The sequence below is a fragment of the Pseudomonas sp. TMW22090 genome, from assembly GCF_022496665.1.
Taxonomy (GTDB): Bacteria; Pseudomonadota; Gammaproteobacteria; order Pseudomonadales; family Pseudomonadaceae; genus Aquipseudomonas; species Aquipseudomonas gregormendelii.
In genome coordinates this window covers 55890-113043 of sequence record NZ_SCFH01000001.1, presented here as the reverse complement: position 1 = coordinate 113043, position 57154 = coordinate 55890, and the positions used below count along the sequence as shown (strand labels likewise).

Below are 57154 nucleotides of genomic sequence, written 5' to 3'. Positions count from 1 at the left end.
GAACCATCTGATCACCCATCAAGCGGCGTTCATCGCGGTCATGGGCCAATTCAAGATTCTGCTAGTGGCGATGCTGGTGGTCAGTCCACTGGTGCTGTTCCTGCGCAAGCCCGTTGCGGCCAATTAATATTCGTGGAGTCTGGAACATGAAATCTTCTACGCGCTTCATCTCGTGGCAATTGTTGCCGACGAAAATCACCCTGTTGGCGGCGCTGGTCATGTTGTCGGCCTGTACTGTCGGGCCGGATTTTCAACGACCCGATGCCAGTCAATCGCAACACTACGACCAGCAGGCCGAGCAGACACCGGGCGCGCCGGGGGCTCAGCACTTCGATATGGGCCAACGCCTCAAGGGTGACTGGTGGTCGGCGTTTCACTCGCCGAAGCTCGATCAAGTGGTGCGTCGCGCCATCGCTGGCAACCTCGAACTGGTTGCTGCCGACGCCACCATTCGCCAAGCCGCGTCTTCGGTGGCAGCCGCTGAAGGCGCGCTGTATCCGCAAGTGGATTTCGCCGGCCAGGCCGGACGCCAGCGCACGCACAACGGGCCGGAACCCGTGGTGGAAAATTTCTATGCTATCGGCCCACTAGTCGCGTTTGATCTGGATGCGTTTGGTGGCAACAAACGGCTAGTCGAGCAGCAGCAAGCACTGACCACTCTGCAAACCCATCGCTACGAAGCCGCGTACCTGACGCTGACCGGAGACGTCGCCAGTCAGGCATTGCTGCTCGCCTCGGCCAACGCGCAGCTCCAGGCCGTGGAAACCCTGCTGGCCAACGACACGAAGAATCTCGACCTGATCCGCCGCGCCCATCAGAGCGGCAGCACCAACCAGATCGACGTATCGCTGGCCGAAACCCGCCTCGCCCAGGATCGCACCCTGCTGCCGCCCCTCGCACAGCAGCGCGATGCCGCACGCCATGCGTTGTCGATTCTGGCCGGCGCAGGTCCGGCGGACTGGGTTGCCCCCGACTTCAGCCTCGATGACTTCAACTTGCCGCAGAGCATCCCTGTCAGTCTGCCGTCGGAGATGGCCCACAGCCGGCCGGATGTGCTGCAAGCCGAGTCGGAACTGCACATCGCCAGCGCCGCCGTGGGTGTCGCCACCGCCAACCTGTACCCGCATGTCGAGCTGTCCGCCTCGCTGGCGCAAGCGGCATCCGGCAACGGCGGCGCCGCGTTGTGGGGATTCGCCGCGGGGCTGACCGCGCCGATCTTCAATGGTGGCACGCTCAAAGCTGAACGTCAGGCGGCCGTCGAAGGCTACAACGCGGCACTCGCCCGCTATCAACAGACGCTGATTCAGTCGTTCGGTCAGGTCGCAGACACCTTGCAGGCGATCAACCACGGCGCGGAGCGGAGCCAGGTCCAGGACGACGCCTTGCGCGCCGCCGATAGCAGTCTGCGGCTCAACCAACAAGCTTACGTGCAGGGCGAAAACAGCGTGCTGCAGGTGCTCGAAGCCGAGCGCGCCTACCAGCAGGCGCTGCTCGGCCAGATCCAGGCACGAACCGCGCGCTACCTCGACAGCGTGCACCTGTTCGTCGCGCTCGGCGGCAACTCGGTTGGCGTGTTCAAGCAACAAGTCGCAGCCCACGCCGCTGCGAAATCCCTCGCTCAACAAGCGCTGTAACGACGGAGAAACGTCATGACCTACGAAGCCTTTCACGATGCACTACGCGACACCCGTTTACCGCTGAACAATGGCGCTGGCGCGATGCCGGCGGTGGGATTCGGCACGCTGTTCCGCGACCTGAGCACCACCACCGAAGCGGTCAAATGCGCCCTGGAAGCGGGCTTTCGCCACTTCGACTGCGCCGAGCGCTATCGCAATGAAGAACAGGTCGGCGTGGCCTTTCAGCAGGTGTTCGCCGCCGGTCTGATCCGACGCGAAGACGTGTTCGTCACCACTAAACTGTGGAACACCAACCACCGTCCGGAGCGAGTCAAAGCAGCACTCGAAGCGAGCTGCCGGCGCTTGCAAGTCGACTACATCGATTGCTACCTGATTCACACGCCGTTCGCTTTCCAGGCGGGTGATGACCAGGACCCTCGCGACGTGTACGGGCATGTAATTTACGACGGCGAGGTCAAGTTGATCGATACTTGGCGCGCTCTGGAGAACCTGGTGGATGAGGGTCGCTGCAAATCCATCGGCCTCTCGGACATCACCCTCGACGCTCTCAAGGAAATCGTCGCCGCCGCACGGATCAAGCCGGCCGTGGTGCAGATCGAATCGCACCCGTACTTGCCTGAATGGGGGCTGCTGGAGTTCTGCAAACAGCACGGCATACTCGTCCTCGCCTTCGCCCCGTTGGGCCATGGCATGCAGCCGAATGTGCTGGAAGACCCGGTGATCACCGGCATCGCCAAGCGCGTGCAGAAGACCCCGGCTCAGGTGCTGCTTGCCTGGGCCGTGCAGCGCGGTACCGCGTTTCTCACCACTTCGGCGACGCCAGGGCACATTCAGGAGAACTTCGACATCAGCACCCTGCCGCAGCGCGCCATGCGGGAGATCAAGGACGAGATCACCACGCGGATTCGTTTCAACTCCGTGGTGGAGACAGGGGTGCCGGGGTTTATTCCACGCAAAAATTGACACACGATAGATAGACGGCCTCCGACCGAGGCCGTCTATCTATTTTTTCCAGTGAATTTCCGGGAGCACCCCGATGGACGTCTTCCAGAGCATGCGCTTCTTCGTCTGCGTCGCCCAAAGCGGCAGCTTCACCGCCGCTGCGCAATTGCTGGACACCACCACGACCAACGTCTCGAAAACCATCACCGCCCTCGAAACCCGACTGCACACGCGCCTGATCAACAGAACCACTCGACGTCTGGCCCTCACGGAGGCCGGCATGCGCTACCTGAAGCGTTGCGAAAAGATCATTGACGACGTGCGCGACGCCGACGAGGAAGCTGGCACCGCGCAAACCCTGCCCGTCGGCCGCCTGAAAATCCACACCATGTCGGCTATCGGCAACCATTACTTGATCGACGCCATCGCCAGATACCGCGAGATCCACCCCACCGTGATGTTCGACCTGACCCTGACAAATCGCATCCCCGACCTGCTCGAGGAAGGCTACGACATGTCCATCGTCCTGGCCCGCGACCTGCCCGATTGCGGCTTCGTTGCACAACGGCTGGGTACCACCTACAGCGTGCTGTGCGCCTCGCCGGCCTACCTGGAAAAACACGGAACCCCCGACTCCCCCGCCACACTCGGCGAACACGATTGCCTGCGCATCGTCAACACAGTGATGCCTGAGGAAAACTGGACATTCGAAGGGCCCGAAGGCATGGAAACCATCAACATTCCCGTCTCGCCCTTGCACATCAACACCGCTGACGGCATGACCATCGCGATCAACAAAGGCATGGGAATTGGCATACAACCGATTGCATCGGCCGTGGACGGCTTGAGGGCGGGAACGCTGGTGCGGGTCTTGCCGAAATATCGGATGGAAGAGTTGAACCTGTTCGCGATCTACCCGTCGCGCAAGTTCGTCGATGCGAAAATCAAAACCTGGGTGGAATTTCTCAAGCAGTCGATACCAGAGCGACTGGCGTCGGATGAAAACATCATCGGACCAGGAAACTCAGCGCAGCGGCATGGAGTGTCGACCCTCCACCGCCTGCACCGGAGTCAACTGGAGCAGCCGGTCCCCATCACTTGATACTGCAAAACATGGCGCTCGCCGTAGGAGTCCTCATAAGTCATCCGAACCGGCACCGGGGCACACTCATTGGCCGGTTCGCTGATGGAGATGACGTGCTCGATGTTCAGTTTGGTTGCGTAGTTGTAGATCTCGAATGGGATGGTTTTGGACTCGGTATTGTCCGCCGCATGGGCGTGTGCACCGAAGGTGACGAAAAGTACGAGCAGGGCTGTTTTCTTGAAGGTCATGATGTTCACCGCCTCGTTGAGGAAGCCGCGGAGCGCAATTGCTGGCGGCTTGGGGGCGATGGTAGATTGCGTGGGGTGGGGGAAAAACTGGGGGGTTGGACAAAGAGTATTGCCGGATCTTGTATGAATCGAGGATTGCATGGCCAGAGGCGGTTACGTATTTCTTACGTTCCGCTTACGAATCCCTTCATGAGGCTTACGTGAGAGTATTCATGAAGGTAGTAAAAAGCTGAGAATAGCTTCTGATGACCGCAGGCGTAGGCCGTTCAAACGCTGCCCTCACGTTCGATCACCAGAATCCGCGCTTCTCCACGAGGATGCGCAACGTGCTCACATCCAACCCCTGCGAAGAACACGTCGCCCACCACCAATGTCACGACGCGCTCGATGCCTGCTTCGCGATAATGCATATCGACCGTGCCGTCGAGGACGGCGAATACCTCCTCGCCATCATTCACATGCCATATGTACGGCTGGTCGGTCCAGTGCAGGCGAACGGTGGTTCCACCCATATTAGCGATGTCGTCAGCGCCCCAGGCGCGAGTGGCGGTGAAGTCCTTGCTACGGATAACTCTCATGGATTGTGTTTCTCGAACAGATAGCAAATTTGTACCCATCTAGCAGAACCTTTGACTCTACGGGACGGACAGCGCTGAACAGATGGCTGTGGATGTGATTCATGCGTTGTTGCACCTATCGGGATAGCTATCGGGAAACTTCATCCCTGCCCTGCCCCCTCACCCCTTTGACCGCGATGTAAAGGAGTGGCCCTATGGAGGCGAATACGAGCGTGAGCAAAAGGTACGGCAGTACACGTGGCAATGAATCGCCTCTGGACCTGGCGTCGTTCACCATCCACACGCAAGCGAGCGCCGCCATCAGGTAGAGATCGATGACCACTTGCGCGGTGTCAGGCCGGGACAACAACTCGATACCAAAGGCGAAAAACGACTGCTCGGCCGTGAGTAGCGTCCAGCCGGTATAACACGAAAAAATCAACAAGACAGGCAGTGCGATGTAGTCGGCTCTCATGTTCTTCTCCCTGGTAGGTGGCGTCTACACAGTAGTGATAATGTTGCGCGTCTCACAATGACCTGACAGGTCATGGACACTCTTCACATGGACAGTCAGAGTTGAATCATGGGCCACCACAACTTCCATCCCGCGCACTCCGCACCCTGCACCACCGCTGGCGAGCATCTGCGACGATTTCGTCAGCAAGCAGGGCTCAGCCAGCTGGACCTTTCCCTTCTGGTCGGTGTATCCCAGCGTCACCTGAGTTGCGTCGAGACAGGTCGCGCCAAGGCTAGCCCCGCCACATTGCACGCTCTATTAACTGCCCTGGACGTGCCCCTTGAGCACTGCAACGCGGTCTTCATTAAGGCTGGCTATGCGCCCCGCTACGCGGCTTCTGCGCTCGACGCTCCGGCGCTGGAAGCGGTGCATGCTGCTATCGATCACATCCTGCAAGCCAATAACCCTGCGCCCGCCATTGTCATCAGCAGTAACTGGGACATTACCGCAGCCAATGCCAGCGCGGGGTTGCTGTTCGAGATGGCCGGTGTATGCGCCGATGGCGAGTCACGTCTGAACCTGCTCGACACCCTGTTGCGTCCCGGTGGCTTGGGAGACTGTCTGGTGAACGCACAGGAAATCCGGGCAATTGCGTGGCAACGCGCCACCAGGGAAGCCATCAGCAATCCCGACCTGGCGCGCCTTATCGAAAACCTGGCAGGGCCTACAGACATCCCGCTGGATGCACCATCGTCACCCTTGATACTGACCCGAGTGCGCACCAACAACGGGGAGCTGCGGTTCTTATCCACCTTTACAACGTTCGGCATGCCGCTCGATATCACCGTGGCGTCATTGCGCATCGAGCACCTCATCCCCGCCGACGCTGATACCTGGCAGAGGATGAAAGACGCTTACGAACTGTGGTCAGCGGCCAATGTGGAGCCGGCGCATGCATAGACGCGCCGGACGCTTCACGCTCACTCCTGCTCCATAAACTCGGCCACTCCTCGATCCTCCCCCAGAAAACCGCCGCTCTGGTGATGCCACAACCGCGCATAGATGCCGTTCTTCGCGAGCAGTTCGCTGTGAGTGCCCTGCTCGATGATACGGCCGTCATCCATGACAATAAGTCGATCCATGGCCGCGATCGTGGACAGCCGATGGGCGATTGCGATCACGGTCTTGCCTTGCATCATGTCATCGAGGCTTTCCTGAATTGCCACTTCGACTTCCGAGTCCAGTGCACTGGTGGCCTCGTCAAGCAGCAGGATCGGGGCGTTCTTGAGCATCACCCGTGCGATCGCGACGCGCTGGCGCTGGCCGCCCGAAAGCTTGATGCCGCGCTCGCCTACCAAGGTGTCGTAGCCGGTGTGGCCTTGTCGGTCGCTCAGTTGGCTGATGAACTCATGGGCCTGCGCACTGGCCGCAGCACTGCGGATTTGCGCGTCGCTCGCGTCAGGTCGGCCGTAAGCGATATTGTCGCGGATGGAGCGGTGCAACAGGGAAGTATCCTGGGTGACCATGCCGATGGCGCTACGCAAGCTGTCTTGGGTGACGTGTGCGATGTTTTGCCCGTCGATGCGAATCTCTCCTTTGTCGACGTCGTAAAAGCGCAGCAACAGGTTGATAAGCGTCGACTTCCCTGCCCCCGAGCGGCCAACCAGACCGATTTTTTCGCCCGCGCGGATGTTCAGGCTCAGGCCATCGAGCACCTGGCGTTCGCCGTTGTAGTTGAAGCTGACGTTGTCGAAAGTGACCGCCCCGCCGGAAGTCACCAGCACACCCGCGTCCGGCGCATCCTGCACCTTGGGGCCGCGGGTCAGTGTGGACATGCCGTCCTGCACGGTGCCGATGCTCTCGAACAGCGAGGTCATTTGCCACATGATCCAGTGCGACATGCCATTGATGCGCAACGCCATGGCGGTGATGGCCGCCACGGCACCTGCGCCAACCTCGCCTTGGTGCCATAGCCACAGGGCATAGCCGCAGGCCGCCATGATCAAGGCCACCACCAATGCCTGGTTGACGATCTCGAACTGGCTGACGAGGCGCATCTGGCGAAAGCCGGTCAGCTTGAAATCCTCCATGGCTGCGCGCGCGAAGTGCGCTTCACGATTGGAGTGGGAGAACAGCTTGACCGTCGTGATGTTGGTATAGGCGTCAGAGATACGCCCGGTCATTGAGGAGCGCGCGTGCGCCTGTTCCTGCCCGACTTTCCCCAGACGGGGTACGAAGTAAAGCATGGCCAGCCCGAACAACAGGATCCAGGCAATGAAAGGCAGCATCAGTTTCAGTGCGAAGCCGCCGGCCAGCGCAATGAGCGCGATGAAGTACACGCCGATGCCAGGGATGATCTCAATAAGCGTGAATAGCACGTCGCGCACAGCCAGCGCAGTCTGCATCACCTTGGTGGTGACCCGGCCGGAAAACTCATCGGAAAAGAACGACAGGCTTTGCCGCAGCATCAGGCGGTGGAAGTCCCAGCGCAGCCGCAATGGCAGGTTAATCGCCAATATCTGGTGCTGCACCATGGTGCGCAACGCCACCAGTGCGACACTGGTCACCATTACGAAGCCCATGCCCCACAGCACGCGACTTTCCTGGGCTGCGGCATCACCGCCGGCTTTCCAGGTCGAGAGCAGGTCCACGACCTGACCCAGAAAAGAAAATAGCCAGGCTTCGTAGATCGACACGCCGGCACTCAGCAGCACAAACGCAAGAATATAACCGCGCGCGCCCCGTGTGCAGGCCCACAGGAACCGCGCCAGGCCATCGGGTGGCGGGGGTACCTCGTCGGGAGGAAAAGGGTCAAGCCTTCGTTCAAATGCACGAAGCATGGTGGTCTCCAAAAAGATCAGGTTCGGGAGATTCTGCCATTGAACGGTTGCCTTGAGGGTTTCAAGCGGCGGACATTAGCCTGCCTTGATCAAATCCGCCTCCCATCAAAGCTGATTTCGCGACGTGAAAAAGGCCGCCACTGCCGCCAGCACCAGCAAGATGGCGCTGGCGAGAAATGTCAGGCGATAGCCGCTTGCGTCGAACAGCAGTCCGCCGAGGGTGGAGCCCAGCGCGATGGATAGCTGAATGACGGCCACCATCAGGCCGCCACCGGCTTCCGCGTCCCTGGGCAACGCCTTCGCCAGCCATGACCACCACCCCACCGGTGCCGCCGTTGCGATCAGGCCCCACAGACCCAGCAATACAAACGCTGCCACGACTCCGTCGCCGAGGACAATCAAGGACAGTGCAATGGCGGCCATCAACAGTGGAATGCAGACCAGTACGCGATACATTCCGGCTTTCAGGAATGTGCCGATCACAAGGGTCCCGACAAAACCCGCCACTCCGATAACCAGCAGGATCATCGACAACAGGGAGATATCTACACCCGTGACAGTTTCCAGGAACGGGCGCAGATAGGTGAACAACACAAATTGCCCCATGAAGAACAGGCCCACACTCAACATGCCGAAACTGACCAATGGCCTTTTGAACAATCGAAAGACATTGCCAGCACCCGCTTTGCGCGGCGCCGCCGGCATGGCTGGCAGGCTGATCCATTGCCAGATCAACGCGATGATCGCGACCGGAATCAGGCACAGAAAAGCGCCCCGCCAACCGATGACACTGCCCAGATAGCTTCCCAGCGGTGCGGCGACTACGGTTGCCAACGCATTGCCACCGTTGAAGATCGCCAGCGCCTTGGGCACGCTATGAGAAGGTACCAGGCGCATGGCCATTGCCGCCGACATCGACCAGAACCCGCCGATCACCACGCCGATCAGCGCACGCCCCATCATGTACACCGTATAGTTCGGCGCCAGGCCTACCACCAGCCCCGACACACACATCATCCCGGTCAGTAGCAGCAATAGCGTCTTGCGGTCCAGCGAGCCTGCCAGCCTGGAAATCGAAAGGCTGGTCAGCACCGCGAAAGCGCCGGATATGGCGATCCCGTAACCGGCCAGCCCTTCACTGATTTGCAGGTCCGATGCAATCGGCGTCAGCAAGCTGACAGGCATGAATTCCGAGGCAATCAGCGCGAATACGCACAGTGTCATCGCGAAAATGCCACTCCAGCAGGCCGGCTGTTCGCCAGTCCCAGGCCGGCCTGAAACATCACCTGCCGGGGTGTCGAATACTTGAGCCGTCATGCAAAAACCTCTTATCCAAAGTTTGTGGGGTGCAGCCCTGCCCGGTTAGCCAACCACTGTCAGCCGCCGGGTAAAAAAGGCGTTGAGCCGGGTCCAGGGAATCAAGTCCACGCGGTCATACCGATGCACCTGACCCGCACCGGCAACCCAAGCCAGCGCCCGTAGGTGACATAGCTTGACTGATAGGGGATATCTTGATTAGTAGGCATAATCATCATGCGGTTTTGAGAAAAATTCAGTAATGGCCAATACCAAAGTCAACGATCTGCAGGCTTTCCTGGCGGTAGCGCGAGATCAGAGTTTTACCAAAGCCGCCGCCAAACTGGGCGTCACGCCTTCTGCGCTAAGCCATACGATCCGCGCACTCGAACAAAGACTGGGGATCCGACTGCTGGCCCGCACGACACGCAATGTGTCGCCCACGGAGGCGGGAGAACGGTTGATGCGCTCGATTGCCCCGCTCTTTGACCAGATCACTGCGGAGCTTGAAGCGCTGGGCGAGCTTCGGGACAAGCCCAGTGGCACGATTCGTATTTCCTGTACTGACGATCAGATTGAATTGTGCGTGCGGCCGATGCTTGCAGAATTCCTGGCCAGCTACCCGGATATCACGCTGGAGTTCTACGTCGACTATGGCTTCACCAACGTCGTCGAGGAGCGATTTGATGCCGGCATCCGCATGGGCGAATCGATCAGCAAAGATATGATCGCCGTTCGCATAGGCCCGGATTGGCGGTTGGCCGTGGTGGGTTCTCCAGAATACTTCGCCCGCAACCCGGCTCCCACAACCCCCCATGAGTTGACCGGGCATGAATGCGTGAACATCCGCCACCGACCATCCGGGGCGATCTACGCCTGGGAATTCGAAAACGATGGCAAGGCTTTTACGGTCAAAGTCGACGGCCAACTGGTGTTCAACAGCATCATGCATGTACTCAATGCCGCCGCCGATGGCATAGGCTTGGCCTACGTACCCGAAGAACTGGCTGCACCGTACCTGGCCGACGGCCGACTCCAGGAAGTCCTGGCCAACTGGTGCCCTGAGTTCCAGGGCTACCATTTGTACTATCCCAACAGACGCCAGACGTCTGCGGCGTTTTCTGCATTGGTGGAGGCGCTGAGGTATAGAAGCTGACTTAGCGAGGTCATACGACCTCTACAGCTTCGCCGAAGCACTAGAAGAATGCCACCAAGCCCAATCCCAAAGCCTTCATCGCTCAAAAACGCTCTTGCCCGGCCTGGCTGAATACGGTACAAATCGAAGCGGTTGTACGACAACATAATAAAAACCCACGAGCCATCCCGAGTTGGCCTGTCACCCTTCGAGATTTGCCATGCCCCGCCCTGCCCTTGCCCAAACCCTACCGGCGCCTTTCCCCCGCCACCTCGCCGTGATCATTCTGTTGTGCATGGGCTGTGCGTTCGCCGGCAACCATGTGGCGGCACGGGTCGCTTTCGATGACGGCGCGGGTGTATTGCTGGCGATTTTGCTGCGTTCTGGCGGGACCTTGCTGGTACTCGCCATCCTGGTGCTGTGGCAAAAACAGAGTCTGCGTCTGCCGGCAGGTGCCTGGCGCTGGCAATTGTTGTTGGGCCTCCTGATTACCGCGCAGAGCCTGTGTCTGTACTCGGCTGTCGCGCGGGTGCCGGTGGCGCTGGCACTGCTGGTGGCCAACGTGTTCCCCATCCTGCTGGCGTTGCTTACCTGGGCAATGGGCGGCCCGAGACCGACCGCGCGCACCGCTATGTTGATGGGTTTGATTCTGGTGGGGCTGGTGTTTGTGCTCGACGTCCCCGGGCGCCTTTCGACTACCACTGACGTCAGCCCGGAATGGCTCCTGGGCGTCGCACTCGCGTTCTGCGCCGCCAGCGTATTCGCCTGCGCGCTGTGGATCACCGACCACAAATTGGCGCAGGTACGTGGTTCGGTGCGCAGTCTGTTGACCATTTTTATCGTCTTCAGCAGCGTCAATCTGGCGGGCCTGACTGGCGCCCTGCCAGGCGGACTGAACCTGCCCGCCACCTCGACCGGATGGCTGGCCCTCGCCACCCTGGTGGTGCTGTATGGCACCGGCTTTATCGTGCTGTTCATTTCAGTGCCGCGACTGAACATGCCACGCAATGCGCCGGTCATGAACATCGAACCGTTGGCGACGTTGCTGATGGGCTGGATTGTGCTGGATCAAATGCTCAGCGCAGGGCAGGTGCTGGGAGGGGTGATTGTGGTCACCGGCATCGTTTTGCTGACTTATCGACAATCAGCCTCTCGGAGATGACATCAAATGCCGGTAGCGCTTCTATCCGGTAAAACCCAATTCTGGCCAATATGAAGACAGGCGAGATACATTTTCGAGGGTTGTGCGAGCCAATCAACATATCGTATTGATAATCCTTATCACTCAGCTCTAAACTGCGCGTCCTGCCAGGAATGCTTCACCCAATTCGAGCCACCCACCATGTCCGATTCATCCGCGCACCTGCACATGTTCCTGTCCATTCGCCGGGAGCTGGTCGGTTATGCGGCAAAGATCACTGGCGATCGGATTCAGGCCGAGGACATTGTCCAGGAAGCCTGGATTCGTTTCAGTCCGGCGAAAGCCCAGACGCGTCCGGCCGTCGAACAACCCGTGGCCTACCTCTACCGAATCGTGCGCAACCTGGCCCTGGACCTCAAACGCTCGCGCAGTCGCGAGCACGATCACGCGGCGTCGCCACCGCTCTGGCTGTTGCCTACCACGGCCAACGACCCCGCCGAAATCTGTCAGCACAGCATGACACTGGAGCGTTTGTCGGACGCCTTGCAAGCGCTGCCCGACAATAGCCGAAAGGCACTGGAACTGCATCGCTTCGGCGGTTTCACCCTCGCCGAGATTGCCGGCCAGCTGGGGGTTTCCCTGACCACTGCCCACCGACTGCTGCGCGAAGCCCTGCTGGCCCTGGCTCGGGTGATGGACCATCAGGACGACGGCAAGGGTGCGAACCTTGAGTAAGGATCAAGACGTATTGGAGCAGGCTGCCGACTGGCAGATTCGCCTGCAGGAAGAGCCGCAGTCGCGCGCGGCCTTCGAACAATGGCTGGCGGAAAGCGCTGCGCATCGCGCGGCCTGGCAAACGATGGAAAAACTCTGGGGCGCACTCGGCGAGTTGCCGGCCGTACCTTCGGCCCAGGACTCGCGGCGGTCAGTACACAAGCCGCAGTCTGTGCCGCAACCCTCCCGTCGCTCACGTCGTCTCTGGCCACAGCTGGCAGCCGCTGCGTGCGTGGCGACGATCGCCGTCATGATGGCCCCTGAGGCAACGCTGGCCCTGCGCGCCGACTACCAGACGGGAGTCGCGCAAGTTCGCACCGTACAGCTGGCCGACGGCTCAACGGTCGTGCTCAGCCCACAAAGTGCGTTGAAGGTGCTCGATGACGATGGGCGCCAGGTGGAGTTGCTCAAGGGTCAGGCGTACTTTCAGGTGGCGCCCGACCCGCAGCACCCCTTCATCGCCCGCGCTGGACAACTGTCGGTACGGGTGCTGGGCACCGCGTTCGATCTGGACCTGCGTCAGGACACTGCCGAGGTAGCGCTGGAGCACGGGCAGGTCCAGGCCGAAAATATCCAGGCCGCCCTCAGCGAACGCCTGCTGCCGGGCCAACGCCTGAAGTTCAGCTGGCCGTCAGGCAAGGTGGAACGCTCCAGCCTTGCGCCGACACAAGTGGCAGCATGGCGCGGCGGCTCGCTGTTCATCGAGAACCAGCGCGTGGCGGACATCGTCGATCACCTTCAGCGCTATACCTCGGGGTGGATTGTCATTACCGACCCAACCCTCAAGGCTCGCCGCATCACCGGCGTCTACGACCTGAACGATCCGCCCCGCGCCTTGAAAGCCCTGGCGCAATCTCTGGGGGTGGACAGCCGGCAAATGACCCCTTGGGTGCACACGCTCGGAAATTTTTAACTTTTTTTCACCAACCGTGGAAAAAATCCGCAAGCACCACGTCTTTCATGGTCAGTTTGAGAATTTTTCTCAAATGTAAATCAGACGTATGAAGGATCGTATCGATGTCGCGTCTCCCTGCTCTCCCGCCCCTGGCCCTGCTGAGCATGCTTGCGATGAGCTGCTGGGCGTCCGATCCTGCGCAAAATGAGCGCATCGCCCACTACGCCATCGTCGCGCAACCGCTGGCCTCGGCGCTGGCGCAGTTCGCCCGGCAGAATCATCTGCAGCTGAGCTTCGACGCCGCGCTTGCCCAGGGCAAGATGGCGCCGGCGGTGAACGGCGAGCTGAATGAGCGCCAGGCCCTGGCGCAGTTGTTGAGCCAGTCAGGGGTGGGCTGGACGGTGACCGACGACCGCACCTTGTTGCTGTTCCCGCAACCGGACAGCGGCGCCCTGAATCTTGCGCCCTCGACCATCACCGCCAACGCCTTTGTCGAGCGCGCGGACGGACCGGTAGACGGCTATCGCGCCACCCGCAGCGCCACCGGCACCAAGACCGACACGGCACTGCGTGACATCCCACAGTCGATTCAGGTGGTGTCGCGCCAGGTGCTTGACGATCAGCAGATCAACAACCTGGGTGATGCCCTGACCAACGTCAGTAGCGTGCAACGCGGTAACACCCACGGCGGCTCCTCTGAAAGCTTCGTGATCCGTGGTTTCAAGGCGACCACCTATGCCGTCGATGGCATGCTGATCAACCCGCTGGTCTCGCGCCCCGAAGCGCTGCGAGACCTGGCCAACGTCGAGCGCATCGAAGTGCTCAAAGGTCCTGCGTCGGTGCTGTACGGCCGTGGCAACCCTGGCGGCCTGATCAATCTGGTGACGCGCCAGCCCAGCTTTACCCCCGAGGCCGAGGTCAAGGCGCAGGCCGGCACCTATGATTTCTACCGTCTGGAGGCCAACGCCAGCGGCCCGCTGGATGAAGCCGGGACCCTCGCGGGCCGCATGACCGTGGCGACCCAGACCGACCGTGGCTTTCGCGATACGTTCCGCGACAGCAAACGCACCTATGTCGCGCCCACGTTGCGCTGGGAACCCACCGACTCGACACGGGTCGACGCCGGTGCCGAGTACATCGACCAGACCAGCCCCTTCGACCGTGGGCTGATTCCGCAAAACGGCAAGATCAGCATGAACGCCGACCGTTACCTGCACGAGCCCTGGTCGCGGGACAAGGCGCAAAAGGCGTCGGTGTGGTTCCGCGCCGAGCACGACGTCAACGATTGGCTGACCCTGCGCCAGATGACCCGCTGGGACCAGTCGCACAAGGATCGATACGTGGTCGACCTGCGCACCCTTGGCGCCGACGGCAGAACGTTGTCGCGCCGCGCCACCGACGGTGATGAGCGAATCAAAACCCTGGACATGCAATTTGAAGCCATCGCGCGATTCGCCACCGGGGGCCTTAAGCACACCGTACTGGCCGGTTTCGAATACATCGACGGCAAGCGTAACGTTGCCAGCGATCGTGCATCGCTGGCCTCCATCGATATTTTCAATCCGGTCTATGGTGCGCTGCCGGGCGCCTTCGCCTTCAATGAAGAGACTGACTACAAGGTCGAGTCGTACAGCTTGTACCTGCAAGACCAGATCGACCTGAGCGAACAGTGGAAGCTGATCGTCGGCGCCCGTTACGACGACACTCGTCAGCGTAACAGCGCCATCGACGCGTCCTACGACGTCACCCGGACCAATATCGACCCGTCCAAGGTTTCGCCGCGCCTGGGCCTGGTCTATCAGCCCACGGACTGGCTGGCGCTGTACGCCAGCTACAGCACCTCGTTCACGCCCCAGAGCAATATCCAGCGCAATGGCAGCGTGCTGGACCCGGAAGAAGGCACACAATACGAGGTGGGTGCCAAAGTCGATGTGATCCCGGATCGCCTCAGCGCCACCCTCTCGGTATTCGAAATCACCCGTGAGAACGTTGCTGCTCCCGACCCGTCCGACGACAACTACTCGTTACAGACGGGTGAGCAGAAGGTCCGCGGCATCGAACTGGACGTCACCGGCACGCCACTGGAAGGCTGGGAAATCATCGGCAACATCAGCGCACTCGACGCCAAGGTGACCAAGGACACTGCCATCGATGTCGGCAATCGGCTCGATGGCGTACCGATCATGAGCGGTTCGATCTGGTCCAGTTATCAGTTGCAGGAAGGCCCAATGCGAGGCCTGGGCTTCGGTGCCGGGGTGATCGCGGTCGGCGAGCGTCAGGGCGACATCGATAACAGTTACGACGTGAGCGGCTATGCGCGGATCGACGCCAGCGTGTTCTACGACATCAACGAAAACGTGCGCATCTCGCTTAACGGGCGCAACCTCACCGACCGCAAATACATTGAAGTCGTGGCGGGCACCGACGGTAACTACGCCGGTGCGCCCGCGTCGGCCATCGCGGCTGTGAGCGTGAAATTTTGAGCCATTCAGGGGCCACGATGACCGCGCATTCCCTGGCCATGGCTTACCGCAAGACGCTGCGCAAACGCCTGTGGATCTGCGCCGCGCTGGCGCTGGCCCTGTTGGCCAGCTTGCTAACCGACATCACCCTGGGCAGTACGCGATTCGCCGCGGCGGATGTGTTGTTGGCGATTTTCGACCCTGTGCAGGTCAGCGCCGACACCCAGGTGATCGTCCGCGAACTGCGCCTGCCGTTTGCCTTGATGGCGGTGTTGGTGGGCGTGGCGTTGTCACTGGCCGGGGCGGAAATGCAGACCATCCTCAATAACCCGTTGGCCAGCCCTTTTACCTTGGGCGTGTCGTCGGCGGCCTCACTCGGGGCAGCGCTGGCCATTGTGCTGGATCTGGGTGTTCCCGGCGTGCCGCCGAGCTGGTTGATCACCGCCAATGCTTTCGTCTTCGCGTTCGCTTCTGTGCTGCTGTTGCAGGCGGTGGCCAGCATGACCGGGGGCGTGCAGTCACTGGTACTGTTCGGCATCGCCCTGGTGTTCAGCTTCAACGCGATGGTTGCACTGCTGCAGTACCTGGCCTCCGCCGATGCGCTCCAGCAACTGGTGTTCTGGAGCATGGGCAGCCTGAGCCGTGCCAGCTGGCCAGCGGTGCAAACCCTCGGCCTGGTGGTACTGCTGGTCATCCCGTTCAGCCTGCGCGCGGCATGGCAGATGACCACCCTGCGCCTGGGAGATGAGCGCGCCGAAACCCTGGGCATCAACGTCCCGCGTCTGCGCCTGGGCGCGCTGCTGCGAATCAGCCTGCTGGCGGCCACCGCAGTGGCATTCGTCGGTACCATCGGCTTCATCGGCCTGGTCGGCCCGCACATTGCGCGCCTGCTGATCGGTGAAGACCACCGCTTTTTCCTGCCCGCCAGTGCCCTGACCGGTGCACTGATCATGTCGCTGTCAGCCATTGTCAGCAAACAGCTTATACCGGGCGTGGTGTTGCCCATCGGCATTGTTACCGCCATCGTCGGCGTGCCGCTGTTCATGAGCCTGATACTCAAACGAGGTCGCTCATGAGTGCCTTGCAAGTCAGCCGGTTGAACGTAGGCTACAAAGGACGAGCGGTATTGCACGCAATCGACCTGCCGGACATCGAGCCCGGGCAGATCGTCGCGCTCGTGGGACCCAATGGCGCCGGCAAGTCGACGCTGCTGCGCAGTCTCGCGGGGTTGTTGAAGGCCAGCGGCGAGGTACGCCTGGGGACTCTCGACCTGCTCAATTGTCATCGACGCGAGCGCGCTGCCGTGCTGGGTTTCATGCCCCAGACGCTGCCTGCCGGTATCGAGTTGAGCGTGCTGGAAACCCTGCTGGGTGCACTTCGAGGTGCCGATGCCCTGGGCTTGCGCGGCAATGCCCAAGCCCTGCAAGCGAAGGCGTTTGCGGTGCTTGAGCAACTGGGCATCCTGCCACTGGCACTCCAGCCGCTGGACAGCCTTTCCGGCGGGCAAAAACAGATGGTCAGCCTCGCCCAAGCGGTGATCCGCGAGCCGAGTCTGTTGCTATTGGACGAGCCGACCAGTGCACTGGACCTGCGTTATCAGAACGATGTCATGGGCACCGTTCGCCAGTTGGCCGATCAGGGGCGAATCGTCGTGGTGGTGCTGCATGACCTCGGTCTGGCCGCGCGCTGGGCCGATCGCATCATGGTCTTGCAACAGGGTCGGCTGCACTCGGCGGGCACCCCCGCGCAGACGCTGACCCCGACAATGCTGGAGCAGGTCTACCGGGTGCAGGCACGCGTCGAGCACTGCAGCCATGGCCGGGTTCAGATTCATGTGGACGGGTCATGCTGATGCGCCATGTGCTCTGGTTGCTGTTGCTGCTGGGCGCCTGGGCTCAGGCGGCTGACTATCCGCGGGTGGTCACTGACCTGGCCGGGCGCAGCGTCACCCTGCCCCATGCGCCGCAACGCATAGTGCTGCAAGACAGCAACGACCTGCTCGCCGTGGCCCTGCTGGAACGCGAACACCCGCTCAAGCGTCTGGTCGCATGGGACAATAACCTGGCCAGCTCCGACCCCGGCCTGTGGAACGTGATCAGGCAACGCTGGCCCGAGGCGCGTAACGTGCAGGCGCTGGACTTCCCGCAAAGCGGGCAGTTGGACATCGAAACACTGCTGCGCACGCACCCGGACTTGATCATCGCCCGCCTGGGGGCCCGGGCCACCATAGAAAACACCGTGCTGGAGAGCGTGCTGCAACGCCTGGGCATCGCGCTGATCTACGTCGACAGCGAGCTTGATCCCTTGACGAATGTCCCGCGCAGTATCGAACTTCTGGGCCAGGTGCTGGGGCGAGAAGAGCGTGCACAGGCCTATCTCGATCACTACCGGCTTCAGCTTTCCCGCCTGCAACAGCGAACTCAAGGGCTGTCCGCTCCCAGGGTGTTCGTCGAGGCGCGGGCCGGGCAAGCAGGTGGCGGCGGTTGTTGCCATACCCAGGGACAAAGTGGCTGGGGCCTGTTGAGCGAGCGTCTCGGCGCACTCAATCTGGGCTCGCACTATATGCACAGCGAATCAGGGGACGTCGCGCTTGAAACCTTGATTTTGAGCAAACCCGATGTGTACCTGATGACCGGTACCCAGCGCACGCGCAACGGCATCGGCGCAATACCATTCGGCTACGGGGCGGATTCCGCGCAGATCAACCGCCAGATGCAGCAGCTGATGGCGCGCCCGGGGTTCAGCGCCATCGTGCAGTCCCCGGATCAGTGCGTGCAGGGGCTCAGTCACCAGTTCTACAACAGCGTGTTCAACATCGTCGGGGCGCAGTGGCTGGCGAAAATGTTCTGGCCGGCAGCCTTTGCCGATCTGGACCCGGACGCTGAATACCGCCGCCTGATCCACAACTTCACCACGCTGCCCGACCTGCCTTTCATCTTCCATCAACAAGTCTGTTTCAAAAACCTGCCCAGCAAAGCCGGATGACAAAAATCCAATGATCGCCAACACCGTGAAACGCCTGAAATCCTGGGCCAGGATGCTCAAGACGCAACTGATCCTGCTCTGGCTATGTTGCCGTCAGCCTGACACGCCCTGGGGTGCCACGACCGTTGCGCTGATGACCGTGGCTTACGCCCTGAGCCCCATCGACCTGATACCGGACTTCATTCCGGTATTGGGATTTCTGGATGATGTGATTCTGCTGCCCTTGGGCATTGCCCTGGCGTTGCGGATGATTCCCGCAGCTGTTCTGCAACGCTGTCGCCCCCAGGCGCAGGCCATGGCGGGGCAGCGTATCGCCTTCAAAGGCCGCTGGGCTATGACCGGGGCCATCGCGATGGTCTGGCTGTTATTGGCCGCATAAGCCTGGTCACTCATCGAGTAGTTTCACCCTTACCTCTTTGATGAACATTCTTCATCGACCTTTCACTTTAGCTGCCAGGCATTTAAAGGCATTCAACGCAGGCGGACATGACTGCTGCTGCGCAATCGGACTTCGTCAGCTACCCGAGGCAGGAACCCGGCGAACAGCCTGATAAACCGACTACGCTAAACAGGTCACCATCACCGTCGCTACAGGGGACACGGGAATGACCGCCAAAACAGCGCATCCCTGCTCAACCTGGGTCATACCCTCCCTGCTCGCCATTAACCTGGCGCTGACTGCTGGTTGTTCCGGCAGAACCACAACAGCTCGCTACACGGCTTCGAACGTCGGTTCCAGTTGCTATGCCAAGGCCTTGCCCACCGCCGGCGAAGGCGGCCTGGCGTGGGGGGCTACCCTGAGCATCGCCCGGCAGAAGTCGCTGAACAACTGCATTCGTTATGCCGGACGATCAGGCGGCACGCCCAGGACCTGCAAGGTAGTGTTGTCGGAATGCCGCAATTGATCCAGAAGGGGCAAACAGACTGGCGGTGATGGCAGGTTTGCCAGGCCGGTCAGCTCAACGCCAGCAGCTCCCGTGCCTTGGCGATCACCAGGTCAATGTTGAACGGCTTTTCCAGCACCGCATCGAACAGGTCCGAGCGCTGCATGCCGATGTGGGCCTGGGCACCGCTGATCAGGATGATCGGCAATTGACTGGCCACCGGCAGTGCCCGAATCGCCTTGGCGAATTCGAGACCGTCCATCACCGGCATCATGAAGTCGGTGATGACCAGCGAAGGACGCTCGCGCTCCAGCACCTCAAGTCCTTTTTGGCCATTGCTGGCCTTTACCACCATGAACCCCTCATCCTCCAGCGCGTAGCCGAGGATATCAGCGATCAAGTACTCGTCGTCGACGACCAGGATGGTGGTCATGTCAATTCAACCCGACTCACAGACTTAGGAAATTGAACGGGGCAACGCAGAATCATTGGGAACTGCCGTTGCATGTCGTGAGGCCTTTTTCAGTTCGACGCCGTTTTCATGGATAACCACTTCAAGGAGCGAGGGGTCATAGCAGCTGTCTCGTACCTTGAGAATCGAAAGCAGTCGTCGAAGTTCAGACTGAGTCTCGAAGAAACGCATCAGCATCAGGTTATCGACGATGCTCGACAGGTCCGGCGTCGGGGCACTGACTTCGGAACCGAACACGTCACGCATCTCCCACGAGGCGAATACCGTCACGCCCCGGGCGCGCAGTTCGCTCATCAGGGCGCTGTAGAAATCAGTGATCCGCGCCGGCGTGGTCGACACCCGTGCCAGGCCACTGAGGCTGTCGATGAACACGCGCTTGATGTCCTTCTGCTCGACGATGCTCAGCAGGCGTGCACCCAGACCGTCGATCAAGCCCTCGGTGGTGGGCTGCCAGGCAATGCTCAGCGCCCCACTTTCTTCCATGCCCTTGATGTCGATCCCCAACGACTGGCCCTTGAGCCGCAACCGTTGCGGACTTTCATAAAAACCGAAATGCAGGCCGGGGGCGTCCACTGTCGATTCAGCAAGAAACTTGAGGCCCAGGGTGGTTTTGCCGACCCCTGAGGGGCCCATCACCAAGGTTACGGAGGAGCTGTGCAGTCCGCCTCCGATCAGGCCGTCCAGCGCGCCAATGCCGCTGGTGATGCGCGTCAGGTCTGCGCTGTCAGGCCTGGATGGATGGCTGTAGAGGCTTTCCAGGCGTGGATAGACCACCAGGCCGTCGTCGGTGATTTCGCACTCGTGCAGGCCGGTGAGCGCGCCACTGCCCCGGGTCTTGCGCATCTGGATGCGCCGCACGGAGCGGGTGCCGAACAGCTCTTCACCAATCTCAATGACGCCATCGACCATGGTGTGCTCGGGGCTGCCGTCATCCAGCCGGGAGCTGGTGAGGAACAGCACGGTGCAACCAGCGAAGGCCGCGTGGCCTTGCAGCTCGGAGATGAATTTTTTCGTGTCGATGGGTGAGTCGGCCTTGGAGCGCGCATTGAGCAAACCGTCGACCACCAGCACCGTGGCTTTCTGCCGGCTGATTTCACGCCGCAGCAGTTTGACCACTTCGTCCAGGCCTTCGTTTTCCAGGGTATCAAAAGCGCTGACAAACTGAATCTCGGCGCCGACCCGGGCAGGCTCGAAGAAGCTCAGGGTCGAGAGAAACTGAAACAGGCGATCGTGGGATTCAGCCAGCAACGTGGCGACCAGGACCCGGCCGCCATTGCGCGCATGATGAAACCCGAGCTGGTTGGCAAGGATGGTTTTACCAGAACCGGGGCGTCCTTGAATGATATAGGACGAACCCGCGACCAGCCCACCCTTGAGTAGAGCATCAAGCCCCTCGATTCCGCTTTGAAGGCGTTTTAGCTTTTCCAAAATGCAACCCTGATCTGAACTACAGGCCATCAGGCCGAAGGTCTACGATGCTAACGCCATTTTACGATTCGGGCTATCCACTCGCCCGCTCAGGCACACGGTAAATACAAGGTGAACGCACTGCCCTGACCCAGGCAACTCTCCACGCGTATCTCGCCACCAGACTGCTTGGCAAATCCGAACACCTGGCTCAAGCCCAGCCCGGTGCCCTGGCCAACGGTCTTGGTGGTGAAAAAAGGTTCGAAAATCCTTTCGAGACAAAACGGGGCTATACCCGAGCCGTTGTCGCTGATAGCGATGGCAATGAAGTTGCCGTCAATGGCAGGGTCACCCCGGGTAGCCGGAATACGGTCAGCCCGGGTCACGCTGATGACCAGTTCACCCTGGCCGTTCATGGCTTCAATGGCGTTGTTGGCCAGGTTGAGCAGCGCCACTTCGAACTGGCCTGGATCAGCGAGAATCGCACAGCATTCTCCGGGCAAATCGATGACGACGTTGATCCCCGGCCCCGCCTCCAACTTCATGACGTCGGCGATGGCTGTGACACTCGCGTTCACATCCAGCGCCGACGGATTGAGCGCCTGACGGCGCGCAAATGACAGCAACTGACCGGTAAGGCTGCTGCCTCTTTCCACGGCCTCGGAAATCGCTTCGACCAGGCGCAGACGGCGTTCCTCGGAACTGCCAGGGCGTTTGAGCAAGTCACAGGACGACCGGATGACGGTCAGCAGGTTGTTGAAGTCATGGGCAAAGCGTCCGGTCAAGCGCCCCACGGCCTCCATCTTCTGCGACTGGCGTAATTGTTCCGTGCGCACCTGTACCTGATGCTCAAGGGACGCGGCCAAATCGCGCAGATCATCCCGGGCACGGCAGCGTTCGGTTGCCATGCGGGTGCGTTCGGCGACTTCGCGAATTAGCGCCAGTTCATCATCCGACCAGTCGCGAACTTCGCAATGGTTGAGGTAGAGCAGTGCCACCGGCCGGCCTTTTTCGGTGATGGGCATATTTATAAACGACTGGGCGCTGATCGCCTTGAGCTGCTGGGCACTGTCGCGAGTTCGCGGGTCTTCGGCAACATCGCGCACCACCACCGTCTCGCTTTTTTTCAGGTCTTCGATGTAGCTGCCATACTCGCGAAAACTCAAGACGCCGGCCAGGGTTTCGATCCCCGGCGCGTTCCAGTCGCGTTCGATCGTGATGGTCTCGGCCACCGGGTCAATGGTGCCGTAGCCAACCCGGCTGACCTGCAATGTGCGGCCGAGTATTTCCGCTGCCGCATAGGCCAGCGCGGGCGTGTCATCCAGGTCGCGAATCCGCTCGCCCATCTCTATAAGGGCGAGCCGATGAGTGTCGTAAGCCAGGAAGCCAGCCCCGGCTCCCGGTAAATGATTAGTTGGCATGTTGAGTCCGGCTCATTGTGAGACTGCCCTTCGTGCACTGGGCAACGTCGTCTTGTGTAAAGCCAACCTTTGCTTTTTGCCCACCTGACGGCAAGCGCAAAATTGCCCCCCTATGGGCGATGGATTGCGATCCACGGCAAAAGGTTTCAAAATTTTATGGCGAGTATCATTTTATTCAGTGGAACGCCTGTTGCGCGAGCAGGAATTTCTCCAGTTCCGAGACCGGCAAGGGCCGGCTGAACAGGTAACCCTGCACCTGATCACAACCGTTTTCCGTGAGGAATGCCAACTGCTCGGGGGTCTCGACACCCTCGGCGATAACCTGCAGATCAAGGCTGTGCGCCAGCTCGATAATGGTCCGGGCAATCGCGGCGTCCTGAGGGTTACTGGTCACCTCGCGGATGAAGGCAATGTCGATCTTGAGTTTGTCGATCGGGAATCGCCGCAGGTAGGCCAGGCTGGAATAACCGGTGCCAAAGTCGTCGATGGAAACCTTGACCCCCAGTTGCTTGAGCGTTTGCAGGCTGGCGATGGTGTGGGCGGTATTTTCCATCAGCGAGCTTTCGGTCAATTCGATTTCCAGCCAGTGTGGATCAATCTGATTGTCGATCAGGGCCTGGCGGATGCTGGCGATCAGGTCGCCCTCGATGATCTGCTGGCCGGACACGTTGACCGCCACCTGCAACGGTCCCTGTCCGGCACGTTGCCACTCGGCCATTTTCTGACAGACCTGGGTGATCACCCAGTTACCCACCTCGGTAATCAGCCCCATGCTTTCCAGGATAGGTACGAACACCGCCGGAGACACATTGGCCTGCCCCGGCCGCGGCCAGCGCAACAGGGCTTCGAGCCCGCACACCGCGCCGTCTTCCAGACCGATCTTGGGCTGGTAGAACAGTTCGAACGCCTGCTGTTGCACGGCTTCGCGAAGGGCGTTTTCCATCTCCTGGCGAGCCGATGCCTCCACGTTCATTTGCGCGGTATAAAACCGGTAGGTATCGCGGCCGATCTTCTTCGCCCGGTGCCTGGCCGTGTTGGCCTGTTTGATCAGACTCTGGGCATCGGCGGCGTCGTTGGGGTACAGGGAAATGCCGATACTGGCGGTCATCGACGTGTCCTGGCCGTCGAGCTGAAACGGCAGGCGCAGCACTTCACGGATGCGCTCGACGGTTTGCAGCGGGTCCGCCTGTCCCTGGCGGAGCATCAGGATCAGGGCGAATTCGTCACCGTGCAAGCGCCCCAGGGTATCGCTGACGTTGAGGCAGCCGGTCAGGCGCTGAGCCAGTTCAGCCAGCATTTGGTCACCCAGCAGGTGGCCCCAGGTTTCATTGACGTTGTTGAAGTCGTCCAGATCTACCGTCACCACGGCCAACTGCCAATCGCTGAGCGCCGCCTGGGTGAGCCCCATCTCCAGGGTGGTAAAAAAAAGATTGCGGTTGGGCAGGCCGGTCAAGGTGTCGTAGTGGGCCATTTGCAGCATGCGCTGGTCGTTTTCCTTGCGCTGGGTGATGTCGCGCGCGATGCCGACAATGATCCAGTCGTCGCCGGTCTTGTAGGCCTGGCGATGGACTTCCACCTCCAGGAAACTGCCGTCCTTGCAACGGATGCGCGACTCCGCAGGCTCGATCGGCCCTGTGCCGGCGATGATCTGGTCATATAAGCCCTTGAGCTCTTCAATGGTCTGGTCGCTGAGGTCCGCAGGGGTCATGCGCAGGAGCTCTTCAGGGGTGTAACCCAGCACCTGGCAGGCCCGCCGGTTGAATTCGATCAGCTGCATGCTGCTGCGGTTGACCAGGAAAATCGCATCCCCCGACGCATCCATTGCCGAGCGAAAGCGCTCCAGGTCGATGGTGCGCTGCTGCAGCTGCTCTTCGAGCATCAGGCTGTGGCTTTTGAGGTAGTCGCCGAACGCCTTGAGCCGCAGCAGGTTGCGCACCCGCAGCCACAATTCGGCACTTTCCACCGGCTTGCTGAGAAAATCTTCAGCGCCCGCCTCCAGGCCCGATATGCGCGCACTGTGCTCGCCCAGGGCCGAGAGCATGATGATCGGGATGTTCGAGGTGGCCTTGTCGGTTTTCAGGTGCCGGGCGACTTCGTAGCCGTCCATTCCCGGCATCATGATGTCGAGCAGGATCAGGTCGGGCGGCTGTTGCGCAATCATCGCGAGAGCCTCTTCCCCCGAACTGGCGGTTTGTGTCTGATAACCCTGGTTCTGCAGCAGGATCTGCAGCAATTTGCGCACATGGGTTTCATCGTCGACGATCAACAGGGTAGCGGCAGTGTCGGACATGGAGAGAGCTCAGGTAGAGGGCTGTTGAGGCAGAGTGTTTTGCAGCAACGTGTCGATGACCCGGTAGAGCTCCTTGTAGCGTAGTGGTTTGATGATGTAGGCGTTGCAACCCGCCTGGCGGGTCTTTTCCTCGTCTTCCTTCATGGCCATGGCGGTGAGCGCAACCACCGGAATGGCCGCTGTCGCCGCGTCCTCCTTGAGCAGCGAGGTGGCCTTGAGGCCATCCATGCCCGGCAGCTGGATATCCATCAGGATAAGTGCAGGCTGCCGCTCGCGTGCCAGCTTCAGGCCGGTTTCCGCATCAGCCGCGCAAATGACGCTGTGACCGGCACTGGTGAGCAGCAACCGGGCCAGGCGCATATTGGCGGCGTTGTCTTCGACGATCAGGATTTCAGCCACGGCGCCTCCACAATTGTTGTTCCACGGATGGGCAACCAGGCCACGAACCGGGCCCCTGCCCCTTCGCGGCTGGCAACCGCGACACTGCCACCCTGCAGCTCGGTCAATTGCTTGACCATTGCCAGGCCCAGGCCAGTGCCCTCGAATTTGCGGGCCAGGCTGCTGTCGATCTGGCTGAAGGCCTTGAACAGCTTGTCCATGTCCGCCTGGGCGATACCGATACCGGTATCGCTGACACTCAGTTGCAGAAACTGCTCATGCTCGCTGGACGGCACCTCAAAGCCGTGCACCGGCCAGTCGCCTTCGATGATCCCGACCTGCTCGCGCGCAACCTGCTTGACTGCCAGCGTGACCACGCCTCCAGCGGCGCTGAACTTCACCGCGTTGGCCAGCAGGTTGTAGACGATTTGCTTGGTCTTGCGCAGGTCCAGCTCGAAGGTGCCCAGGTCGGCGTCGGTTTCCAGTTTCAATTGAATACGTTGCAGGGCCGCTTTTTCGCGCACGATCAATAAACTGTTGCTCAGCAGGCCTTGCAGCTCGACGGATTCGAGCTCCAGGGCCATCATCCCGGCTTCGACCTTGGACAGGTCAAGGATGTCATTGATCAGCGACAGCAGATGCTGGCCGCTGGAAAAGATGTCGCTGATGTACTCGCGCTGGGTGTCGGTCATGTCACCCACCATGCCGTCCTTGAGCGCTTCGGAAAAACCGATCACGGCGTTCAACGGAGTGCGCAGTTCGTGGGACATGGTCGCCAGGAACTCCGACTTCATCAGGCTGGCATGTTCGAGTTCGACGTTTTTCTCTTCGAGCGTGCGCTCGAAGCGCTTGCGCTCGGTGACGTCGCGGGCGGCGGCAAAGACCCCCTGCAACTTGCGATCTCGGTCGTGGAAGGTCGCCGCGTTATAGGACACCACGGTTTCGGTGCCGTCGTAGGCACGCACCGTCAGTTCGTAGTCGCTGACCTTGTTCTCGCTGAGCACGCGCTTGATGGCCGCATCGGCTCGTGCAGGGTCGGTGAAGAAGTTGCGGCACGGCGCGCCGATCAACTCGTCGCGGGTGCGGCCGGTCAGCGCCATCATCTGCTTGTTGACGTCGGAGATGATCCCCTGGGGATTGGTCATCATCAGCGCATCGATGTTCGACTCGATCAGCGAGCGGGTATAGAACTGCTGGTCGCGCAGGCGTTGATCGAGCAGGGCCTGGGTGGCTTCTTCCTGCTTGCGTGCGGTGTTGTCGGTGCCGATCAGCAGGTAGCCGATGATGACTTCGGCGCTGTCGCGCAATGAAGTCACCGAGACCATTGCCGAGAGGCGGCTGCCGTCCTTGCGGATGTAGGTCAGCTCATAAATATCTTCGATGCCCCGGGAAGCCTTGAATACCAGCGCGTCGAAGCCCGGTGTGATTACGGTCTTGAGTTCCAGGCTCAGGGCTGCGGCACGGGTGATCAGCTCGGCAGGGTCGGAAATGTCCGCCGGGGTGATCTTGTCGACCACGTCTTCGGACAGATACCCAAGCATGCGCTCGGCGCCCACGTTGAAGATCTGGATCACGCCTTTTTCGTCGGTGGCGATGCTGGAAAAGTAGGCGCTGTTGAAAATTGCGTCTTGCAGGGCACCGGTCTTGAGCAGGCTTTTCTGCCTTCGAAACTCGACAATCTTCTCGGCGCGAGACTGGGGTTCGGAGGGTGGACGATCTACTGGCGGGGTTTCCATGGAATGGTTTTCCGTTAACTCGCAAACCTGACCGTGATGACGGTGCCGTAAAGCGTGCTTACGGAAAATCGCCCGGATGGACGATTAGAGGTTTTCTTACGATAGCAGAGCGTGGCTTGGAGGGTGCGCCTGGAAACTTTCGTAAGGCTTTCAGCGATGAACAAATCCATCAACCGCATGCCCGCCGCCAAGGGGCCAAGGAGCCCCTCGACGGTTGCAGCTGCTACAGGCTGAACAGGTCAACGCCCAGCTGGAACGCGACCCACAAGGCCAGGCCGGTGGCAAACAACAGTGCGATGTTCTCGAACAGGTTGTTGCGGTACTGCTTGTCCAGCAACGACTTCTGGTTGGACATGATCAGCAGCCCGAGGGAGATGACCGGCAAACCGATGATGTTCAGCGCGCTGACACCAATGGTCAGGGTCACAAAGTCCGGCATGCCAGGCAGCGACCAGACCAGCGGAGTCACGAGGATGAACAGCATGAACCACTTGTGCATCGGATCATGGTGAAACTCTTTGCCGTACTTGTCGCGACGCTTGGGCCGCACGTGCTGGAAGGCGTCAGTGATGAGCATCGGAAAGGCGGTGGTTTTGCCGGAGATGCTGGCGAACAGGGTCGCAAATACGCCAATGAAGAACACATACCAGCCGATCGGGCCGAAGAAGATTTCCAGCGCCTTGCCCAGGTCAGCCAGGGTTTTTACTTCGATGCCGTTGGGTCGCAGTATTTCCGCGCCGACGATCCAGATGGCCAGGTTGATCACGATTCCGACGAACACGGCAAACAGCAGATCGTTGCGCTGGATGCGCTTGTGCTCCGGTCCGGTCCAACCCTTCTGGCGCATGACATAAGGGTGCACGAAGTTGGCAATGGAGCCGGCCACCGCGCCGATCACCGATACCGCCACCAGCAAGGCGCCATGCACGCCTTCATCTGGCGGAATGCTGAAACCGATGGTGCCTTTGATGATACCGGTCACGTCGGGACCTGACATGACGGCAAGGGCAATGAACGCCAGGGTCATGATCGCCAGCAGCACCTTCATGACGCCTTCGATCATCGAGTAGATGTTGCGACCCACCAGCAGCCACACCGCCAGCACCACCGCCAGGGAACATAATAATGGCTGGTCGATTTTCAACAGCATCGCTAGGGACTCACCGGCCCCCTTGATCATATAGGCGTTCATCAAATGCCCCATCAACAGGGCGTACACGAGCATGAACCAGGCAAAAAACGGATTGAGCTGGGCGTAGCCCTGAAGGATGGTCATGCCCTGGTTATTGCACAGCTGGAAGCGGGCAATGATGTTGACGATCAGGTATCTCAACAGCAGGGAGACGGCCAGCACCCACATCATCGCGTAGCCGTAGTTGGCCCCTGCCACGGACGAAGTGATCAGATCACCGGCGCCAAGCCAGGACAAAACGGCGATGATTCCGGGCCCCAGTAGCTTGAGTATTCGGGCAAAACGATTTTGCGCGGGCGCCGCGACTTTGCCTTCGACGGAAGGAATGCTCGTCATGGAAGGTATCTCCGTTATTTTTTTTGTGAGAACGGGCGCATTCCAACACAGTACGTACGACGTCGTACAACTACTAAAATAAGGAGAGTGTGAGGAAATGTTTCCATGTTGAGAGTCGAGCGCCGCGACTGGAGTCACCTGCGCCCGGTTACAGCTGTCATTCGATTCGCCAAGCTGAAGGATCGCCAGTCCCGCTACTGGATCACCTGTGCATATACCCCACGATCGACGTTGCCCCCCGACAGGATCACCCCGACTGTCCTGCCCGCCATGGTGTCACGCTCCTGTACCAGGGCCGCCAGGGCCGAAGCGCCCGCGCCTTCTGCAAGGTTATGGGTATCGGTGTAATACATGCGCATCGCTTCGGCGATCTGACCGTCGTTGACCGCGACAATTCGCGCCGCGCCCGCACTGTAGATGGCAAACGCCTCGGGAATCGGCTTGCGCACCGCCAGGCCATCGGCAAAGGTGTTCGCCGAAGGGGTTTCACAGATCTCTCCCGCCTCAAACGATAACCTGGCAGCGTCAGCCTCCGTCGACACCACACCCACCACCTGGGTCTTGAGGCCCAGCGCATCGCGCGCGGCGATCACCCCGCAGATCCCCGAACCACAACCGATCGGCACATAGACGGTGTCGAGGTCGGGTACCGCGGTGAACAGTTCCAGGGCATAGGTGGCCACCCCCTTGACCAGTTCGGTGTGAAACGGCGGTACCAGCAACAGGTCATGCGCCTGCGCCAGGCGGGCAGCCTCGACCCGGGCGTCATCGAAATCGCGGCCGCACTCGACCACCTCTCCCCCGAAGCCACGCATGGCGTTGTTCTTCTCCACCGAGTTGCCTTCGGGCACCACGATCAACGCGCGCAAGCCCACGGCACTGGCAGCCAGCGCCAGGCTCTGGCCATGGTTGCCGCGAGTCGCGGTGACGATGCCCTTCACGCCGGGGTGGGTGCGCTTGAGCCAGTGCATGAAGGTAATGCCGCCGCGTACCTTGAAGGCGCCCGTGGGCGTATGGTTTTCATGCTTGACCCACACCGTGCAGCCCAGCCGTTCTGCCAGCAACGGCCAGGCGTACTGAGCCGTGGCGGGCATGACCTGGTACACCAGGCGGGCCGCCTGTTCGATGTCGTCGCGAGTCAATGTGTGCATGGGCAGTCTCCGTGATGTTTTGCCCAGTCTATGCACGCAGGCGATACGTCGGCTTTCAGAAAACCGACCTGACTTTTTTGCCCCATCTTCACTACTATGCGGGCATGAACCCGCGAAATCGCCTGCCCTCAACGCTCATGACCGAACCGGTGCGCCGGGTCGACGCCGGGGCGTGGGCGATTGAGTTGTTGCCCGCCTCCGCCTACGCGACCCGTTACGTGGCAAGCCAGGCCGCCATTGGTTTCGCCTTTGACAGCCAGCGTGGCGTGCACGCTATCGGCAGCGACCGGGTCCGGCCCTTCCTCGCCACTCCCAACGGCCTGGCGTTTGTCCCGACCGGTTGCGATGTGTTGTCCGAGTCCTCGCAGGGCGGTGAATACCTGCGGGTGGTGCGCACCGATGGCCTGGAATTGCCGGGCGATCACGCTTTTAACAATCGCATCGATCCGCAAGCGATCCGCCTCGCGCTGCGCATGCGCAACGCAATGCTGCACGCCACCGTGGATGACGATTGGCAGGCCTGGGCACTGGCCCTGGCTGAGCGGGCAACGGCGCACTTCGCCTCGCCTGCGCAACCGACAGGCTCCCTGACGGCCAATCGCCTGCGCCTGCTGGATGAGTTCATCGATGCAGGTCTTGAGGGGCCGCTGAGTGTGCAGGCGATGGCCGGCCTGCTTGAACTGTCGGAAGGGTTTTTCATGCGGGCGTTCAAGCAGGCCACCGGTAAAAGCCCGCACAGCTACCTGATCGACCGGCGCCTGGCCAAGGCCCGCGCCCTGCTGCGCGACTCAGGCGCCAGCCTGGCCGATATCGCCCTGACCTGCGGCTTCAATTCCCAGGCGCATATGGCGACGCTGTTCCGACAACGGCTGGGGGCGAGTCCGGGGCAGCTGCGCAGCGGCAAATAACAACACCCCTCACCCCGCCTCAATCAGAATCGGGCAGGGAGCATTCTGCAAAACCTCATACGCCACCGAGTTGCCCACCAGCCGCTCAAACGTCGACATGTGGTGATGCCCCATCACTATCAGATCGCAGCCCTGCTCCCGGGCATGCTTGCAGATAGCACTCTCCGGGTCGCCGGCAATGACGGTGGCGGTGCATTTGATGTGTCGAGCCTGAAGAAACAGCCGGGCCGTTTCGACAATTTCCTCGCAGTGCAACTGCTCTGTCCACGAAGCAGGCGATGCTTGCCGGGATTCAAGATCCGGTGCGCTGAATTCGTAAGCGATCACGCTCACGACATGCACCCGCGTGGCGTCATGGGCCACTTTCATGGCCAACTCCAGGACCTTGTCGCTCTGGGCATTGCCGTTGATAGCCACCAGGATTTCACTGAACATCATGGGTCCCGTTTGATTGCTGAACAAGAAAGCTCAAGAGCCGCGAAGTCTAGCAACCGTCAAATTCTCCGATAACTGACTTGTGAGCACTGTATGAGTGCACCCAACGCAGCAATCGCCTTACTCCAGGTTTCGGGCACCACCAACCCCGTGGCCAGCGAGCTTGCTCGCGCCAGGTGGCAAAACGGCCGCAAAACCGGTCGCCGCGAACCGACAAGTTGCCTGTCGCCACGTCAGAGTCAAACCCGCTAATCAGCAGATTCGACAGCGACAAACCTACTAATCTACCAGTGCAGTTTTTCCACTCTGGAGATTCGACATGAAACTCGGAAACTCATTGGCATTGCTGATCACCGTCACATTGGTCGGTTGCACCACTCCAGCCCAGAAAGGAGTGTCCGTGCCGCTCCAGGCCACCCGGCATAACACCGGGCAAATCGGCAATGTGACCCTGGCCAACTGGGGCAAGAAAACCGGATTCAACTTCATCATCAGTGGCGTTCCGGACGGCGCCTCCCTGCCGCTGCGGCTATATACCTTCATCAACAAAGGCAGCTGCCAGCAGCCCGGCCCCGTTGCCTACGAAATGAACGACCAGGTCAACACCGAACGCCAGGCCATCCGCGGCTGGGTATTCTCAAGAAGTGCGCCAGTGGAACTGCCGGTGTTGCTTGCCAGTGAGCACTCGGTCGTCGTGCGAACTGCCCCGGACAGCGGCAATCTCGATATTTTTTGCGGTGATATCAAGCGAGCAGGCTCGGTGAATTAGTCTCGGGGTGGATGTGACGCGTAATGAGGGCTTATCAGGGTCAGCATGCCGCCTGGAGCATTAGTTTTTCGGCCGTTATGTGCTCCTTTCGGTGTTTCCTGCGTCGCACTTCTCACTGCCCGCCCCTTTCACCCGGAGTTCCCCATGCCCTCGCCCCATTCCTTCCCGGCAGCCTTGCTGGGCCTGGCTTTCGTTTGTCCGGCCATCGCCGCGGCCCAGGGCATGGAGTTGGGACAGGTGCTGATCGAAGCTGACGGACAAGGCACCGCAGACTCGTCCATCGAGGACGCCCGCGAGCGGCTGGGCCAGGTGCCTGGCGGCACTAACGTGGTCGACATGCGCCGTGCGCTGCAGGGTCGAGTTGCCAGCAACCAGGATGTGCTGGCCTATCAGCCGGGCGTCTATGCGCAGTCTGCGGGCAATGAAGGAGTGAAGATTTCGATCCGTGGCTCGGGAATCAACCGTGCGCCCGGCGCCCATGCCTCGGGGCTGTACGCCATGCTCGACGGCCTGCCGCTGACGGGTCCGGGGGGCACGCCTTATGAGTTGCTCGAGCCGCTGTGGCTCGATCATGTGGAAGTGCTGCGCGGTGCCAACGGGTTTGACCGTGGTGCGCTGGCCCTGGGTGGGGCCATCGACTATATCAGCCACACTGGCTACGACGCGGCGCGGTTGCAGGTGCGCTATGCGGTAGGCAGTCACGGCTATCAGCAGCGCCAGATCAGTTCCGGGCAGGTGCTGGGCGCATTCGATTACTACGTGGCGGTGACCGACGCGAGCGCCGACGGGTATCAGGATCACACCGCCAGTAAAAGCCAGGGGCTGATCGCCAATTTCGGTTATCGCTTCAACGCGAACCTGGAAACACGCTTTTATCTGCGTCACCGCCAGACTGACAACGATCTGGCCGGACGCGTGAGCAAGCACTCCATCGAACACGACGCACGGGCGGCCAACCCGGCCTATGTCGCACGGGACGACAGCCGCGATCAGCCGGGCAGCACGTTCATCGGCAACAAGACCACCTGGTTCATCGATGACGACTCAAGCATCCAGACCGGGCTGGTCTACCACGACTATCCGATGGACCTGCGCGAAGGCCCCAACCGCCTGAAGGTAGCGTACTCGGATGTCAGCGGCACCTTCGACTACAAGCGTCGCGATACCCTGTGGGGTCTGGAAAGCCAGAGCAATGTCGGCCTGCGAGTGACCAGGCACCTGCCCAACGCCGGCGCCAGTGAATCGGTGCGCATTCCCACCGGCAACACTGCCGGGTACGCCCCGGGCACCGCCATGCGCAATTTCACCTATCAGGGCTCGGACACTGTGCTGCACGCAGGCAACGATCTGCAGATCGCCGACGACCTGTGGCTGACCACCGGCCTCGCCGCCATCTACACCCGCCGCGAAAGCGCCGTGACCTACCCCGACGGCGGCGGCAAGACCAGCCTCAATGACTGGGACTACGCCCCGCGCCTGGGCCTGCGCTATCAGGTGAACCCGGATCTGCAACTGTTTGGCAACCTCAGCCGATCCGTTGAAGGGCCGCATCCGTGGTCGCTGATCTACAGCGCCAACCAGCGCTTCCCGGCAGGCAGCGGCGCCGCCACAGGCACTCAACGTGACCCGGTCAAGCTGCAAAACCAGACCGCAACCACCCTGGAACTCGGCGGGCGCGGCGACAGTCGCCTGGGTCAATGGAGCCTGGCCTGGTACTACGCCCAGGTGAATAACGAGTTGCTCTCGGTGCTGCCGGACGCCAACGCCACCACGCCATACGAACTCAACGCCAGCCCCACCGTGCATCAGGGTGTCGAAGCCGGCCTGCAGAGTAACCTCTGGTCCCGGGACGACGGCGGTCAACTGAGCCTGCGCCAGAGCTATACGTTCAGCGACTTCCATTACCGCGACGACGATCGCTTCGGCGACAACCGCCTGCCGGGCCTGCCAATGCACTACTACCAGGGCGAACTGCGTTATGACTGGCCCCAGGGATTTTTTGCCGGGCTGAACACCCAGTGGGTGTCCAAGGTGGCGGTCGATTACGCCAACAGCTATTACGCCGATCCCTATGCACTGTTCGGTGCGACGGTAGGCTACAACTCGCCCAAGGACGACTGGCAGACCTGGCTGGACCTGCGCAACCTGACCAACAAACACTACGCCGCCACAGTCACGCCGGGCTATGACGACAAGGGCCTGGATGCCGCGCGGTCGACGCCGGGTGAAGGCCTGGGTGTGTACGCCGGGGTGTCGTGGAGCCTGCGCTGAGGCCTGCACGTCGCTGGGTGGTGGTCTACGCTTGCGACAACTTTGCGGTGTTGCGCAGTTTGGCGATCTGAACAGGAGGTGTGATGAACAACTTCGCCATTGTGGCCACGGTACTCTCCATGATCCTGGGGTTGTCCGTTACCCGCCTGCTCCTGGGTGCATTGACCGTTTTCCGCATTCGCCGGGTCGCCAAACCTGACTGGGTGCCCCTGGTCTGGGCGATCATGCTGTTCGCCACCCAGCTGGATTTCTGGTGGGCGGTGAACTCCCTGCCGGCGGTCAAGACGACCTTTTCGTTCACCGAATTCCTGGTGCTGGTCCTGCTGGCGTTATCGTTGTTCGTAGCCGCAGCGCTGCTGCTTCCCAGCCGCAGCGAAGACGAACAGCACGGCCTGCGCATCTACTTCGAGCAGGATGGCCGCTACGCCCTGCTGTCGCTGTCGACCTACCTGCTGCTCGGGCTGTGCGTTAACGTCTGGTTTTTCAAGGCCTCGCCGCTTGCGCTTTGGGGAGTCCTGGATGTGATCATGATCGTCTTGCCGGTCTGCGCATTCCTGGCCCGGTCACGTAAAACGTATTCGTTCATTACCCTGATTTACGTGCCCATCACTGCGCTGGACCTGGCGGTTTCACTGTCCGACTAAGCGCGCTGTGCCCTGCCTTTGGAGGCCTCGCGCCGGGCTTGTCGTTCTGCGGAGTAAGCCTCGCCAAGTGCCTTGGCTAACCCTTCCCGGCGCAACAGTTCGCCGCAATGGGCACACAATGGCCCTAACCCTGCGGGCTGCCCGCAGACCTCGTGGGTATAGACCACCGCCAGCCCCTCCCCTGGCGATTTGCACCAGGTTTCGCCCCACGCGCGCAACGCCATGACCACCGGATAAAAGGCCTGGCCTTTCGCTTTCAGGTGGCCCTGAATCAGCAGTCGGCGCGGGTGTAAGTTCGCGATGCTGAGCGACATCCGTGCCCATCCTGATCATAGGCAGTAACATCGCTGCAAACACATAGGCAGGGCCACGCCCTCATACAGCAAAAGGAGTTACTGCATGGAAGTGTTAAATCAGATGCAACCCGCAGAGTGTGCTGGCATGGAGGATATCAGGCGCGAAATTGACGCCATTGATCACACCGTCATCAAGCTGTTGGGCAAACGGTTTCACTACGTATTGGCGGCATCGAAATTCAAGACTTCAGCTGCTTCGGTGCGTGGCAAGGAACGCTTTGAAAGCATGCTGCAGGTGCGCCGTGAGTGGGCCAGGACCGAAGGCCTGAGCCCCGATGCCATTGGCAAAATGTACAGCGATTTGGTAACCCATTTCATCAGCGAAGAGATGAAGCACTGGGCGGCGCAGTCGTCGGGACACTGATCCGGTTTTCGTGGCGGCATGCCCTAATCGCGATCAGGCTCACTCCCACAGCAATTCCTGTGAGACGAAGATTTGGCCCACACCGCAAATCCCCTGTGGGAGCGGGCTTGCCCGCGAAGGCGTCGGCGCATCCAGCATTGATATGTCAGAACAACCGCAATTGCCGGCAAGCACGACCTACACCAACACCGTCAACCACGCCGACACCAGCAACAACAAAGCCAATGCCGTGTTCATACCCCTGAACGCCCGGGGCGAACTAAAAGCCCGGGCGCTACCCAAGCCGAGTAAGGCCCACAGGGTCATGCAAGGCAAGGACACCAGCAAAAATGCCAGTGACAACACCAGCACCCTCAAGGTCTTGTCGCCGCCCCCGGCAAATACGCTGACCACCGCAACGGCCATCATCCAGACCTTGGGATTGACCAGTTGCAAGGTCGCGGCACTCATCACGCCAAGCCCCTCATGCGTCCGGGTCGGCGCGTCCAGGGACGGCGGCGCGCTTTGCAAGATCTGCCAGGCCAGCCAGCTCAGCCAGAGCACTCCGCCCCAGGCCATGGCTTGCTGCACTCGCGGAAATTGCAGCAGCGTCTCGCCGACACCAAGCCCCACCGCCAGCACAATCAGCGCCGCCGCCGCGCAGGCGGCAAAAATGATGGGCAGCGTCGCACCCAGCCCGCGCCGCGAGCTGTGACTTAAAACCAGGATATTGGTCGGCCCTGGAGTAATAGAGGCGACGAATGCAAACAGCAGGAAAGGCAGCAATGATTCCATGACGCAAACTCCTTGGAGGATCAGGAGGTCATGGTCGCGAATTCGCCGTGGTCAGTCTGGAAGGTTTGAGCAGCGCTTGCGATAGTCCGCAGGCGTAAGCTGGTAGGCGCGGCGGAACCAGCGGCCTAAATGGCTTTGATCGGCGAAGCCAAGCGCACTGGCCACCTGGACCGGCGAATCACCGTTGGCCAGCAGCTGGCGCGCCTTGGCCAGGCGCAGCTGGATCAGGTAAGCGTGGGGCGCCAACCCGAAGGCGGCCTTGAAAGCCCGGCTCAGCCGAAAACGATCCACCTCACAGGCCCGCGCCAGATCGTCCAGCCCAATATCCTCATAGGCATGGGCATGCAGATAATCCCGCGCCACTTGAGCCACCAGCGGCAGGCGCGGGTCAAGGGCCTGATGCTTGCGCCACTGCAGGTGTTCGGTCAGCGCGGCCAGCAAGGAGTCGACGGCGGCCTGTCGCGCCATGCGCAGGTCACCCTCATGGAGCGCGTGGAAGGCCAAGGCAACGGCTTTCGCCAGGCGCGGATCCTGGCTCAAGGTGTCGGCAAAGCCCGGCAGACTGTTGCTCGGCGCGTGCTCGAACAGCGCGAGCAATTCACGCTCCAGCCACAGCGGATCGAGGTAGAGCGTGGAGTATGTAAACCCCTCCTCGGTCGGTGCATGCCCATCGTGAATCTCCCCGGGTTCGAGCAGGAAGACTTTGCCCGGCGTGCTGTAGTGCCGGGCGCGCCGACAATTGAACTGCTGCACTCCGTGCTCTGTGACCCCGACCAGAAAACTGTCGTGCCAGTGCGGATCGTAGGCATGCCCCTGGAAATGCGCGCGAATCGATTCAATCCCGGTGTCGGCATCCTGGGACACCTTGATCCAGTTGCGTTTGTTCACGAATTGGCTCCAGGGAATTGAGATAGCGCGGGCGTTTAACTTAGCGCGCCTGGCAGAGGCGTGTTTAGAACATTTGTGCAGCGGTTCGCCCTCCGCCCTCGCGACAATTTCCTGCGCAGTACCGCCAGCACCCATAACTAAAACTCTCGCCGATAGCCCGCTACCCAAGGCGGCCGCAAGCAGGCAAGCGCCCAGTCGTGGCAAGCGTCGTAGCCGGCTAACGCAATACGGCTCTGCGTGGCGTACTCGCTGGCGCGTGTTGCGTGCATTCCCAAGGGGAGTGCGATTGCACTCAATCGAGCACCTTAATCTGCGTCAAGCCTACCACCTCAGCTTGTTGCACAATTTCCTCCGGCGATGCGTCAGCCGGGGGCATGATCAGGCCGTTTTCCGCGTCCCCATAATGTAACTCCAACAGATGCAGGGCGGCCTCATGAGCGGGTAGTTGCTCTTGCTTGAGCTCGAACAGGTGGGAGCGGAGCTCGCCGTTGAACAGGTATTGCACCGTGAAATTGCGCATGATCGATCCTCGGAATGAAAGAAGTGCTGCAAATCATCCTGACCGCAAGGTCAGCTTTTAGTTCGCACAGTTCCAGCTTGGCGAAGATCCTGCCACTTTGGGCAAAGGCAAAAAATACCAGCGAGTGGTGAATTATTTAGTGTCCTTATGTATCTGAACAGCAAGAGGCCATGCCATCAAAAAGATGGCATGGCCAAGGCAACCCCTCTAGACCGGGCTATACCGGGCTGGTGGCTTGCATCAAGACTGATCAGGTACAGAGTGGTTCGCATGCAATCATCTGAGAAAAACGTCAATCCAATCGGGTTGAAAGACATCACCATTGTCGACGACGCCAAGATGCGCAAGGCGATCACTGCCGCCGCACTGGGCAACGCCATGGAATGGTTCGACTTCGGCGTCTATGGGTTTGTCGCGTACGTGCTCGGCAAGGTATTTTTCCCCGGCGCCGACCCTGGCGTGCAAATGATCGCCGCGCTGGCGACCTTCTCCGTGCCTTTCCTGATCCGCCCCCTGGGCGGTTTGTTCTTCGGTACCCTGGGCGACAAGTACGGCCGGCAGAAAGTCCTGGCCGCCACCATTGTGATCATGTCGCTGAGCACCTTCGCCATCGGGCTGATCCCGTCCTATGCCTCGATTGGCATCTGGGCGCCGATCCTCCTGCTGCTGGCCAAAATGGCGCAGGGCTTCTCGGTTGGAGGGGAATACACTGGCGCTTCGATCTTCGTCGCCGAATACGCCCCAGACCGCAAGCGTGGTTTCCTCGGCAGCTGGCTGGACTTCGGCTCGATTGCCGGTTTTGTGCTCGGTGCCGGGGTGGTCGTGCTGATCTCCACCATCATAGGTGAAGAACAGTTCGAAGCCTGGGGCTGGCGTCTGCCGTTCTTCCTCGCCCTGCCCCTGGGCATGATCGGGCTCTATCTGCGTCATGCGCTGGAAGAGACTCCGGCGTTCCAGCAGCATGTAGAGCAGCTGGAGCAGGACGATCGCGACGGCCTGGCCCGTGGGCCGAAGGTGTCTTTCAAGGAAGTCGCCACCAAGCACTGGCGCAGCCTGTTGACTTGCATCGGCGTGGTCGCGGCGACCAACGTCACTTACTACATGCTGCTCACCTACATGCCGAGCTACCTCACGCACAACCTGCACTACAGCGAAAATCACGGTGTATTGATCATCATCGCGATCATGGTCGGCATGCTGTTCGTCCAGCCGCTGATCGGGCTGGTCAGCGACAAGATTGGGCGTCGTCCTTTCATCATCTGCGGCAGCGTTGGCTTGTTCTTCCTCGCTATTCCGGCGTTCATGCTGATCAACAGCGGCAAGCTCGGCCTGATTTTTTCCGGGTTGCTGATGCTGGCGGTACTGCTGAACTTCTTCATCGGGGTAATGGCGTCCACCCTCCCGGCGATGTTTCCTACACATATCCGCTACAGCGCGCTGGCCAGCGCCTTCAACGTCTCGGTGCTGATCGCGGGCCTGACGCCGGCCATCGTCGCCTGGCTGGTGGAAAGCACACAAAACCTTTACATGCCGGCCTATTACCTGATGGTGATCGCCGTAGTCGGCCTGGTCACGGGCGTGACGATGAAAGAAACGGCCAACAAACCACTACGCGGTGCGGCGCCAGCGGCTTCCGACCTTGAAGAAGCACGGGAGCTGCTGCAGGAGCACCATGACAACATCGAGCAGAAGATCGAGGACCTCGATGCCGAAATCGCCGAGCTGCAAGCCAAGCGCGAGCGTCTGGTGCAGCAGCATCCGCGAATTGATTAAACCATCTGTCCCGGGTGATTCGCTCAAGTCTCGGCGAGCGGAAAACCCAGGCAAAAGCGCGTGCCGGTTTCGTCACTGTCCACGCTCACCCAACCGTCATGCAGGTGCATGATCGACCGGACGATGGCCAGGCCCAACCCGCCGGAATCATCCGGCTGATTGCGTGACGGGTCGCACCGGTAGAACCGTTCGAACAATCTCGGAAGATGTTCCGCAGCGATCGGCGCGCCCTGGTTGTGCACCGTGATCTCCAGGCGGTCCTGCAGCAGGGTGCTGCTGATCGTCACCGCCGTGCCAGGCGTCGCGTAGCGCAGGGCATTGGCCAGCAGGTTGGCCAGTGCCCTGCGCACCAGGCCGGGGTCGGCCAGCAACTGATCATGGGCCTGGTTGATCAGCCCTACCTCGCGCTCCTGCGCCACGCCTTCAAAGTAATCACAGAGCTGCTCGATCAGCTCGTGCAAGTCGATTTGAACGGCTTTCACCGCCGCGTCGGACTGCTCGGTGCGGGCGAGAAACAGCATGCTGTCGATCATTCGCGCCAGACGCTCGTATTCTTCCTGATTGGATACCAGCAGGTTTTGGTAATCCTCGATTGAACGACTGTGCCGCAGTGTCTGCTGGGTATGGCCCATCAGGTTGCTCAGCGGCGTGCGCATCTCATGGGCCAGGTCTTCGGAAAAACGCGACAGCTGGGCAAAGCCGTCTTCCAGTCGTGCGAGCATCTGGTTGAGTGCATGGCTCAGCGCCTGCAGCTCACTGAGTTGACTGAACTCATCCAGGCGCAAATGCAGGTGCTGCACATCGATCCCGGCAGCACGCCTGGCCAACAGGCGCACCGGTCGCAAACCACGCTGGCTGACCCACCAGCCCAGCACAAAAGCCAGCAGCGCACCGACCGACATGGCCAGCCAGAGCTTGAATCGATAGGCCGCCAGCATCTGCTCTCGCTCACCAAGCAACTTGCCGGCGATCAGGGTGAGACGGCGGTCGCCCTGGGTGACATCCTTCCAGGCAAGACGCACGGGTTCTGACGCATCTGCGTCAGCAACGAGCGCCTGGGGCGTGGCTGGCAACCTTGGCAGGTTCATCTGTGCCGGGTTGATTTCGATCAGCACCTGGCCGCTTTCATCGAGGATCCACAGCAGGTTGTCGCGATTGCCCAGCATGTTCTCGTAGAGCTTGGGCCGACTGCGCAATTGCTCGACGCTGTCGCTGTCGTTGATCAACGCCTGCATGCGCTCGAGGCGACCGAGCAAGGCCTGGTCATCGCGCCAGGCGATCTCCCGCTCCAGGGACTGATACAGGTAAAAGCCGATCGCGCCCAGCAACAGTGCGCTGACGAGCGCGAACATCACCGCCAGGCGCAGGCTGAGGGCGCGCGGGAACAGGTTCAGGATTGCACCTCGAGCATGTAGCCAATACCGCGCACGGTGTGGATCAACTTGAGCGGGTAAGGATCATCCACCTTCGCCCGCAAGCGACGGATCGCGACGTCGACCACGTTGGTGTCACTGTCGAAGTTCATCTGCCAGATCTGCGAGGCGATCAGCGAACGGGACAATACCTCCCCTTCCCGACTGAGCAGCAAGTGCAGCAGGGCGAACTCCTTATTGGTCAGGATCAGGCGCTCCCCGCCGCGGGTGACCTTGCGCCGCAGCAGATCCAGGCTCAGGTCGCCGACCACGAAATGTTCGACCTCACGCGGTGGGCCGCGGCGCAGCAGGGTGCGCACCCGGGCCAGCAATTCGGCATAAGAGAAAGGTTTGACCAGGTAATCGTCAGCACCCAATTCCAGCCCTTTGACCCGATCGTCCACCGAATCCCGGGCCGTCAGGAACAGTACCGGGGTCTGCCATTTGCGCCGGATGATCTGCAGCAATTGCCAGCCATCCAGGCCGGGCAGCATGACGTCGAGGATGATCAGGTCGAACTCGCTCTCCTGAGCCAGGTGCTGGCCGTCCAGCCCGTTCAGGGCGATCTCGACCACATAGCCCGACTCAGTCAGGGCCTTGCGCAGGTAATCCGCCGTCTTCGCTTCGTCTTCAACCACCAGGATACGCATTTTTTCCTCCAGGACTGGCGCATAGGCTAGCCCGCTTCGCGCGGTTCTCACATTACATATTGGTAATGATCGGGCAATCATCCTGAGCGGACGGGCCGGGCATCATGGCGACCAATGACTTAACCCGCCCCGATCAAGGAACAAGCATGCGTACCGGCCTATCGACTTCATTGCTGATCACTCTCGCCATGAGCCCTGCATTCGTCCACGCCGCCCAGGCGCCAGTGCCGCGGATGGACGTGACGCTGGCGCTGGCCAATGACTTGCTCAATGCCACGCTGGGCGCCTGCCACGCCGATGGCCGCACGGCCGTTGCCGCCGTCGTCGACCGTGGCGGCAACCTGGTCGCCGTGCAGCGCGACGACAACGTCGGCCCGCACAACACGCTGGCCGCTCAACGCAAAGCCTACACCGCGCTATCGACCAAGACCTCGACGCGCCTTCTCGCCGAACGCGCTCGCAGCACCCCGGATGCAGAAAACCTCAACACCTTGGGTGAATTGTTACTGCTGGGTGGGGGCGTGCCGTTGCAGTTCGAGGGCCAGGTGATCGGCGCCATCGGAGTGGCCGGCGCCGGTGGCGCTGCATTCGATGAAGGCTGTGCACTGGCTGCTATCAACCAAGTCCTCCCTGCTGTTAAAAACTAAGGAAATCACCATGACTGTATTGAAATCTCTCTTCGCCGGCGTCGTATTGAGCGCCCTGTCGACCCTGGCATCAGCGGCAGCCAACCCGCTGAGCGTCCACGTACTCAACTTGCAGGATGGCCTGCCCTCCCCCGGGGTCAACGTCACGCTGGAAAAACAGGACGGCAAGAACTGGGACATGCTCAACAGCGCCGCGACCAACGAACAGGGTCGGGTTACCGGTTTGTATCCGGAAGGCCAGAACCTGGAGAAAGGCACGTACCGCGTCACCTTCAAGACTGGCGAGTGGTTCAAGGCGCACAAAGTGGCCAGTTTCTTCCCGGAAGTACCGGTGATTTTCGAGGTGGATGGCACCGTTCCTCACTACCACATCCCCCTGCTGCTCAGTCCTTACGGGTTTTCGACCTACCGGGGTAACTGAAGCACAAAAAAAACCCCGCAACCGAATGAGGTGCGGGGTTAAAAAATTGGTTGGTTGCGGCCAACCAAAGGAGCTCTGTAGTAAACCTTAGATGCAGTCCTGTGCTGCACGTTCAAAACTGGAAGGCAGTAAATTCGACGCCAGCAAGTGCCGCTCATAGATGAACACTTTGCCGCCGTGGCCGGCCTTGTAGGCTTCCAGCACGTTGTCCGCCGAGATTTTGCTCGGCACCACGATCCGGTAGCTGCGCTGTGTCTGGGAAACGGTCGGATGCAACGCACTGCCCTGCAACTTGGGTACGACGCAGTCAGCGTACTGGGCCGGAGTCTTGCTGGTTTGCAAGGTCATGGTCGGATCGTTCGGCGCGGAGGCACAACCGGCCAGCAGCAACGAGGCAAACGCCATGGCAAAAACAAAAAGAGCACGCATCAATCTCATCCTGAAAAAATTTGGGCGATTCAGCAGTTGAACGGCATCGCCCTGTTCGATGATGGTGATTTTCCGGGTATTGTCAGCAAAGTAGAACTTGCCTTTGGTGATGTTCACTATTACTTCTAGCAATAGTTGCCCGCCGGCCCGGCAGGCATGCCAGCTAACAAGATCGATGAGGGTCTCTATTTGAGAACTTTTGACTTTATCCGCGACGCCGTCTTGCCCCAGTACCGTGAACGGGTGGCCGAATATCTGGTGGAGTACGAAAGCGTGTTATTGAGCGAGCCTGCGCCGAGCCCGGAGCTGGCGCGGGACACTGCCAATCAGCTGCGCGGCTACCTGCGCGGCCTGAACACCACGCGTGTATTGGGCATGGCAGATCTGGAGGAGCTGGACCGGCGTCTGGCAGATACCTGGCTGTAAGTTCGGCCGCGGCCTTGCTGTGCAAGCAAAACCCCGAGCCTTCGATCAAACCGGTTGAACCTACCCGCCGCCCTGCCCCTCGGATATTAAAACCTGAGTGGGTACACCCATGGACATCGAGGACACACTGCTGCGCCAGCGCAAGGTGCTTGCCGAATTTGGCGAGCTGGCCCTGGTGTCGGACGATCTTGAGCACATCCTCGACGAGGCCTGTCGCCTGGTGGGTGAGGCGCTGGAAACCAATCTCGCCAAGTTTATGTTGCTGCGTGAAGACGGCATCACTTTCCTGGTGCGCAACGGGATTGGCTGGACGCCGGATGTCGTGGGCAAGGTCCAGGTGCAAGCCTGTGAAGGCAGCCCGGAGCGCTACTCCCTGGACACCGATCTGCCGGTGATCTCGGTGGATGTCGCCACCGAAACTCGCTTCCGCTACCACGACTTCCAGATCAGGAATGGCGTGCAAGCGTTTGTCAACGTGCTGGTGTACGGTGCCACCGAGCAGCGTCCGTTCGGGATTTTCGAAGTCGACAGCCGCTGCCCTCGTGAATTTACCGACAGTGACATTGATTTCCTGCGGGTCTACAGCAATCTGCTGGGGGCGGTCCTCAAGCGCTTCAATACCTTGCAGGTCATGCGGTCCACCGAAGAAAAACTGCGCGAAAGCGAGAAGCATTACCGGATCGCCGCAGAGCTCAATCCGTTGTGGCCCTGGAGCGCCGACAGTCAAGGCGCGCTGATTTCCATCGATCAGCGCTGGTACGAATACACCGGGCTGAACCCGGCGCAAACGCTGGGTCGGGAGTGGACCCAAGCCGCCCACCCTGATGATCGCCAATCCCTGGCGCAAGGCTGGGATCATTCGCTGGCGACCCTGGAACCTTTCGATCTGCACGTCCGATTGCGCAAGCACGATGGCGAGCTACCCTGGTTCAGGGTGCGCGCCTTGTGCAGCCTCGACGCTGGCGGGCACAGCGAGCAATGGTATGGCACCCTGGAGAACGTCGATGACCGGGTGCAACTTGAGTCAGCGCTGCGCGACTGGAACGATTTGCTGGAAGACCGAATCGCCCAGCGCACCGCGCAGCTTGAGGCCGAACAGCACGAGCGGGCCATGGCAGAATCCAAGCTTCGGCAAAGTCAGAAAATGGAAGCAGTCGGCCAGCTGACCGGCGGCATCGCCCACGACTTCAACAACTTGTTGGCCGGGATCATTGGCAGCCTTGAGTTGATGCAGCGCCGCATCGACGCCGGTCAGCACAATCAGCTCACCCGCTACAACTCAGTCGCCATGACTTCCGCCTCCAGGGCGGCCGCCCTGACTCAGCGGCTGCTGGCGTTTTCCAGACAACAATCACTGGAGCCCGAACTGCTCGAACCGCGCACCGTCGTCGCGGGCCTGGAAGAAATGATCAGGCGTACGGTGGGGCCCAGCATCGTCGTCGAGTGCTCGTTCAGAGCGAGCGACCGCATCCGCTGCGACCTCAACCAGCTGGAAAATGCCCTGCTCAACCTCGCCATCAATGCCCGGGATGCGATGCCCGACGGCGGCACTTTGAACTTGATGGTTGATCGCTGCACCATTGATGCGGCAGCGTCCGCTGACAGGAATATGCCCCAGGGTACCTATGTCAGCATTTCGGTCACCGATTCGGGTACGGGTATCAGCCCGGATATCCTCTCGCGCATCTTCGACCCTTTCTTCACCACCAAGAAAATAGGTGAAGGCACCGGCCTGGGCCTGTCGATGATCTATGGCTTCACCCAGCAATCCGGGGGCCAGATCAAGGTCCACAGCAGCCTCGGGGTCGGTACGACCGTCACCATGTACTTCCCGGTAGACCGTTCGCTGCCAGGGCATAGCCGAAAAAAAGCCAGCGAAGCGCATTCCACGCTACGGGCTGCCCACAACGAAGTCATCCTGCTGGTGGACGACGAAAAAGCCATCCGGCAGATGGTCTCGGAGTTTCTGAGCGAGATGGGCTATCGCGTGATCGAAGCCGTGGACAGCGTGTCAGCCATCAAGCAGGCGGAAAAACTCGACCATTTGGACTTGTTGCTGACGGATATAGGTTTGCCAGGCGTGATGAACGGAGTCAGCCTGGCTGCGGAATTCAGGGGGCTATACCCGTCGCTCAATGTGCTGTTCATTACCGGTTTTGCCGCAGGTTCGCGCCTGGTCACGGTGGATGCGTCCACCCAGGTATTGCCCAAGCCGTTTAGCCTCAACGATCTGAGCCATCGGGTGCGCGAGCTGCTTGATTCAGGCCTGGGCAGCACGTAGCTGTCGCTCTGGCCAGCGAAGCTCCGCGCACACCGTCGTTTCGCCGACGGTGTGGAGCGAGGGGTTATTTGTCGGACTTGATACTGGTCCACACCCGAGTACGCACCCGCTCAAGTTTCTGTGGCAGCGGTTGCACGACGTAAAGGGTTTTCAGGGCTTCGCTGGTCGGGGTCAGGTTCGGGTTGCCGGTGATATCTTTGTTGATCAGCGCGATCGAATCCTTGTTGGCGTTGGGGTACCCGAGGAAATCACTGATCGGGGCGATGACTTTAGGGTCCAGCAGGGTATTGAGGAACTCGTGGGCTTCCTCGACGTTCTTCGCACTTTTGGGAATGGCGAAGGTGTCGAACCAGATCGGCGCGCCTTCCTTGGGCAGGCGCCAGTCCACCACTACGCCATTACCCGCTTCCTTGGCGCGGTTGCCGAATTGATAAAAGCTGCCTGAATAACCAATGGCGACGCAGATGTCACCGTTGGCAATGTCGGTCATGTATTTGGCAGAGTTGAAGTAGGTGACATACGGGCGGATTTTCATCATCAACGCCTTGGCTTTTTCGTAGTCATCGGGATTCTGGCTGTTGGGATCCAGGCCAAGGTAATGCAGGGCCAGCGGCAGGATTTCCGAAGGCGAGTCGAGCATGGCCACGCCACAAGCCTTGAGCTTCTCCATGTTCTCGGGCTTGAACACCAGGTCCCAGCTGTCCACCGGGGCATTCTCGCCAAGTGCAGCCTTGACCTTGGCCGGGTTGAAGCCAATCAGCACGGTGCCGTACATATAGGGCACGCCGTAGAGGTTGCCGGGGTCGTTCTTGTTCAACAGCTTGAGCAGTTCCGGGTCCTGATGGCTCCAGTTCGGCAGCTTGGATTTGTCGAGTTTCTGGAACACGCCAGCCTTGATCTGGGTTTCGATGAACTGGTTCGACGGCACCACCAGATCGTACCCGGAGTTACCCGTCAACAGCTTGGCTTCCAGTGACTCGTTGGTGTCGAAGGTGTCCCAGGTCACCTTGATGCCAGTGTCCTTGGCGAAGTCCTTGGGCACCGATGGCAGGATGTAGTCTGCCCAGTTATAAACTCTCAGTTCGCGCTGTTCGGCGTGTGCCGCGGCGGCCAGCAGTGTCAGCCCGCACAGGCCTGCACCCAGAATGCGTTTCATCGTTTGCATTGATTTCCCCAAGTGTGACGTCAGTACGATGGTTTTTATGTTCTGTACACGGCAGCAGGCTTGAAAAATAGCCAAAGGCAAGGAGCAGCAGGAATCTGGTCGTCGTAGCGACTGCTACCGATTCTTGCTGACAGCAGGGTCGGTTCACAGTGGGCGATTGGCCAAAAGGGGATCGAAACGGCCAAAATACTTGTCCGCAAATGGACGTCGCAGGGTTTTATCGACTATACGAAAAAGCCCGCTCTAAGCGGGCTTCGGATTTCGAGTAGGTGGCCAGTGCTGGTCTCCGGCTTACAAGGTTTATCAGGACTCCCACACAAGCGCTTTGTATTTACTGCACTAGTGCTTCACACGGCATCAGGGCTGGATCTCAGCGCGGAGATCTTTCTAACCGTGTACCCTTCGGAACGCTGCCCCGCGTCTCCTCGCTATCCGCTTGCGCATCAGTCTGCGTCTTCACCTACACCTTCAGGATAGCAAAAAACCTCCATTTTCAAACTGCTCGATTAGATTGATTCGCTCTGGCGCTAGAACCTCGTGAAGCTAAAACCAGCCTGAAAATTCCTTGCCGTTCAATACGAATCCTGCTGCCACATCAGGGGTCCACCTGCCCCATCAATTCGGCGACGCTCTCCTGGCGCTTGGCATAACGCTGCGCCAGCACTGCACAGACCATCAGCTGAATTTGATGGAACAGCATCAGCGGCAGGATCAGCACGCCGATGGTGCTGCCGGCGAAGAGCACCTGTGCCATCGGCACCCCGGTGGCCAGGCTCTTCTTCGAGCCACAGAACAGGATAGTGATGCGGTCTTCCTGGTTGAACCCGAACACCTTGCCCAGCACCGTGGCGGACGCCAGCACCAGCGCCAGGAAGATGCAGCACACCAGCACCAGGCCCGCCAGCTCCCATACCGGAATCTGCTGCCAGATGCCCTCGTTCACCGCCTCGCTGAAAGCACCGTAGACCACCAGCAGGATCGAGCCCTGGTCGACGAATCTGAGCCAGCTCTTGTTGCGTCCCACCCACGCCCCTATCCAGCGTCGGGCGATCTGCCCGGCAATGAAGGGCAGCAGCAGTTGCACGCTGATCTTCATGATCGCATCGAGGGTTGATCCGCCGTCGCCGTGCACGTCCAGCAGCAAGGTCACCAGCAAAGGCGTCAGGAAAATCCCGAACAGGCTGGACGCCGCCGCACTGCAAATGGCCGCCGGAATATTGCCCCGTGCCAGGGACGTGAAGGCGATCGCCGATTGGACTGTGGCGGGTAAAGCACAGAGGTACAGCATGCCCATGTAAAGCTCGTCGCCAATCAGTGGCGACAACAGCGGTTTGAGCGCCAGCCCCAGCAGCGGGAACAGCACGAAGGTCAGGCCAAATACCAAAAGGTGCAGGCGCCAGTGACCGGCGCCGGCGATGATCGATTCACGGGAAAGTTTGGCACCGTGCAGGAAAAACAGCAGCGCAATGGCGATGTTGGTCAGCCAGCCAAAGCCCACTGCGACCTGACCGCTGGCAGGCAGCACGCTGGCGATAACGACCACGCCAATCAGGGTCAGGGTGAAATTGTCGGGCAGGAAACGAGGGCGAGTCATCAGATCATCATCCGGGGGTTGCCAAGTACGTGGGACCGACTCTAACGTGCCTGCTGATTACCGACTAACGCCGATGAGCCAGCTGATGCCGCCTAAAGGACATGAAAAAAGCGTAAGGCGCAGTGTACCCGGGCTTCCCAGCCTGCCAAGACCGGTCTACGGTCGTACCGAATCACTGCCCAATCGCGCGCTGACTCGCCGCCACAGTCACCCATGGGTGCAGTTGTCGTATGCGATTCAGGGCGTATTGGAGGTCCAGACCAGTGTGGGCCGCTTCGTAGCGCCACCCGAACGGGCGGTATGGATACCGGCGGGCATGCCGCATCGGGTGTTCAGCTCGCCGCGCACGGAAATGCGCAGCCTGTACCTGGATTGCAGCGTGACGCAATGGGCGCCGCCGCGTTGCCATGTGCTGGGGGTCAGTGATCTGCTGCGCGAGTTGATCAGGGCGTTCAGTAAAATCCCCGTAGAGTATGAGCAGCACGGCGCCCATGGGCGGCTGACTCAGGTATTGCTGGACCAGCTCGCCGAGGCGCCGACGATCGACTTGATGCTGCCGCTGCCTCAGGATCTTCGTTTGCGGCAGATCTACCAGAGCCTGCAGGCCCATCCGGAACAACAGACAACCCTAGCGCACTGGAGCCAGAAATTCGGCGTGACGGAAAAGACCCTGAGCCGCCTTTTCCTTCGCGATACCGGCCTGACCTTCCGCGCCTGGCGCCAGCGTCTGCGCCTGCTGGGCGCGCTCACCCCGCTGGAACGGGAAGAACGAGTGACCGATGTGGCGCTGGCCTGCGGTTACGAATCGACCTCGGCATTCATCGCGGCGTTTCGGCAGCAGTTTGGCGAAACGCCGGGGGAGTTTTTCAGGTAGCTATTGGTTAATCAGATCATCGGCGAAGTGCTCACCACGCGCAGCGCCAGGCCCTCGTAGGCATCCAGGGTGATGGTGAAATCACCTTCGGCCGTGAGGTCGCCTTCTACTCGTTCATTAATGATGTCGACCACCGGGCCCGGCGCGATGTTCGGCAGGTGCAGGGTTTCGGTAATCGGCGTCGAGCCGAAGTTCAACGCGGTGATTTGCGTGCCTTTGCCGGCGGGCAGCTCATGCACCATGACCAGGAGCCCCGGATGCTGCACATCTGGCACCAGGATCTGGCGGCTGGCGGCGATGTCGTAGGCGCGGCGCGCGGCGAGGATTTTCTGCAGCTGGGACGCGAAGGAGTCAGGGTCGTTCAACTGGGTCGGCAAGCTGCCATAAAGCGTCTTCGGCCGCGGCATCTGTCCGGCTGAAAGTGGCGCATCAGGGTTCAGATCGACCAGGTCATAGGCGCCCCGATGGATCCAGCGGGTATCGCCATCGAGCATCAAGTGCTCGACCTGTTCAGCGGGCAGTGGCAAGGCGCCCACCAGATCCCAGCCGGACAACGCAAACACGCCTGGCTGCATCGCGTTATACATCACCAGCAGCAGGTGCACCTGACGGATCTGCGCGATATCTGTCGCAGTGATCGCGTCAAGATCACGAATCCCCAATGCCGCCGTGATGATGCTCGCCGTGGTGCATGACACGCCATTGGTGACGAATTTAAGGTTATAGGGTGCATGTTCGCCGGCCAGGCGTTCGTACATCTGTTCGCGGATGTGCTCGCGCAGGATATTGCCGGGGAAGGTCTGGCCCTGATACAGATAGGTATCATGGGCGTGCAGCGTCCAGAAGTGCACCAGCTCCAGGGTCAGCTCGTCGTGGTTTTGCAACGCGTGGATCAGCGAGCCGGGGTCGATGCCCAGGGTGTGCATCTGACGCAGCATCAGGCGCAGGAACTCGGTATCCCCCATCAGCAAGGCATGCTGGTAGGCCGGACGGGTGATGAAGTCATAGGACAGGTCCGCACCGCCATGGGACATGGCGGCGATGTCATCCACGGTCAGGTTCAACTCCTGGAAACTGAACCCGCCGGCCTTGCGGATCGCCCCCGCCAACAGCTGGTTGCCGGTGATCGACAGCGGGTGACTTTCCGACCAGGCGGTCCCATCGAGCTTGCGCTCCACGCCGAGAAAGCCGTTGGCGTCCAGGCGCAAAATCTTCGCGCCCATCACGTCGATGGCATGCAGGGCGTCGCCGATGATCATCTGCTGCGCAGCGAAGGTCGGGTCCAGCCAGTTCAATGACGGTTGGCCTTCCTTGAAGTAGTGCAGGTACACCCAGCGCCGCGGTTTACCGTCGACGCCGACCACTACCGGTGTGGCGCTCCAGTCGGTCTCCTTGACCCCTGGCTCGAAGAAAATCACACGCTGCAACTGGCCGACGATGTAATGCTTGTCCCGCAACACATCAACCTGCTGCGGGCTGAGGTTGTGCGCATCGCGCCCCTCCTCGATCTCCGGCAGCAGGGGCCAGTCTTCTTCGCGGATCTCGACCATGTGGTAGAGGCCCGGGTAATCCTCGTACGCCATCTCGGCCAGGCGAAAATCCGCGCCCTTGCCGGTGTGCGAAGGGATCACATCGTCGATGATCACCGCGTTGTGCGCGGCGGCCATGCGGGTCAGCGCCTGCAACTGCGCCTCGGTGCCCAGTTGCGGGTCGATCTCGAAACTGATGCGGTCGAAATTACCGTCGATGGTCGGCGTCTGGACCGTGCCGCGCAAACCACCGGACATTTTCAGCGGCCCATTGTGAATACCCTGGATACCGATTTTCGACAACGCATGCCACAGGGTTTCATCGCCAAGAGCCTCAAGCACGGTGCCGTCTTCACGGGTGACGATGGATGCCGGATACGCGGTGAACCACACGGAAGACAGCGCCGAAGCATCTCGCGGGCGGGTATGGGCAAACGGCTGTTGCCACAAGCGGCCCTGCCCCGAGTAAAGCTTGGCCCGCTGGCGGGCGGCGTGCAGCATTGATTGTTGAACCAGCCAGGCCACATGGTTATTTTCCGCTGCCGTCATATAACAATCACCTGTGCTCGAGAATCGAAATCGCAGTCGCCATTGCGCTTCAATGGCACCGCTCGTTTTCATATGAGGGCCTGGGAAGGCATTCGTTGCATCTTCGACGCCGACCGACGCCACTATCGAGTGATTGCAGTGGCCATCCTCTCGCAGGTAATATTGAGAGCGATTCTCACTCACATCTGGAAAGCCGACCGGTGCAACCTTCCTCGACTCGCAAGCTGGGCTTCTTTTTCAGCGACCATCACCGCTGGTTGCTGCAGCACATCCAGCAACGCCTGCGCAATCACGCGGATGCCGAGGACACTGCCGCCGATACGTTCTGCCAGCTATTGGCGGCGCGAGTCGACCCGGACAGCATCGAACAACCGCGCGCGTACCTGTCGACCATCGCCCGGCGGCTGATCTTTGACCGCCACCGTCGGCGCAAACTGGAACTGGCCTATCTGGAACGCCTGTCATTGCTGCCGGAAGCACTGGCGCCCTCCCCTGAAGAGCAGATGCTGCTGATTGAAGCACTGGTCGCCATCGACAAGGCCATCGATGGCTTGCCGTCGATCGTCAAGGCGACTTTCCTTTACAGCCAGCTCGACGGGCTGAGCTACGTCGCCATCGCGCAGAAACTGGGATTATCGGAGCGCACCGTCAGCCGCTACATGAAGCAGGCCCTGCGTCAGTGCTACCTGAGCGAGATGACGCCATGAGCAAGCTGCGCCTGGACCCGGTCAGCGAGCAAGCCATCGACTGGATGGTCAAGCTTCGCGCCGGCACCCCGGATGCCGCATTGCAAACGCGCTTCAATGCCTGGTTGGCGATGGATCCGGCGCACCTGCAGGCCTGGACTCAATTACAGGACCGGCTGGGTGCCTCGTTCAACACCGTTCGCGCCCTTGATCGCCGATTGCCCGGCCAGGCGAGTGAAGCGCGGCAGATCCTGCTGCAACCCCAAGGCTCTCGACGGGATGCTCTGCGGGTCATTGCCGGGCTGGGCCTGCTGGGCGGCAGTCTGTGGCTGTGCGCCCGCAGCCCGCTGGGGGATTCGTTACTGGCCGACCTGAGCACCGGGCGCGGTCAGCGCCAGGCATTCGACCTCGCAGACGGCAGCCGTCTGAACCTCAACGCCAACAGCGCGGTGGACCTGCGCTTCGACGACCAGCAACGCCTGGTGGTTCTGCGTCACGGCGAATTGGTGATTCAGGTGGCACCCGATCCGCAACGTCCATTGCGTGTGCGCACCGCTCAAGGGCAGGTGCAGGCCCTGGGCACACGTTTCCTGGTGGCCCAGGAACAGGACGTCACACGGGTCGTTGTGCTGCAGCATTCGGTGCAGCTGCGACTGCCGGACGGCACTACACGGGATCTGCAGGAAGGCCAGTCCGCCCTGCTGGCCACTGGGCGCATCACGCCAACGGCCGGCGACCAGCGTGGTCGCGCCGACTGGCTGGTCGGACGCCTGAATGTGCTCGACGAACCCCTCGAGCAAGTGGTCGAGGCCCTGCGTCCGTACCAGCGCGGATTCATCCGGATTGCCCCGCAGGTGCGTCACTTGCGGGTCCAGGGTGTATTCCCCCTCGACGACCCGGCCCGGACCCTCGCCGCGCTGGCAGAAACCTTGCCGATCCAGGTGGACAGCTACAGCCCGTGGCTGACGTTGATCCGGCCACGAAACACGTGAATGGAACTGGAAGCTGTGACCCTGTGGCGCTAGCCACAAGAAGGGTGCAAAACTCCAAGCGGAAAATATTTTTGAAAATACTTCTTATTCGTGTCCGGTTTTCATATCTCATCCCACCTATCTCCTGACACTTCCACATCATCAGGAGAACGCTGTGTTCAACCCGTGGCCCCACGCCCTTTCCGTCGCCGTTGCCTTGGCAACCCTGGCCAGCCCCATCCTGGCCCAGGCGCAACCCCTGGCCTTCAACCTGCCGGCCGGCCCCTTGGCCGCCACGTTGAATGCGATTGCCAGCCAAAGCGGGCATATCGTCTCGCTTGAACCGGCGCTGGTACAAGGCAAGCAGGCGCCTGCGGTGGTCGGCCGGATGCTCCCCGAACAGGCGATGAACCAGGCACTGAGCGGCAGCGGCCTGCAATTGCGCGTGACCGGGCAAGGCAACTTCAGCGTCGAGCCTGGCGCCGATGGCAGCGCGGCAGTGCAGCTGGGGGCAACCACGATCGTTGAGAACAGCGTCGAGGCCACGACTGAAGGCTCCGGCTCCTATGCCGCGCGGGCCGTGACCATCGGCAAGGGAACCCACACCCTCAAGGAAATTCCGCAGTCGGTCACCGTGATGACTCGCAAACAGATGGACGACCAGGGCCTGACCGACCTCAAGGACGCCGCCAACCAGACCACCGGCCTGGTCGGTGTGCAAGGCGTGGGCAAAGGCATGATCCTCACTTCCCGCGGCTTCCAGATCGATGACTGGCAGTACGACGGCGTGCCGATCCCACGCAACACCTACGCCCTGGGCAACTGGGCGACCCAGGACCTGATCTTCTTTGATCGCCTGGAAGTGCTGCGCGGCGCATCGGGCTTGCTGCAAGGCACCGGCAGCCCTGGCGGTGCGATCAACCTGGTGCGCAAACGCGGGCAGAACGCACCGACCGTGACCCTCACCGGCAGGGCCGGCTCCTGGGACCGTTACGGTCTGCAATTGGATGCCGGTGGCCCGCTGAACGAGAGCGGGACGGTGCGGGGACGCCTGGTTGCCGACGAGGACGACAGCCATTCGTTCACCGATTACGAGTGGAGCAAAACCCACTCGCTGTACGGCGCTCTCGACGTCGACTTGCGCGAGGACACCACCCTGGGCCTGGCCGTCAGCCGCTCCGACAACGAGTCGCGCCCGATCATTCGCGGCCTGCCCCGCTATGCCAATGGCGACGGGTTGAACGTGCCCCGTTCGACCTTCACCGGCGCCACCTGGAACCACTCACAAATTGACGTGACCACTGTGTATGCCGACCTGGAACATCGCTTCAACGACGACTGGGCACTCAAGGTCGGTGCAGTGCGCATGACCGAAGACAACGACGCTATCAACCAGCGCCTGCAGTCCTCCGGAGCCGGTATCAATGCCGACGGTAGCGGGGTGCAATATGCCGACTTCGCGACTGACTTCGATGCCACCAAGATCGGCTTGGACATGAACCTCACAGGGCGCTTTGAAGCCTTGTCCATGCCCCAGGAAATCATGCTTGGCAGCAACTACTCAAAGTTGAAGTCCGACGACAAATTCGCCCGCACCTTCAACAACAGCAGCGACACGATTTTCGACATCGACCACCATCGGCCCGAGATCAGCTACGAGGGTTTGCTCAACACTGTCGGTGGCCGCGCAACTCTCAGCAAATACGACATCCGGCAAAAAGGTATCTACGGCAGTTGGCGGGTCAAGCCGATTGAGCCGCTGACCCTGGTGCTCGGCTCCCGGGTCAGCTGGTACGACTACAGCTACAAATCGGCGGACCAGCAAGCCTTCGCCAATGTCGCCACTACCAACGCGCCAAGCACCATGAGCGAGAACGGTGAAGTCACGCCCTACGCCGGCATCGTCTACGACCTGAACCGCGAATGGGCGGTATACGCCAGCTACACCGACGTGTTCGAACCCCAGACTGCACGCACCGTCAGCGGCTCGGTGCTCAAGCCGGTTATCGGCAGCAACTACGAAATCGGCCTCAAAGGAGAGCTGATGGACGGCCGTGTCAACACCTCCCTGGCGCTGTTCCGCTACGACCAGGAAAACCGCGCGGTCAACGATATGGCCTCGGGGTTCGCCTGTGACGACTGGTATTGCTCCACTGCTTCGGGGAAAGTCCGCAGCCAGGGGCTCGATGCGGAGATCAGCGGTGAAGTGCTCGATGGCCTGCAGCTGTTCGCCGGCTACACCTACAACACCACCAAATACCTCGACGACCCGGACAACGAAGGCAAGACCTTCAGCACCTGGACACCCAAGCACATGCTGCGGGTGTGGAGCGACTACCAGTTCAGCGGCGACTTCAGCCGCGTCAGCACCGGCCTGGGTTTCACCACGCAAAGCCATACACTGGGCTACGAACATACCTACGAGGTGCCGGGTTACACCGTGTGGAATGCGCGACTCGGCTATCAGGCCACTCCGGAAATCGGCCTGGCACTGAACGCCAACAACCTGTTCGACAAGCACTACTATTCCGCCGGCTACAACCAGCTCAATGGCAACAACTACTTCGGTGAGCCGCGCAACCTGATGTTCAGCGTCAAATACACTCCCACCTTCTAAGCCGGCTCAGTCGTCCTCATGCAGCTTGATGCCACGGGCATGCAGCAGCGGCGGGACCACCAGCACCAGCAGCGTCAACGCCAGGAACGCAGCCGATATCGGTTGCGTGACGAAGATCAGCCAGTCGCCCTCGCTGATCGACAAGGCGTTGCGCAGCTGTTTCTCCGCCATGGGCCCCAGCAGCATGCCGACGATCACCGGGGCCACAGGGAAATCGAATCGCCGCATCAACACCCCGCCCCAACCGATCCCCAGCATCAACAGTAGATCGAACGAAGAATGGCGCATGCCGTACACGCCGATCGTGGCAAACACCAGGATGCCGGCATTGAGGTAGGGCCTGGGGATCTGCAACAGCTTGACCCACAGGCCCACCAACGGCAGGTTCAACACCAGCAGAATCACGTTGCCGATGTACAGCGAAGCCACCAGCGTCCAGACAAGGTCCGCGGAGGTTTCAAAGAGCATCGGCCCCGGCTGCAGGTTGTAGTTCTGGAACGCAGCCAGCAGTATCGCCGCAGTGGCTGAAGTGGGGATGCCCAGGGTCAGCAGCGGCACCAGCGAGCCGGTGGCGCTGGCGTTGTTCGCCGCTTCGGGGCCGGCGACGCCCTCAATGGCACCCTCGCCTTTGTTCGCCGAGAACTCCTTGGGGTATTTGCTCAGTTTGCGTTCCGTGGAATAGGACAGGAAGGTCGGGATTTCCGCACCGCCAGCCGGAATCGAGCCAAACGGAAAGCCGATCAGGGTTCCGCGCAGCCAGGCGGGCACCGAGCGTTTCCAGTCCGAGCGGGTCATCCACAGCGAAGTCAGGCGATGTCGGCCCGAGGTTTCTTCTTTCTGGTACAACAGGCTGTACAACGCCTCCCCCACCGCGAACAACCCGACCGCCACCAGCACCACCTCGATGCCATCCACCAACTCGGGCACGCCCAGGGTGTAGCGCGCAATGCCGGAGGTCGAGTCCAGGCCGATCAAGCCGATCGCCAACCCCAGCCCCAGCGACGCAAAACCGCGCAGCATCGAAGCGCCGAGCACTGCCGACACCGTGGTGAATGACAACACCAGAATCGCGAAGTACTCCGCCGGCCCGAAGTTCAGCGCCAGCCTGGCCACCACCGGGGCGAACAACGTGAGCAGGACCGTGGCAATGGTGCCGGCCACAAATGAGCCGATCGCCGCCGTAGCCAGGGCGGGGCCGGCCCGGCCGTTGCGCGCCATGAGATTGCCCTCCAGCGCCGTTACCATGGACGACGACTCACCAGGGGTGTTGAGCAGAATGGAGGTGGTGGAGCCGCCGAACTGCGCACCGTAATAGATCCCGGCGAACATGATCAACGCTCCGGTCGGGTCGACCTTGGCGGTGATGGGCAGCAGCAAGGCCACCGTCAGTGCCGGCCCGATGCCCGGCAACACGCCAATGGCGGTGCCCAGCAGGCAGCCGATGAAGCCCCACATCAGATTGATCGGCGTCAGCGCTGCAG

The 57154-nt window shown here is 60.7% G+C and carries 53 protein-coding genes and 2 pseudogenes (2 of these 55 only partly in view); 29 read left to right on the top strand and 26 right to left on the bottom strand.

The genetic code is table 11. The features are described 5' to 3' along the window. The 4 genes from EQV97_RS00550 to EQV97_RS00535 all read left to right on the top strand — a co-directional run. A protein-coding gene (locus EQV97_RS00550) for a DHA2 family efflux MFS transporter permease subunit (protein ID WP_240888100.1) crosses the window boundary here: on the top strand, positions 1-127 show its final stretch. It extends 1349 nt beyond the left edge of the window; the window shows 127 of its 1476 coding nt (coding positions 1350-1476); its start codon lies beyond the left edge, outside the window; it ends in the stop codon at positions 125-127. Between the two features lie 19 nt (positions 128-146). After that, positions 147-1634, top strand: coding sequence for an efflux transporter outer membrane subunit (locus EQV97_RS00545; protein ID WP_240888099.1), 1488 nt, complete (start codon positions 147-149; stop codon positions 1632-1634). 15 nt (positions 1635-1649) lie between these two features. Beyond that, complete coding sequence (locus EQV97_RS00540; protein ID WP_240888098.1) at positions 1650-2600, top strand: aldo/keto reductase; 951 nt, start codon at positions 1650-1652, stop codon at positions 2598-2600. A 73-nt stretch (positions 2601-2673) separates the two neighbouring features. After that, the gene (locus EQV97_RS00535; protein ID WP_240888097.1) at positions 2674-3681 is read left to right on the top strand and encodes a LysR family transcriptional regulator; all 1008 of its coding nucleotides are present in this window, start codon (positions 2674-2676) and stop codon (positions 3679-3681) included. On the opposite strand, the gene EQV97_RS00530 is transcribed toward EQV97_RS00535, so the two are convergent. The 3 genes from EQV97_RS00530 to EQV97_RS00520 form a co-directional block, all read right to left on the bottom strand. Continuing rightward, positions 3651-3911, bottom strand: a complete 261-nt coding sequence (locus tag EQV97_RS00530) for a DUF2790 domain-containing protein (protein WP_240888096.1) — start codon at positions 3909-3911, stop codon at positions 3651-3653. The two genes, EQV97_RS00535 and EQV97_RS00530, sit on opposite strands and share 31 nt — an antisense overlap. A gap of 266 nt (positions 3912-4177) precedes the next feature. Continuing rightward, a complete protein-coding gene (locus tag EQV97_RS00525) occupies positions 4178-4489 on the bottom strand; it encodes a cupin (RefSeq protein WP_240888095.1) in 312 nt (103 codons plus the stop codon). Positions 4490-4616: 127 nt separating this feature from the next. Beyond that, a complete protein-coding gene (locus tag EQV97_RS00520; protein WP_240888094.1) occupies positions 4617-4943 on the bottom strand; it encodes a DUF2834 domain-containing protein in 327 nt (108 codons plus the stop codon). Positions 4944-5051: 108 nt separating this feature from the next. Between EQV97_RS00520 and EQV97_RS00515 the strand changes: the two genes are divergently transcribed. After that, positions 5052-5885, top strand: coding sequence for a helix-turn-helix domain-containing protein (locus EQV97_RS00515; RefSeq protein WP_240888093.1), 834 nt, complete (start codon positions 5052-5054; stop codon positions 5883-5885). 20 nt (positions 5886-5905) lie between these two features. On the opposite strand, the gene EQV97_RS00510 is transcribed toward EQV97_RS00515, so the two are convergent. Both EQV97_RS00510 and EQV97_RS00505 read right to left on the bottom strand, forming a co-directional pair. Further along, on the bottom strand, positions 5906-7765 hold the full coding sequence (locus tag EQV97_RS00510; protein ID WP_240888092.1) for an ABC transporter ATP-binding protein: 1860 nt from the start codon (positions 7763-7765) through the stop codon (positions 5906-5908). Between the two features lie 105 nt (positions 7766-7870). Continuing rightward, positions 7871-8989: an MFS transporter gene (locus EQV97_RS00505; protein ID WP_240888657.1), complete on the bottom strand. Its 1119-nt coding sequence runs from the start codon at positions 8987-8989 to the stop codon at positions 7871-7873. A gap of 334 nt (positions 8990-9323) precedes the next feature. On the opposite strand from EQV97_RS00505, the gene EQV97_RS00500 reads away from it, so the two are divergent. From EQV97_RS00500 to EQV97_RS00455, 10 genes are all read left to right on the top strand, one after another. Further along, on the top strand, positions 9324-10217 hold the full coding sequence (locus EQV97_RS00500) for a LysR family transcriptional regulator (protein WP_240888091.1): 894 nt from the start codon (positions 9324-9326) through the stop codon (positions 10215-10217). A 199-nt stretch (positions 10218-10416) separates the two neighbouring features. Further along, the gene (locus EQV97_RS00495) at positions 10417-11358 is read left to right on the top strand and encodes a DMT family transporter (RefSeq protein WP_240888090.1); all 942 of its coding nucleotides are present in this window, start codon (positions 10417-10419) and stop codon (positions 11356-11358) included. A 180-nt stretch (positions 11359-11538) separates the two neighbouring features. Further along, entirely contained in the window at positions 11539-12072 is a 534-nt protein-coding gene (locus tag EQV97_RS00490; protein WP_240888089.1) for a sigma-70 family RNA polymerase sigma factor, read from the top strand. Further along, positions 12065-13024, top strand: coding sequence for a FecR family protein (locus tag EQV97_RS00485; RefSeq protein ID WP_240888088.1), 960 nt, complete (start codon positions 12065-12067; stop codon positions 13022-13024). The genes EQV97_RS00490 and EQV97_RS00485 overlap by 8 nt, the downstream gene beginning before the upstream one ends. A gap of 104 nt (positions 13025-13128) precedes the next feature. Beyond that, positions 13129-15489 carry a TonB-dependent receptor gene (locus EQV97_RS00480; RefSeq protein WP_122838554.1) on the top strand — a complete coding sequence of 787 codons (2361 nt, stop codon included), beginning with the start codon at positions 13129-13131 and terminating at the stop codon, positions 15487-15489. Positions 15490-15506: 17 nt separating this feature from the next. Further along, positions 15507-16544 (top strand): iron ABC transporter permease, encoded by a 1038-nt coding sequence (locus EQV97_RS00475; protein WP_122838553.1) that lies wholly within the window; start codon positions 15507-15509, stop codon positions 16542-16544. Then, entirely contained in the window at positions 16541-17320 is a 780-nt protein-coding gene (locus EQV97_RS00470; protein ID WP_240888087.1) for an ABC transporter ATP-binding protein, read from the top strand. The genes EQV97_RS00475 and EQV97_RS00470 overlap by 4 nt, the downstream gene beginning before the upstream one ends. Continuing rightward, positions 17314-18453: an ABC transporter substrate-binding protein gene (locus EQV97_RS00465; RefSeq protein ID WP_240888086.1), complete on the top strand. Its 1140-nt coding sequence runs from the start codon at positions 17314-17316 to the stop codon at positions 18451-18453. The genes EQV97_RS00470 and EQV97_RS00465 overlap by 7 nt, the downstream gene beginning before the upstream one ends. 10 nt (positions 18454-18463) lie before the next feature. Next, positions 18464-18832, top strand: a complete 369-nt coding sequence (locus EQV97_RS00460) for a DUF1232 domain-containing protein (RefSeq protein WP_240888085.1) — start codon at positions 18464-18466, stop codon at positions 18830-18832. Between the two features lie 226 nt (positions 18833-19058). Further along, on the top strand, positions 19059-19358 hold the full coding sequence (locus EQV97_RS00455) for a DUF4189 domain-containing protein (RefSeq protein ID WP_122838549.1): 300 nt from the start codon (positions 19059-19061) through the stop codon (positions 19356-19358). A 49-nt stretch (positions 19359-19407) separates the two neighbouring features. Here the strand turns inward: EQV97_RS00455 and EQV97_RS00450 are convergent, their stop codons facing one another. From EQV97_RS00450 to EQV97_RS00415, 8 genes are all read right to left on the bottom strand, one after another. After that, the gene (locus EQV97_RS00450; protein WP_122838548.1) at positions 19408-19770 is read right to left on the bottom strand and encodes a response regulator; all 363 of its coding nucleotides are present in this window, start codon (positions 19768-19770) and stop codon (positions 19408-19410) included. A gap of 24 nt (positions 19771-19794) precedes the next feature. Beyond that, entirely contained in the window at positions 19795-21237 is a 1443-nt protein-coding gene (locus tag EQV97_RS00445) for an ATPase domain-containing protein (RefSeq protein WP_122838648.1), read from the bottom strand. An 89-nt stretch (positions 21238-21326) separates the two neighbouring features. Then, a complete protein-coding gene (locus EQV97_RS00440) occupies positions 21327-22637 on the bottom strand; it encodes an ATP-binding protein (RefSeq protein WP_240888084.1) in 1311 nt (436 codons plus the stop codon). Positions 22638-22812: 175 nt separating this feature from the next. Then, positions 22813-24927, bottom strand: coding sequence for an EAL domain-containing protein (locus tag EQV97_RS00435; RefSeq protein ID WP_240888083.1), 2115 nt, complete (start codon positions 24925-24927; stop codon positions 22813-22815). A gap of 9 nt (positions 24928-24936) precedes the next feature. Next, positions 24937-25326: a response regulator gene (locus tag EQV97_RS00430; RefSeq protein WP_122838647.1), complete on the bottom strand. Its 390-nt coding sequence runs from the start codon at positions 25324-25326 to the stop codon at positions 24937-24939. After that, positions 25311-27041 (bottom strand): PAS domain S-box protein, encoded by a 1731-nt coding sequence (locus tag EQV97_RS00425; protein WP_122838545.1) that lies wholly within the window; start codon positions 27039-27041, stop codon positions 25311-25313. The genes EQV97_RS00430 and EQV97_RS00425 overlap by 16 nt, the downstream gene beginning before the upstream one ends. A 223-nt stretch (positions 27042-27264) precedes the next feature. Then, on the bottom strand, positions 27265-28569 hold the full coding sequence (locus EQV97_RS00420; protein WP_122838544.1) for an Nramp family divalent metal transporter: 1305 nt from the start codon (positions 28567-28569) through the stop codon (positions 27265-27267). Positions 28570-28763: 194 nt separating this feature from the next. Beyond that, the gene (locus EQV97_RS00415; RefSeq protein ID WP_240888082.1) at positions 28764-29720 is read right to left on the bottom strand and encodes a threonine dehydratase; all 957 of its coding nucleotides are present in this window, start codon (positions 29718-29720) and stop codon (positions 28764-28766) included. Positions 29721-29824: 104 nt separating this feature from the next. Here EQV97_RS00415 and EQV97_RS00410 point away from each other — a divergent pair, with 104 nt between their 5' ends. Continuing rightward, on the top strand, positions 29825-30628 hold the full coding sequence (locus tag EQV97_RS00410; RefSeq protein WP_225568665.1) for a helix-turn-helix transcriptional regulator: 804 nt from the start codon (positions 29825-29827) through the stop codon (positions 30626-30628). 9 nt (positions 30629-30637) lie between these two features. On the opposite strand, the gene EQV97_RS00405 is transcribed toward EQV97_RS00410, so the two are convergent. After that, complete coding sequence (locus EQV97_RS00405; protein ID WP_240888081.1) at positions 30638-31063, bottom strand: universal stress protein; 426 nt, start codon at positions 31061-31063, stop codon at positions 30638-30640. Between the two features lie 319 nt (positions 31064-31382). Here EQV97_RS00405 and EQV97_RS00400 point away from each other — a divergent pair, with 319 nt between their 5' ends. From EQV97_RS00400 to EQV97_RS00390, 3 genes are all read left to right on the top strand, one after another. Beyond that, positions 31383-31832: a hypothetical protein gene (locus EQV97_RS00400; protein WP_122838540.1), complete on the top strand. Its 450-nt coding sequence runs from the start codon at positions 31383-31385 to the stop codon at positions 31830-31832. A 144-nt stretch (positions 31833-31976) separates the two neighbouring features. Continuing rightward, complete coding sequence (locus EQV97_RS00395) at positions 31977-34103, top strand: TonB-dependent receptor (RefSeq protein ID WP_240888080.1); 2127 nt, start codon at positions 31977-31979, stop codon at positions 34101-34103. A gap of 83 nt (positions 34104-34186) precedes the next feature. Further along, a complete protein-coding gene (locus EQV97_RS00390; protein ID WP_240888079.1) occupies positions 34187-34747 on the top strand; it encodes a hypothetical protein in 561 nt (186 codons plus the stop codon). Here the strand turns inward: EQV97_RS00390 and EQV97_RS00385 are convergent. Next, positions 34744-35016, bottom strand: a pseudogene (locus EQV97_RS00385) (transcriptional regulator); the annotation flags it as partial. The gene EQV97_RS00390 and the pseudogene EQV97_RS00385 sit on opposite strands and share 4 nt — an antisense overlap. A 130-nt stretch (positions 35017-35146) precedes the next feature. On the opposite strand from EQV97_RS00385, the gene EQV97_RS00380 reads away from it, so the two are divergent. Next, a complete protein-coding gene (locus tag EQV97_RS00380) occupies positions 35147-35467 on the top strand; it encodes an isochorismate lyase (RefSeq protein ID WP_240888078.1) in 321 nt (106 codons plus the stop codon). 177 nt (positions 35468-35644) lie between these two features. On the opposite strand, the gene EQV97_RS00375 is transcribed toward EQV97_RS00380, so the two are convergent. The 4 genes and pseudogenes from EQV97_RS00375 to EQV97_RS00360 all read right to left on the bottom strand — a co-directional run bounded on the left by EQV97_RS00375 (position 35645) and on the right by EQV97_RS00360 (position 37649). Beyond that, entirely contained in the window at positions 35645-36241 is a 597-nt protein-coding gene (locus tag EQV97_RS00375; RefSeq protein WP_240888077.1) for a LysE family translocator, read from the bottom strand. Positions 36242-36292: 51 nt separating this feature from the next. Beyond that, the gene (locus tag EQV97_RS00370; RefSeq protein WP_240888656.1) at positions 36293-37129 is read right to left on the bottom strand and encodes an AraC family transcriptional regulator; all 837 of its coding nucleotides are present in this window, start codon (positions 37127-37129) and stop codon (positions 36293-36295) included. A gap of 81 nt (positions 37130-37210) precedes the next feature. Continuing rightward, a pseudogene (locus EQV97_RS00365) lies at positions 37211-37398 on the bottom strand (SAM-dependent methyltransferase); the annotation flags it as partial. Positions 37399-37421: 23 nt separating this feature from the next. Further along, positions 37422-37649 carry a hypothetical protein gene (locus EQV97_RS00360; protein ID WP_122838535.1) on the bottom strand — a complete coding sequence of 76 codons (228 nt, stop codon included), beginning with the start codon at positions 37647-37649 and terminating at the stop codon, positions 37422-37424. A 270-nt stretch (positions 37650-37919) separates the two neighbouring features. On the opposite strand from EQV97_RS00360, the gene proP reads away from it, so the two are divergent. Then, complete coding sequence (gene proP, locus EQV97_RS00355; RefSeq protein WP_240888076.1) at positions 37920-39422, top strand: glycine betaine/L-proline transporter ProP; 1503 nt, start codon at positions 37920-37922, stop codon at positions 39420-39422. Between the two features lie 23 nt (positions 39423-39445). Here the strand turns inward: proP and EQV97_RS00350 are convergent, their stop codons facing one another. Together EQV97_RS00350 and EQV97_RS00345 are read right to left on the bottom strand one after the other, a co-directional pair. Next, complete coding sequence (locus EQV97_RS00350; protein WP_240888655.1) at positions 39446-40816, bottom strand: heavy metal sensor histidine kinase; 1371 nt, start codon at positions 40814-40816, stop codon at positions 39446-39448. Further along, on the bottom strand, positions 40813-41484 hold the full coding sequence (locus tag EQV97_RS00345) for a heavy metal response regulator transcription factor (RefSeq protein WP_045059042.1): 672 nt from the start codon (positions 41482-41484) through the stop codon (positions 40813-40815). Before EQV97_RS00345 ends, EQV97_RS00350 begins: the two co-directional genes overlap by 4 nt. A 146-nt stretch (positions 41485-41630) precedes the next feature. Here EQV97_RS00345 and EQV97_RS00340 point away from each other — a divergent pair, with 146 nt between their 5' ends. Both EQV97_RS00340 and uraH read left to right on the top strand, forming a co-directional pair. Next, the gene (locus EQV97_RS00340) at positions 41631-42131 is read left to right on the top strand and encodes a heme-binding protein (RefSeq protein ID WP_122838532.1); all 501 of its coding nucleotides are present in this window, start codon (positions 41631-41633) and stop codon (positions 42129-42131) included. A 10-nt stretch (positions 42132-42141) separates the two neighbouring features. Then, a complete protein-coding gene (gene uraH, locus EQV97_RS00335; protein WP_045059040.1) occupies positions 42142-42552 on the top strand; it encodes a hydroxyisourate hydrolase in 411 nt (136 codons plus the stop codon). An 87-nt stretch (positions 42553-42639) separates the two neighbouring features. On the opposite strand, the gene EQV97_RS00330 is transcribed toward uraH, so the two are convergent. Then, positions 42640-42981 carry a hypothetical protein gene (locus EQV97_RS00330; RefSeq protein ID WP_122838531.1) on the bottom strand — a complete coding sequence of 114 codons (342 nt, stop codon included), beginning with the start codon at positions 42979-42981 and terminating at the stop codon, positions 42640-42642. Positions 42982-43170: 189 nt separating this feature from the next. Between EQV97_RS00330 and EQV97_RS00325 the strand changes: the two genes are divergently transcribed. Further along, positions 43171-43407 (top strand): hypothetical protein, encoded by a 237-nt coding sequence (locus tag EQV97_RS00325; RefSeq protein ID WP_122838645.1) that lies wholly within the window; start codon positions 43171-43173, stop codon positions 43405-43407. 109 nt (positions 43408-43516) lie between these two features. Continuing rightward, a complete protein-coding gene (locus EQV97_RS00320) occupies positions 43517-45688 on the top strand; it encodes an ATP-binding protein (RefSeq protein WP_240888075.1) in 2172 nt (723 codons plus the stop codon). A 64-nt stretch (positions 45689-45752) separates the two neighbouring features. Here EQV97_RS00320 and EQV97_RS00315 read toward each other — a convergent pair whose 3' ends face one another. Then, entirely contained in the window at positions 45753-46853 is a 1101-nt protein-coding gene (locus tag EQV97_RS00315) for a polyamine ABC transporter substrate-binding protein (protein WP_122838529.1), read from the bottom strand. A 595-nt stretch (positions 46854-47448) separates the two neighbouring features. After that, positions 47449-48447 (bottom strand): bile acid:sodium symporter family protein, encoded by a 999-nt coding sequence (locus EQV97_RS00310; RefSeq protein ID WP_240888074.1) that lies wholly within the window; start codon positions 48445-48447, stop codon positions 47449-47451. A gap of 85 nt (positions 48448-48532) precedes the next feature. Between EQV97_RS00310 and EQV97_RS00305 the strand changes: the two genes are divergently transcribed. Continuing rightward, entirely contained in the window at positions 48533-49321 is a 789-nt protein-coding gene (locus tag EQV97_RS00305; RefSeq protein WP_122838644.1) for a helix-turn-helix transcriptional regulator, read from the top strand. Between the two features lie 11 nt (positions 49322-49332). Here the strand turns inward: EQV97_RS00305 and treS are convergent, their stop codons facing one another. Further along, entirely contained in the window at positions 49333-51399 is a 2067-nt protein-coding gene (gene treS / locus EQV97_RS00300) for a maltose alpha-D-glucosyltransferase (protein WP_240888073.1), read from the bottom strand. A 200-nt stretch (positions 51400-51599) separates the two neighbouring features. Here treS and EQV97_RS00295 point away from each other — a divergent pair, with 200 nt between their 5' ends. The 3 genes from EQV97_RS00295 to EQV97_RS00285 all read left to right on the top strand — a co-directional run bounded on the left by EQV97_RS00295 (position 51600) and on the right by EQV97_RS00285 (position 55673). Next, complete coding sequence (locus tag EQV97_RS00295; protein ID WP_122838526.1) at positions 51600-52106, top strand: sigma-70 family RNA polymerase sigma factor; 507 nt, start codon at positions 51600-51602, stop codon at positions 52104-52106. Further along, positions 52103-53077 carry a FecR family protein gene (locus EQV97_RS00290; RefSeq protein ID WP_240888072.1) on the top strand — a complete coding sequence of 325 codons (975 nt, stop codon included), beginning with the start codon at positions 52103-52105 and terminating at the stop codon, positions 53075-53077. Before EQV97_RS00295 ends, EQV97_RS00290 begins: the two co-directional genes overlap by 4 nt. 154 nt (positions 53078-53231) lie before the next feature. Next, positions 53232-55673, top strand: a complete 2442-nt coding sequence (locus tag EQV97_RS00285; RefSeq protein ID WP_240888071.1) for a TonB-dependent receptor — start codon at positions 53232-53234, stop codon at positions 55671-55673. A 6-nt stretch (positions 55674-55679) separates the two neighbouring features. Here EQV97_RS00285 and EQV97_RS00280 read toward each other — a convergent pair whose 3' ends face one another. Then, a protein-coding gene (locus tag EQV97_RS00280; protein WP_122838523.1) for a tripartite tricarboxylate transporter permease crosses the window boundary here: on the bottom strand, positions 55680-57154 show its 3' portion. 34 nt of this gene lie beyond the right edge of the window; only the last 1475 of its 1509 coding nucleotides appear in the window; its start codon lies beyond the right edge, outside the window; the stop codon is at positions 55680-55682.

What these genes read in the sequence shown, in the direction of transcription:
- EQV97_RS00545 (WP_240888099.1), top strand. Translation starts at nt 147, where the DNA reads ATGAAATCTTCTACGCGCTTCATCTCGTGGCAATTGTTGCCGACGAAA.
- EQV97_RS00540 (WP_240888098.1), top strand. Translation starts at nt 1,650, where the DNA reads ATGACCTACGAAGCCTTTCACGATGCACTACGCGACACCCGTTTACCG.
- EQV97_RS00535 (WP_240888097.1), top strand. Translation starts at nt 2,674, where the DNA reads ATGGACGTCTTCCAGAGCATGCGCTTCTTCGTCTGCGTCGCCCAAAGC.
- EQV97_RS00530 (WP_240888096.1), bottom strand. Translation starts at nt 3,911, where the DNA reads ATGACCTTCAAGAAAACAGCCCTGCTCGTACTTTTCGTCACCTTCGGT.
- EQV97_RS00525 (WP_240888095.1), bottom strand. Translation starts at nt 4,489, where the DNA reads ATGAGAGTTATCCGTAGCAAGGACTTCACCGCCACTCGCGCCTGGGGC.
- EQV97_RS00520 (WP_240888094.1), bottom strand. Translation starts at nt 4,943, where the DNA reads ATGAGAGCCGACTACATCGCACTGCCTGTCTTGTTGATTTTTTCGTGT.
- EQV97_RS00515 (WP_240888093.1), top strand. Translation starts at nt 5,052, where the DNA reads ATGGGCCACCACAACTTCCATCCCGCGCACTCCGCACCCTGCACCACC.
- EQV97_RS00510 (WP_240888092.1), bottom strand. Translation starts at nt 7,765, where the DNA reads ATGCTTCGTGCATTTGAACGAAGGCTTGACCCTTTTCCTCCCGACGAG.
- EQV97_RS00505 (WP_240888657.1), bottom strand. Translation starts at nt 8,989, where the DNA reads ATGACACTGTGCGTATTCGCGCTGATTGCCTCGGAATTCATGCCTGTC.
- EQV97_RS00500 (WP_240888091.1), top strand. Translation starts at nt 9,324, where the DNA reads ATGGCCAATACCAAAGTCAACGATCTGCAGGCTTTCCTGGCGGTAGCG.
- EQV97_RS00495 (WP_240888090.1), top strand. Translation starts at nt 10,417, where the DNA reads ATGCCCCGCCCTGCCCTTGCCCAAACCCTACCGGCGCCTTTCCCCCGC.
- EQV97_RS00490 (WP_240888089.1), top strand. Translation starts at nt 11,539, where the DNA reads ATGTCCGATTCATCCGCGCACCTGCACATGTTCCTGTCCATTCGCCGG.
- EQV97_RS00480 (WP_122838554.1), top strand. Translation starts at nt 13,129, where the DNA reads ATGTCGCGTCTCCCTGCTCTCCCGCCCCTGGCCCTGCTGAGCATGCTT.
- EQV97_RS00475 (WP_122838553.1), top strand. Translation starts at nt 15,507, where the DNA reads ATGACCGCGCATTCCCTGGCCATGGCTTACCGCAAGACGCTGCGCAAA.
- EQV97_RS00470 (WP_240888087.1), top strand. Translation starts at nt 16,541, where the DNA reads ATGAGTGCCTTGCAAGTCAGCCGGTTGAACGTAGGCTACAAAGGACGA.
- EQV97_RS00465 (WP_240888086.1), top strand. Translation starts at nt 17,314, where the DNA reads ATGCTGATGCGCCATGTGCTCTGGTTGCTGTTGCTGCTGGGCGCCTGG.
- EQV97_RS00460 (WP_240888085.1), top strand. Translation starts at nt 18,464, where the DNA reads ATGATCGCCAACACCGTGAAACGCCTGAAATCCTGGGCCAGGATGCTC.
- EQV97_RS00455 (WP_122838549.1), top strand. Translation starts at nt 19,059, where the DNA reads ATGACCGCCAAAACAGCGCATCCCTGCTCAACCTGGGTCATACCCTCC.
- EQV97_RS00450 (WP_122838548.1), bottom strand. Translation starts at nt 19,770, where the DNA reads ATGACCACCATCCTGGTCGTCGACGACGAGTACTTGATCGCTGATATC.
- EQV97_RS00440 (WP_240888084.1), bottom strand. Translation starts at nt 22,637, where the DNA reads ATGCCAACTAATCATTTACCGGGAGCCGGGGCTGGCTTCCTGGCTTAC.
- EQV97_RS00435 (WP_240888083.1), bottom strand. Translation starts at nt 24,927, where the DNA reads ATGTCCGACACTGCCGCTACCCTGTTGATCGTCGACGATGAAACCCAT.
- EQV97_RS00425 (WP_122838545.1), bottom strand. Translation starts at nt 27,041, where the DNA reads ATGGAAACCCCGCCAGTAGATCGTCCACCCTCCGAACCCCAGTCTCGC.
- EQV97_RS00420 (WP_122838544.1), bottom strand. Translation starts at nt 28,569, where the DNA reads ATGACGAGCATTCCTTCCGTCGAAGGCAAAGTCGCGGCGCCCGCGCAA.
- EQV97_RS00415 (WP_240888082.1), bottom strand. Translation starts at nt 29,720, where the DNA reads ATGCACACATTGACTCGCGACGACATCGAACAGGCGGCCCGCCTGGTG.
- EQV97_RS00410 (WP_225568665.1), top strand. Translation starts at nt 29,825, where the DNA reads ATGAACCCGCGAAATCGCCTGCCCTCAACGCTCATGACCGAACCGGTG.
- EQV97_RS00405 (WP_240888081.1), bottom strand. Translation starts at nt 31,063, where the DNA reads ATGTTCAGTGAAATCCTGGTGGCTATCAACGGCAATGCCCAGAGCGAC.
- EQV97_RS00400 (WP_122838540.1), top strand. Translation starts at nt 31,383, where the DNA reads ATGAAACTCGGAAACTCATTGGCATTGCTGATCACCGTCACATTGGTC.
- EQV97_RS00395 (WP_240888080.1), top strand. Translation starts at nt 31,977, where the DNA reads ATGCCCTCGCCCCATTCCTTCCCGGCAGCCTTGCTGGGCCTGGCTTTC.
- EQV97_RS00390 (WP_240888079.1), top strand. Translation starts at nt 34,187, where the DNA reads ATGAACAACTTCGCCATTGTGGCCACGGTACTCTCCATGATCCTGGGG.
- EQV97_RS00380 (WP_240888078.1), top strand. Translation starts at nt 35,147, where the DNA reads ATGGAAGTGTTAAATCAGATGCAACCCGCAGAGTGTGCTGGCATGGAG.
- EQV97_RS00375 (WP_240888077.1), bottom strand. Translation starts at nt 36,241, where the DNA reads ATGGAATCATTGCTGCCTTTCCTGCTGTTTGCATTCGTCGCCTCTATT.
- EQV97_RS00360 (WP_122838535.1), bottom strand. Translation starts at nt 37,649, where the DNA reads ATGCGCAATTTCACGGTGCAATACCTGTTCAACGGCGAGCTCCGCTCC.
- proP (WP_240888076.1), top strand. Translation starts at nt 37,920, where the DNA reads ATGCAATCATCTGAGAAAAACGTCAATCCAATCGGGTTGAAAGACATC.
- EQV97_RS00345 (WP_045059042.1), bottom strand. Translation starts at nt 41,484, where the DNA reads ATGCGTATCCTGGTGGTTGAAGACGAAGCGAAGACGGCGGATTACCTG.
- EQV97_RS00340 (WP_122838532.1), top strand. Translation starts at nt 41,631, where the DNA reads ATGCGTACCGGCCTATCGACTTCATTGCTGATCACTCTCGCCATGAGC.
- uraH (WP_045059040.1), top strand. Translation starts at nt 42,142, where the DNA reads ATGACTGTATTGAAATCTCTCTTCGCCGGCGTCGTATTGAGCGCCCTG.
- EQV97_RS00330 (WP_122838531.1), bottom strand. Translation starts at nt 42,981, where the DNA reads ATGCGTGCTCTTTTTGTTTTTGCCATGGCGTTTGCCTCGTTGCTGCTG.
- EQV97_RS00320 (WP_240888075.1), top strand. Translation starts at nt 43,517, where the DNA reads ATGGACATCGAGGACACACTGCTGCGCCAGCGCAAGGTGCTTGCCGAA.
- EQV97_RS00315 (WP_122838529.1), bottom strand. Translation starts at nt 46,853, where the DNA reads ATGCAAACGATGAAACGCATTCTGGGTGCAGGCCTGTGCGGGCTGACA.
- EQV97_RS00310 (WP_240888074.1), bottom strand. Translation starts at nt 48,447, where the DNA reads ATGACTCGCCCTCGTTTCCTGCCCGACAATTTCACCCTGACCCTGATT.
- EQV97_RS00305 (WP_122838644.1), top strand. Translation starts at nt 48,533, where the DNA reads ATGCCGCCTAAAGGACATGAAAAAAGCGTAAGGCGCAGTGTACCCGGG.
- treS (WP_240888073.1), bottom strand. Translation starts at nt 51,399, where the DNA reads ATGACGGCAGCGGAAAATAACCATGTGGCCTGGCTGGTTCAACAATCA.
- EQV97_RS00290 (WP_240888072.1), top strand. Translation starts at nt 52,103, where the DNA reads ATGAGCAAGCTGCGCCTGGACCCGGTCAGCGAGCAAGCCATCGACTGG.